At 71.5% G+C, this 53,867-nt stretch carries 47 protein-coding genes, 1 rRNA gene and 1 pseudogene (1 of these 49 cut by a window edge); 32 read left to right on the plus strand and 17 right to left on the minus strand.

Annotated features, from left to right (window positions below; translation table 11 throughout):
- The 6 genes from GPA10_RS25430 to GPA10_RS25450 all read right to left on the minus strand — a co-directional run.
- Positions 1 to 605 carry the 5' portion of a sulfurtransferase gene (locus GPA10_RS25430; RefSeq protein ID WP_058846341.1) on the minus strand. Its footprint begins 241 nt before the window's first position, so only the first 605 of its 846 coding nucleotides appear in the window; its start codon is at positions 603 to 605; its stop codon lies beyond the left edge, outside the window.
- 140 nt (positions 606 to 745) lie between these two features.
- Entirely contained in the window at positions 746 to 826 is an 81-nt protein-coding gene (locus GPA10_RS44090; protein WP_361843195.1) for a putative leader peptide, read from the minus strand.
- Between the two features lie 246 nt (positions 827 to 1,072).
- Complete coding sequence (locus tag GPA10_RS25435; RefSeq protein WP_157167516.1) at positions 1,073 to 1,825, minus strand: LmeA family phospholipid-binding protein; 753 nt, start codon at positions 1,823 to 1,825, stop codon at positions 1,073 to 1,075.
- 138 nt (positions 1,826 to 1,963) lie between these two features.
- Positions 1,964 to 3,220, minus strand: coding sequence for a hypothetical protein (locus GPA10_RS25440; RefSeq protein ID WP_198351698.1), 1,257 nt, complete (start codon positions 3,218 to 3,220; stop codon positions 1,964 to 1,966).
- A gap of 10 nt (positions 3,221 to 3,230) precedes the next feature.
- A complete protein-coding gene (locus tag GPA10_RS25445; RefSeq protein WP_058846344.1) occupies positions 3,231 to 3,485 on the minus strand; it encodes a MoaD/ThiS family protein in 255 nt (84 codons plus the stop codon).
- Between the two features lie 5 nt (positions 3,486 to 3,490).
- Positions 3,491 to 4,402, minus strand: coding sequence for an alpha/beta hydrolase (locus GPA10_RS25450; RefSeq protein ID WP_246259703.1), 912 nt, complete (start codon positions 4,400 to 4,402; stop codon positions 3,491 to 3,493).
- A gap of 216 nt (positions 4,403 to 4,618) precedes the next feature.
- Here GPA10_RS25450 and GPA10_RS25455 point away from each other — a divergent pair, with 216 nt between their 5' ends.
- The 6 genes from GPA10_RS25455 to GPA10_RS25480 all read left to right on the plus strand — a co-directional run bounded on the left by GPA10_RS25455 (position 4,619) and on the right by GPA10_RS25480 (position 12,201).
- A complete protein-coding gene (locus tag GPA10_RS25455) occupies positions 4,619 to 5,413 on the plus strand; it encodes a response regulator transcription factor (RefSeq protein WP_157167518.1) in 795 nt (264 codons plus the stop codon).
- A gap of 23 nt (positions 5,414 to 5,436) precedes the next feature.
- Positions 5,437 to 6,480, plus strand: coding sequence for a LacI family DNA-binding transcriptional regulator (locus GPA10_RS25460; protein WP_058846347.1), 1,044 nt, complete (start codon positions 5,437 to 5,439; stop codon positions 6,478 to 6,480).
- 153 nt (positions 6,481 to 6,633) lie between these two features.
- Positions 6,634 to 7,644 (plus strand): S1C family serine protease, encoded by a 1,011-nt coding sequence (locus GPA10_RS25465; protein ID WP_157167519.1) that lies wholly within the window; start codon positions 6,634 to 6,636, stop codon positions 7,642 to 7,644.
- A gap of 312 nt (positions 7,645 to 7,956) precedes the next feature.
- The gene (locus GPA10_RS25470) at positions 7,957 to 8,715 is read left to right on the plus strand and encodes a response regulator transcription factor (RefSeq protein WP_058846349.1); all 759 of its coding nucleotides are present in this window, start codon (positions 7,957 to 7,959) and stop codon (positions 8,713 to 8,715) included.
- Positions 8,712 to 10,247, plus strand: a complete 1,536-nt coding sequence (locus GPA10_RS25475) for a sensor histidine kinase (RefSeq protein WP_343041306.1) — start codon at positions 8,712 to 8,714, stop codon at positions 10,245 to 10,247. Before GPA10_RS25470 ends, GPA10_RS25475 begins: the two co-directional genes overlap by 4 nt.
- 151 nt (positions 10,248 to 10,398) lie before the next feature.
- A complete protein-coding gene (locus GPA10_RS25480) occupies positions 10,399 to 12,201 on the plus strand; it encodes an ABC-F family ATP-binding cassette domain-containing protein (protein WP_157167520.1) in 1,803 nt (600 codons plus the stop codon).
- Positions 12,202 to 12,237: 36 nt separating this feature from the next.
- Here the strand turns inward: GPA10_RS25480 and GPA10_RS25485 are convergent, their stop codons facing one another.
- A complete protein-coding gene (locus GPA10_RS25485) occupies positions 12,238 to 13,542 on the minus strand; it encodes an LmeA family phospholipid-binding protein (protein WP_157167521.1) in 1,305 nt (434 codons plus the stop codon).
- Positions 13,543 to 13,595: 53 nt separating this feature from the next.
- The gene (locus GPA10_RS25490) at positions 13,596 to 15,431 is read right to left on the minus strand and encodes a bifunctional metallophosphatase/5'-nucleotidase (RefSeq protein WP_343041307.1); all 1,836 of its coding nucleotides are present in this window, start codon (positions 15,429 to 15,431) and stop codon (positions 13,596 to 13,598) included.
- A gap of 520 nt (positions 15,432 to 15,951) precedes the next feature.
- Between GPA10_RS25490 and mshD the strand changes: the two genes are divergently transcribed.
- The 7 genes from mshD (at position 15,952) to GPA10_RS25525 (ending at position 23,486) form a co-directional block, all read left to right on the plus strand.
- Complete coding sequence (gene mshD, locus GPA10_RS25495; protein ID WP_157167522.1) at positions 15,952 to 16,875, plus strand: mycothiol synthase; 924 nt, start codon at positions 15,952 to 15,954, stop codon at positions 16,873 to 16,875.
- A gap of 103 nt (positions 16,876 to 16,978) precedes the next feature.
- Positions 16,979 to 17,467 carry a GntR family transcriptional regulator gene (locus GPA10_RS25500; protein WP_343041308.1) on the plus strand — a complete coding sequence of 163 codons (489 nt, stop codon included), beginning with the start codon at positions 16,979 to 16,981 and terminating at the stop codon, positions 17,465 to 17,467.
- Positions 17,464 to 18,363, plus strand: coding sequence for an ATP-binding cassette domain-containing protein (locus GPA10_RS25505; RefSeq protein WP_157167523.1), 900 nt, complete (start codon positions 17,464 to 17,466; stop codon positions 18,361 to 18,363). Before GPA10_RS25500 ends, GPA10_RS25505 begins: the two co-directional genes overlap by 4 nt.
- On the plus strand, positions 18,360 to 19,298 hold the full coding sequence (locus GPA10_RS25510; RefSeq protein WP_157167524.1) for an ABC transporter permease: 939 nt from the start codon (positions 18,360 to 18,362) through the stop codon (positions 19,296 to 19,298). The genes GPA10_RS25505 and GPA10_RS25510 overlap by 4 nt, the downstream gene beginning before the upstream one ends.
- Before the next feature lie 210 nt (positions 19,299 to 19,508).
- A complete protein-coding gene (locus tag GPA10_RS25515) occupies positions 19,509 to 21,806 on the plus strand; it encodes an RNA degradosome polyphosphate kinase (protein ID WP_079086003.1) in 2,298 nt (765 codons plus the stop codon).
- Positions 21,787 to 23,055, plus strand: coding sequence for a CHAD domain-containing protein (locus tag GPA10_RS25520; protein WP_425505813.1), 1,269 nt, complete (start codon positions 21,787 to 21,789; stop codon positions 23,053 to 23,055). Before GPA10_RS25515 ends, GPA10_RS25520 begins: the two co-directional genes overlap by 20 nt.
- A complete protein-coding gene (locus GPA10_RS25525; protein ID WP_343041309.1) occupies positions 23,052 to 23,486 on the plus strand; it encodes an NUDIX hydrolase in 435 nt (144 codons plus the stop codon). Before GPA10_RS25520 ends, GPA10_RS25525 begins: the two co-directional genes overlap by 4 nt.
- Positions 23,487 to 23,630: 144 nt before the next feature.
- Here the strand turns inward: GPA10_RS25525 and GPA10_RS25530 are convergent, their stop codons facing one another.
- Positions 23,631 to 23,957 (minus strand): serine/threonine protein kinase, encoded by a 327-nt coding sequence (locus GPA10_RS25530; RefSeq protein WP_157167525.1) that lies wholly within the window; start codon positions 23,955 to 23,957, stop codon positions 23,631 to 23,633.
- Between the two features lie 488 nt (positions 23,958 to 24,445).
- On the opposite strand from GPA10_RS25530, the gene pstS reads away from it, so the two are divergent.
- The 5 genes from pstS to GPA10_RS25555 all read left to right on the plus strand — a co-directional run bounded on the left by pstS (position 24,446) and on the right by GPA10_RS25555 (position 30,364).
- Positions 24,446 to 25,567: a phosphate ABC transporter substrate-binding protein PstS gene (gene pstS / locus GPA10_RS25535; RefSeq protein ID WP_079086004.1), complete on the plus strand. Its 1,122-nt coding sequence runs from the start codon at positions 24,446 to 24,448 to the stop codon at positions 25,565 to 25,567.
- Positions 25,568 to 25,668: 101 nt separating this feature from the next.
- Positions 25,669 to 26,694, plus strand: coding sequence for a phosphate ABC transporter permease subunit PstC (gene pstC, locus GPA10_RS25540; protein WP_058846360.1), 1,026 nt, complete (start codon positions 25,669 to 25,671; stop codon positions 26,692 to 26,694).
- Complete coding sequence (pstA, locus tag GPA10_RS25545; RefSeq protein ID WP_058846361.1) at positions 26,691 to 27,779, plus strand: phosphate ABC transporter permease PstA; 1,089 nt, start codon at positions 26,691 to 26,693, stop codon at positions 27,777 to 27,779. The genes pstC and pstA overlap by 4 nt, the downstream gene beginning before the upstream one ends.
- A gap of 79 nt (positions 27,780 to 27,858) precedes the next feature.
- Positions 27,859 to 28,635: a phosphate ABC transporter ATP-binding protein PstB gene (gene pstB, locus GPA10_RS25550; RefSeq protein WP_058846456.1), complete on the plus strand. Its 777-nt coding sequence runs from the start codon at positions 27,859 to 27,861 to the stop codon at positions 28,633 to 28,635.
- 295 nt (positions 28,636 to 28,930) lie between these two features.
- The gene (locus GPA10_RS25555; RefSeq protein ID WP_157167526.1) at positions 28,931 to 30,364 is read left to right on the plus strand and encodes an FG-GAP-like repeat-containing protein; all 1,434 of its coding nucleotides are present in this window, start codon (positions 28,931 to 28,933) and stop codon (positions 30,362 to 30,364) included.
- A 154-nt stretch (positions 30,365 to 30,518) separates the two neighbouring features.
- On the opposite strand, the gene GPA10_RS25560 is transcribed toward GPA10_RS25555, so the two are convergent.
- The gene (locus tag GPA10_RS25560; protein ID WP_058846363.1) at positions 30,519 to 31,517 is read right to left on the minus strand and encodes an inorganic phosphate transporter; all 999 of its coding nucleotides are present in this window, start codon (positions 31,515 to 31,517) and stop codon (positions 30,519 to 30,521) included.
- A 9-nt stretch (positions 31,518 to 31,526) separates the two neighbouring features.
- Positions 31,527 to 32,147: a DUF47 domain-containing protein gene (locus tag GPA10_RS25565; RefSeq protein WP_058846364.1), complete on the minus strand. Its 621-nt coding sequence runs from the start codon at positions 32,145 to 32,147 to the stop codon at positions 31,527 to 31,529.
- A 167-nt stretch (positions 32,148 to 32,314) separates the two neighbouring features.
- On the opposite strand from GPA10_RS25565, the gene GPA10_RS25570 reads away from it, so the two are divergent.
- Positions 32,315 to 32,686, plus strand: a complete 372-nt coding sequence (locus GPA10_RS25570; protein ID WP_058846365.1) for a metal-sensitive transcriptional regulator — start codon at positions 32,315 to 32,317, stop codon at positions 32,684 to 32,686.
- Positions 32,687 to 32,797: 111 nt separating this feature from the next.
- Here the strand turns inward: GPA10_RS25570 and GPA10_RS25575 are convergent, their stop codons facing one another.
- Positions 32,798 to 32,986 (minus strand): hypothetical protein, encoded by a 189-nt coding sequence (locus GPA10_RS25575; protein ID WP_425505814.1) that lies wholly within the window; start codon positions 32,984 to 32,986, stop codon positions 32,798 to 32,800.
- A 190-nt stretch (positions 32,987 to 33,176) separates the two neighbouring features.
- Positions 33,177 to 34,010: an SCO4651 family lipoprotein gene (locus tag GPA10_RS25580; RefSeq protein ID WP_157167527.1), complete on the minus strand. Its 834-nt coding sequence runs from the start codon at positions 34,008 to 34,010 to the stop codon at positions 33,177 to 33,179.
- 242 nt (positions 34,011 to 34,252) lie between these two features.
- Here GPA10_RS25580 and GPA10_RS25585 point away from each other — a divergent pair, with 242 nt between their 5' ends.
- Positions 34,253 to 34,414 (plus strand): hypothetical protein, encoded by a 162-nt coding sequence (locus GPA10_RS25585; RefSeq protein ID WP_157167528.1) that lies wholly within the window; start codon positions 34,253 to 34,255, stop codon positions 34,412 to 34,414.
- A gap of 99 nt (positions 34,415 to 34,513) precedes the next feature.
- Complete coding sequence (locus GPA10_RS25590; protein WP_157167529.1) at positions 34,514 to 36,109, plus strand: FAD-binding oxidoreductase; 1,596 nt, start codon at positions 34,514 to 34,516, stop codon at positions 36,107 to 36,109.
- Positions 36,110 to 36,245: 136 nt separating this feature from the next.
- Here the strand turns inward: GPA10_RS25590 and GPA10_RS25595 are convergent, their stop codons facing one another.
- Both GPA10_RS25595 and GPA10_RS25600 read right to left on the minus strand, forming a co-directional pair.
- Entirely contained in the window at positions 36,246 to 36,950 is a 705-nt protein-coding gene (locus GPA10_RS25595; RefSeq protein WP_157167530.1) for a phosphatase PAP2 family protein, read from the minus strand.
- A gap of 598 nt (positions 36,951 to 37,548) precedes the next feature.
- A pseudogene (locus tag GPA10_RS25600) lies at positions 37,549 to 38,541 on the minus strand (C40 family peptidase); the annotation flags it as partial.
- Positions 38,542 to 40,049: 1,508 nt separating this feature from the next.
- Between GPA10_RS25600 and GPA10_RS25605 the strand changes: the two are divergent.
- From GPA10_RS25605 to GPA10_RS25635, 7 genes are all read left to right on the plus strand, one after another.
- The gene (locus GPA10_RS25605) at positions 40,050 to 41,477 is read left to right on the plus strand and encodes a hypothetical protein (RefSeq protein WP_343041312.1); all 1,428 of its coding nucleotides are present in this window, start codon (positions 40,050 to 40,052) and stop codon (positions 41,475 to 41,477) included.
- A gap of 301 nt (positions 41,478 to 41,778) precedes the next feature.
- Positions 41,779 to 42,087 carry a hypothetical protein gene (locus GPA10_RS25610; protein WP_058846371.1) on the plus strand — a complete coding sequence of 103 codons (309 nt, stop codon included), beginning with the start codon at positions 41,779 to 41,781 and terminating at the stop codon, positions 42,085 to 42,087.
- Between the two features lie 173 nt (positions 42,088 to 42,260).
- Complete coding sequence (locus tag GPA10_RS25615) at positions 42,261 to 43,097, plus strand: hypothetical protein (RefSeq protein WP_157167531.1); 837 nt, start codon at positions 42,261 to 42,263, stop codon at positions 43,095 to 43,097.
- Complete coding sequence (locus GPA10_RS25620) at positions 43,087 to 44,424, plus strand: hypothetical protein (RefSeq protein ID WP_058846373.1); 1,338 nt, start codon at positions 43,087 to 43,089, stop codon at positions 44,422 to 44,424. The genes GPA10_RS25615 and GPA10_RS25620 overlap by 11 nt, the downstream gene beginning before the upstream one ends.
- Positions 44,421 to 45,980 (plus strand): SCO6880 family protein, encoded by a 1,560-nt coding sequence (locus GPA10_RS25625; RefSeq protein WP_157167532.1) that lies wholly within the window; start codon positions 44,421 to 44,423, stop codon positions 45,978 to 45,980. The genes GPA10_RS25620 and GPA10_RS25625 overlap by 4 nt, the downstream gene beginning before the upstream one ends.
- A 58-nt stretch (positions 45,981 to 46,038) precedes the next feature.
- The gene (locus tag GPA10_RS25630; protein WP_058846375.1) at positions 46,039 to 47,460 is read left to right on the plus strand and encodes an ATP-binding protein; all 1,422 of its coding nucleotides are present in this window, start codon (positions 46,039 to 46,041) and stop codon (positions 47,458 to 47,460) included.
- A gap of 1 nt (position 47,461) precedes the next feature.
- Complete coding sequence (locus tag GPA10_RS25635) at positions 47,462 to 49,144, plus strand: type IV secretory system conjugative DNA transfer family protein (protein ID WP_157167533.1); 1,683 nt, start codon at positions 47,462 to 47,464, stop codon at positions 49,142 to 49,144.
- 93 nt (positions 49,145 to 49,237) lie between these two features.
- Here the strand turns inward: GPA10_RS25635 and GPA10_RS25640 are convergent, their stop codons facing one another.
- The gene (locus tag GPA10_RS25640) at positions 49,238 to 49,807 is read right to left on the minus strand and encodes a GNAT family N-acetyltransferase (RefSeq protein ID WP_058846377.1); all 570 of its coding nucleotides are present in this window, start codon (positions 49,805 to 49,807) and stop codon (positions 49,238 to 49,240) included.
- Positions 49,808 to 49,984: 177 nt separating this feature from the next.
- Here GPA10_RS25640 and GPA10_RS25645 point away from each other — a divergent pair, with 177 nt between their 5' ends.
- The 4 genes from GPA10_RS25645 (at position 49,985) to GPA10_RS25660 (ending at position 53,696) form a co-directional block, all read left to right on the plus strand.
- The gene (locus tag GPA10_RS25645; protein ID WP_157167534.1) at positions 49,985 to 50,914 is read left to right on the plus strand and encodes an ATP-binding cassette domain-containing protein; all 930 of its coding nucleotides are present in this window, start codon (positions 49,985 to 49,987) and stop codon (positions 50,912 to 50,914) included.
- Positions 50,911 to 51,681: an ABC transporter permease gene (locus tag GPA10_RS25650; RefSeq protein ID WP_157167535.1), complete on the plus strand. Its 771-nt coding sequence runs from the start codon at positions 50,911 to 50,913 to the stop codon at positions 51,679 to 51,681. The genes GPA10_RS25645 and GPA10_RS25650 overlap by 4 nt, the downstream gene beginning before the upstream one ends.
- Before the next feature lie 84 nt (positions 51,682 to 51,765).
- Positions 51,766 to 53,019 carry a sensor histidine kinase gene (locus tag GPA10_RS25655; RefSeq protein ID WP_157167575.1) on the plus strand — a complete coding sequence of 418 codons (1,254 nt, stop codon included), beginning with the start codon at positions 51,766 to 51,768 and terminating at the stop codon, positions 53,017 to 53,019.
- Entirely contained in the window at positions 53,016 to 53,696 is a 681-nt protein-coding gene (locus GPA10_RS25660) for a response regulator (RefSeq protein ID WP_343041313.1), read from the plus strand. The genes GPA10_RS25655 and GPA10_RS25660 overlap by 4 nt, the downstream gene beginning before the upstream one ends.
- A gap of 95 nt (positions 53,697 to 53,791) precedes the next feature.
- Here GPA10_RS25660 and rrf read toward each other — a convergent pair.
- Positions 53,792 to 53,867 (minus strand): 5S ribosomal RNA (gene rrf, locus GPA10_RS25665); the annotation flags it as partial.

The raw sequence follows: 53,867 nt of genomic DNA on the forward strand, positions 1-53,867 counted from the left end.
TTCGACCACGGGATGTTGCGGGCGCTCGGCACGTGGCCGGGGCGCTGCGACTGCTCCTGCGGGAGGTGGGCCGGGGCGAGCAGCTTGCCGGAGAACTCGTCGGGCGAGCGCACGTCGACCAGGTTCTGCGCGCCGATCGCGGCGACGACGTCGTCGCGGAAGGCACGGATGGAGGTGTCCTGCGGCTTGGCCTTGTAGTCGGTGGCCTCGCGCTGGGGCACCTGCGCGCCGTCGACCAGGTCGCGGGAGTCCAGCTCCCACTTCTTGCGGCCGCCGTCGAGGAGCTTCACGTCCTGGTGGCCGTAGAGCTTGAAGTACCAGAAGGCGTACGAGGCGAACCAGTTGTTGTTGCCGCCGTAGAGGACGACGGTGGAGTCGTTCGCGATGCCCTTGGCGGAGAGGAGCTTCTCGAAGCCCTCCTGGTCGATGAAGTCGCGGCGGACCGGGTCCTGGAGGTCCTTCGTCCAGTCGATGCGGATCGCGTTCTTGATGTGGTTCTTGTCGTACGCCGAGGTGTCCTCGTCCACCTCGACGAGGACGACCTTCGGGTCGTCGATGTGGGCCTCGACCCAGTCGGCGTCTACCAGGACGTCGCTGCGGCTCATGCGTTTCTCCTCCGGAGCAGGTGCGGCGGGGCGGAACGGGGGGTGCGGATACACGGGTGCGGGGAGGCACGGGCGTACAGCACGGGAGGGCCCTGACGGCGGTCAGCGGGCCTGGGGAATACGGGAAAGGGGCATCCCGCTCAGAGAGCGCGACAGAGCATGGCGGCGACGCGGCACAGGTCCACTGCCCGCCGCTTCGTGAGGTCCGCCTGTCGATGCATGCGACCGATCGTAGGGACGCAGGGGCGGCCGTGTCACCGGCGTGTCGAATACTGAGACGTTTTCGTCCAGAATGCGGTCGGCGAGTCGATTCCCGGCCGGTCGCGCGGGTCCGGCGCCCCGTGGACGCGCCGTGGGCGCCCGCCCCCCATCTGAGGAACGGACGCCCACGTCTCGTACTACGGACAACTATTCGTGCTACACGCACCTACCGGATCCCCCGGCACCGCCGCGTGCGCTCAGGACGCTCAGGACATCAGGTCCACGTTCTCGCCCTTCACCGCCACGTCCACGCCGTCCGGCGCCGCCTGCACCGTGTCGAGCTCGATGCCGCCCGGCAGATCGCTGATCTGCTCCTCGAAGTCCGTCACGTCGCGGACCATGCCCTCGGGCAGCGGCAGCGAGACGCCGAGCACTTCGAGCTTGTCGGGGATGGTGTCGGCGTGCACCTTGATGGCGTCGCCCTCGACCCGCAGGCTGCTCAGCACGTGCACGGGCTTGGGGAGCTTGGTGCCGCCCTTGCTCACCTCGACCTCGACCTTGATCTTGCCGTTGCCGCCGTCGGAGAGCCCGACGACCTCACCGGTGGCGCCGAGCGGCAGCTTCACCGGCTCGGACTTGGCGGCCTTCAGGAGCTCGTCGTACGAGATCCGGGCGACGCCCGCGGCCCGGTCGGCGGTGGCGGAGCTGTAGTCGCTGGAGAAGTCGACGCCGTGCATGGTGGCGCTGAGGTCGGCGACGCGGATGGTGTCGCCGCCGGACTTGGCGTCGTAGTCCTTCATGCCGATCTCGACGTCGTCGAGCTTGCCGCCGAGGGCCTGGGTCAGGAACGGGAAGCCCTTGATGGACACGTCCGGGGTGCTGCTGAGCCCCTCCTTCGACTTGATCTTCTCCGCCGCCTCGTTCTCCGCGAAGGACACGGCGAACCGGTCGGCCGCGACGAAGAGACCGCCGAGAACGACCACGACGATCAGGAGTATGCGTATCGCGCGTTTGCTCATGCCTGCTGTTCCCCGTCCCCCGCCTTGGTTGTCCGTACCTGCCGCGAGCCTAAGGGAAGCGTCCCCGGCCTTCGTGCCCGGCCGGGGACTGTAGACCTAATGTGACGTTCGGGCGCCGCCCCGGCGGGCGGCTGACCGTCAGCCGAGTGCGCGCCCCAGCAGGTACACGGCGGGCGCGGCGGCCGCGAGCGGCAGCGCGACCCCGGCCGTGAAGTGCACGAACCGCGAGGGGTAGTCGTACGAGGCGACGCGGTGCCCGATCAGGGCGCACACACCGGCGGCGAGCCCGAGCAGGGCGCCCTTGCTGCCGAAGTCGGTCGCCCCGCCGACCGCGATGCCGGCGCCCGCCGCCGCGAGCAGCGCCACGACCAGCGACGCGGGCGTCGGCAGCGGCAGGGCGCGGGCGATCACGGCCATCGCCACGGCTGCACCGCCGACGGTGGCGGCCTCGTGGGCGGCGGCCAGATGCCCGGCCGCGATGATCGCGAGCGCGCTGGAGGCGACCGTGGCCATCAGCCCGTACATCCGCTCGTCGGCACCGGCGCGGCTGCGCAGCTGGAGGACGAGGACGAGCAGCACCCAGACGCCGAGGGTGCCGAGGATGGCGGCCGGGGCGTCGCCCTCGCCGGTGGCGAGCAGCGCGACGTCGGCGACGACACCGCCGAGGAACGCGAGCGCGATGCCCTGGCGCGCGGGCCACATCCCGTTCAGCCGGAACCATCCGGCGGCGGTCACCGCCTGGAGGGCCACCAGCGGTACGAGCAGCGCGTACTGCCCGACGGCGGCGGCCCCGGCGAGCAGCAGCCCGAGGAGGGCGGTGAGCAGCGCGGGCTGCATCCCCGGCTCTATGACCGGCGACCGCCCTTCGGCCCGTGCCCGCTGGGCGTCGGTGACGCGGGCGTTGCCGGTGACGGTCGGGGGACCGTAGCCGGGCTCCGCCGCCTCCTCGGGGTCCGCCGCGGGCACGGCGCCGCTGCCGGGCTCCTGGTAGTGGGCGCCGGGGTGACCGGCCGCGGCCTGCTGGTACCCGGGCGGGGGCTCGGTATAGGCCTGCGGAGGCAGATACGCCGTCTCGGTCACGTCCACCACGGGCAGCGGCGCCTGCACGGACGTCTCCCAGGTCTGCCCCTCCCACTGCTGGGCGGGCTCCGCCGCGTACTGCTGCTGCGCGTAGGGGTCCTGCTGTCCCCAGGACCCGTCGGCCTGTGGATAACCCTGCGCGGCGTACCCGTCGTAGGACTGCGGGTGCTGCTGCTGGTACTGCTGCGGATCCTGCTGGTATTGCTGCTGGTGGTACTGCTGGTGCTGGTGCTGGTGATATTGCGGCTGCTGCTGGGGCTGCGGCTGCGCGTACTGCTGCTGCTGATAAGGGTCGTACGGTTCGTTGCTGCTCATCGCGTACGGGTCATCCTCCTGCGAACGGCGGGAGCACCTCGACCGTGCCGCCCTCGGCAAGCCGTACCGTCTCATGGGCTCGGGTACCCACGGGGTCGCCGTCGATGAGGAACGAACAGCGCCGCAGCACACGGTCGAGTTCCCCGGGGTGTCGCACCCGGGCCGCGCCGAGGGCCTCGGCCAGCGTGGCTTCGGCGTACGGCTCCTCGGCGACACCCGCGGCGGCCTTGGCCGCGGCCCAGTACCGGATAGTGCCCGTTGCCATTCAGCTCAGCCCTTCCTCTCATCGGCGGCTGCCGACGTCTCATCGGCCGTCGCCGGCGTCTCTCCGGCGGTTGCCGACGTCCATGATGCCGTGAGCCACGCGCCGATCCGCTCCAGGAGGGCGTCGTCCGCGGCGTGCTCCGCGTGGCCCATGCCGGGTTCCAGCCACAGCTCGCCGGATGCGCCCGCCGCGGCGGCCAGCATCCGCGGATGGTCGACCGGAAAGTACGGGTCCCGGTCGCCGTGCACGATCAGGAGCGGCGTCGGGGCGATGAGCGGCACGGCCTCCGTCGGCGACAGGGGCACGGGGTTCCACTCGTGCGGGTGGATCCGGGTGCGCAGACCGAGCCGCCCGACCATCCGCCCCGACCGCCGCGTCACCACCCAGTGCAGCCGCCGCATCGGTGCCGTCCCCCGATAGAACCAGCGGGCCGGTGCGCTCACGGACACGACCGCGTCACTGCGCGCTTCCGTGCGCCCCCCGTGCAGCGGCCCGTGCAGCGCCCCGTGCCGCAGCACCACGGAACCGCCCATCGAGAAGCCGACCGTCGCCACCCGCACATGGCCGAGCGAGCGCGCCCACGCCACCGCGGCGGCGAGGTCGAGCACCTCACGGTCGCCGACCGTTGAGTGCCCGCCGGACCCCCCGTGCCCCCGGAACGAGAAGGTGATCACGGCCGCACGCTGCGCGAACACCGCGGCGGCCCGGCGTACGTGGGGGCGCCCCAGATCTCCTGTGAAGCCGTGCGCGAGCACGACCGCGGGACCCCCGACGGGCCCGGGGCCCGGGTGGTACGCGGCCTCGATCGCCACTCCGTCCGCCGCACACAGCGTCGTACGCAGCGTTACGCTGCGTTGAACGTCAGTGATCGGGCGCACAGAAGATCGCGCCGTTCGACCTGCCGAACCGGAACTCATGTGGGCTATTCTGCTGCGCAGAGGATCCGGGCAGCGAAGCCCCCGGGTCCTTTCGTGCTTTCCGGCGCGAGTTGCATCCCGCAGCATCCGTACGAAGCAGTGCCACATACGTCCTCGTAGGGACCGAGGAGGAACCGACGTAATGGGCGAGCGAAACGTGCACGACAGTCAGAAGGCTCACAAGATCAGGCAGGCACCCCGGGCAGGTGGGCCGCGATGAGTTCTCTGCTGCTCCTCACCAACGCCCTCCAGCCGTCGGCGGAGGTGCTTCCCGCCCTCGGCCTGCTCCTCCACAACGTGCGGGTGGCGCCCGCCGAAGGACCCGCGCTCGTCGACACCCCCGGTGCCGACGTCATCCTGATCGACGGGCGCCGCGACCTGCCCCAGATCCGCAGCCTCTGTCAGCTCCTGCGGTCCACGGGACCCGGGTGTCCGCTGGTGCTCGTGGTCACCGAGGGCGGCCTCGCCGCCGTCACCGCTGACTGGGGCATCGACGACGTCCTCCTGGACACCGCGGGCCCCGCCGAGGTCGAGGCGCGCCTGCGCCTGGCCATGGGCCGCAAGGAGATCACCGCCGACGACTCCCCCATGGAGATCCGCAACGGCGATCTCTCCGTGGACGAGGCGACGTACAGCGCGAAGCTGAAGGGCCGGGTCCTCGACCTGACCTTCAAGGAGTTCGAGCTGATCAAGTACCTCGCACAGCACCCGGGTCGGGTCTTCACGCGCGCCCAGCTCCTCCAGGAGGTCTGGGGCTACGACTACTTCGGCGGTACGCGGACGGTCGACGTGCACGTACGGCGGCTGCGGGCCAAGCTCGGCGTCGAGCACGAGTCGCTGATCGGCACCGTCCGGAACGTGGGTTACCGCTTCGTCGTCCCGGAGAAGGTCGACCGCAGGGCCGACGAGGAGAGCGCCAAGGCGGCGACGCCGCGGCCCGCGGACGAGCGGGCGCCCCGACCGGCCGCGGGACGGACGAAGGAAGCCGTCGCACGCCCTGCTCAGGGGTGACTCCATCCGCGTAGACTGCGCGCGTGGCCAAGGTGACGCGGGACGATGTGGCGCGACTGGCGGGTACTTCGACCGCGGTCGTGAGCTATGTCATCAACAATGGACCCCGGCCGGTCGCCCCGGCCACGCGCGAGCGTGTCCTCGCCGCGATCAAGGAGCTGGGCTACCGCCCGGACCGGGTCGCCCAGGCCATGGCGTCCCGCCGCACGGACCTCATAGGCATGATCGTGCCGGACGCGCGGCAGCCGTTCTTCGCGGAGATGACGCACGCCGTGGAACAGGCGGCGTCCGAGCGCGGAAAGATGGTGCTCGTCGGCAACTCCGACTACGTCGAGGAACGTGAGACGCACTATCTGCGCGCCTTCCTCGGCATGCGGGTCTCCGGCCTGATCCTCGTCAGCCACGGCCTGACCGACCAGGCCGCCGCCGAGATCGACGCCTGGGACGCGCGCGTGGTGCTCCTGCACGAGCGGCCCGAGGCCATCGACGACGTCGCCGTCGTCACCGACGACGTGGGCGGCGCCCAGCTCGCCACCCGGCACCTGCTCGAACACGGCCACGAGTACGTCGCCTGTGTCGGCGGCACCGCCGAGACCCCGACCGTCGGCGACCCCGTCTCCGACCACGTCGAGGGCTGGCGGCGGGCGCTGCGCGAGGCCGGCATCCCGACCGAGGGCCGCCTCTTCGAGGCCCCCTACAACCGCTACGACGCCTACCAGCTCGCCCTGCAGTTCCTGGCCGCCCCCGACCGCCCCACGGCGATCTTCTGCTCCACGGACGACCAGGCCATCGGCGTGCTGCGGGCCGCGCGCGAGTTGCGCATCGACGTGCCCGGGGAGCTGGCCGTGGCCGGTTTCGACGACGTCAAGGAGGCCGGGCTCACCGACCCGCCCCTGACCACCGTCGCCTCCGACCGCTCCGCGATGGCCCGCGCGGCCGTCGACCTCGTCCTCGACGACGGCCTCCGGGTGGCCGGGTCCCGGCGGGAGCGGCTGAAGGTGTTCCCTTCGCGGCTCGTGGTGCGGCAGTCGTGCGGGTGCGGGCCCGCGGCCGCGACTGCTCTCTGAGAGCCCCGGGGCCGGTGGACCCGGTCCCGGCCCCGAACGTCTTTGCCCGGTGGCCCCGCCCCCGAGCGTCTTTATATCGGGCAAACGCGGTTCTGTCGGGGTTCTCAGGGCGTCCTCAGGGGGCTCTCATGTACCGGGCACACGATCGGAGACATGACAGAACCCTTCCGCCAGAGCGATGAGAACCAGCAGCCCGGCTATCCGCCGCGGCCCGCCTTCGACCCCACTCCGGCGGGACCCGCCCCGGCCGGACCCGCCCGCCCCGGACGGCGGCGCGCCCGCGGCCCGGTGGCACTGCTCGCCGCCGTCGCGCTCGCCGCCGCGGCCGTCGGCGGCGGCACCGCGTACGCCGTACAGACGCTGACCGGCGGCCACGACGGCAGCGACGGCGCCAAGAACGTGAACGGGACCAGCGTCTCCACCGGCAGCAAGGGCACCGTCGCCGGTGTGGCCTCCGCGGTCTCCCCGAGCATCGTCGAGATCAAGGCCACCGGCGGCGCGGGGAAGTCCACCGGATCCGGCGTGATCATCACCTCCGACGGTGAGATCGTCACCAACAACCACGTGATCTCGGGCGCCTCCGAGATCACCGTGCAGACCAGCGACGGCAAGACGTACAAGGCCAGGACCGTCGGCACGGACAGCAAGAAGGACCTCGCGCTGATCAAGCTGGAGGGTGCGTCCGGGCTTCGGGCGGCGAGCCTCGGCGACTCCGACGACGTCCGGGTCGGCCAGGAGGTCGTCGCCATCGGCTCCCCCGAAGGCCTCACGGGCACCGTCACCAGCGGCATCATCTCCGCGCTCGACCGGGACGTGACCGTGTCCGCGGATCCCGGGCAGGGGCAGGAGCAGCAGCAACAGCCCGGGGGCGGGTGGCCGTTCGAGTTCGGCGGGGAGCAGTTCAACGGGGACACCGGGTCCTCCAAGACGACGTACAAGGCCCTCCAGACCGACGCCTCGCTCAATCCCGGCAACTCCGGGGGCGCGCTCATCGACATGAACGGGAACATCGTCGGGATCAACTCCGCGATGTACTCGCCGAGTTCCGAGCAGCAGGCCGGGGCCCAGCAGGTCGCCTCCGGGAGCGTGGGGCTCGGCTTCGCCATCCCGGTCAACACGGTCAAGGCGGACCTGGAGGAGCTGCGGGGCGGGGCGACGGGGTGAGCCCGGCTGGGAGCTCCCCGATCCCACCCCTTCCCGAAACCGGGGCTCCGCCCCAGACCCCGTATCGGCGCTCCGCGCCTCGTCCTCAAACGCCGGACGGGCTGAATCTTCGGCGCGCGGGCTGAAACTTCGGCGCGCGGGCTGGAACTCTGCCGCAGCGGCGGGATTCTCAGCCCCTCCGGCGTTCGAGGAGCGGGGTCTGGGGCGGAGCCCCAGGAACGGAGAAGGGGCGGGACTGGGGCGCACCGCGAGGCCCCGCCCCCACCCCCGTGCGACTCTGATAGCCCGCCCGGAAGCCGCAGAAAGAGAACCATGAGCCCCGCCGAAGCCGACCGCGAGTCCCCGAACCAGCCGCAGCGCGTCCTGATCGTGGACGACGAGCCCGCCGTACGCGAGGCCCTGCAGCGCAGCCTCGCCTTCGAGGGCTACGGCACCCAGGTGGCGGTGGACGGCGCCGACGCCCTGGAGAAGGCCGAGTCCTACCGCCCCGACCTGGTCGTACTCGACATCCAGATGCCCCGCATGGACGGCCTGACCGCGGCCAGGAGGCTGCGCGCCACCGGGTCGACCACACCGATCCTGATGCTCACCGCCCGCGACACCGTCGGCGACCGCGTCACCGGCCTGGACGCGGGCGCCGACGACTACCTGGTCAAGCCCTTCGAGCTGGACGAGCTGTTCGCCCGCATCCGCGCCCTGCTGCGCCGCAGCTCCTACGCGGCGGCCGCCGGACAGGCCACCGAGGGCGAGACGCTCGCCTTCGCCGATCTGCACATGGACCTCGCCACCCGCGAGGTGACCCGCGGCACCCGCACGGTCGAGCTGACCCGCACGGAGTTCACGCTCCTGGAGATGTTCCTCGCGCACCCGCGGCAGGTCCTGACCCGGGAGCAGATCCTGAAGTCGGTGTGGGGCTTCGACTTCGAGCCGTCCTCCAACTCGCTGGACGTGTACGTGATGTATCTGCGCCGCAAGACGGAGGCGGGCGGCGAGCCGCGCCTGGTCCACACGGTGCGGGGGGTGGGGTACGTCCTGCGCGCCGACGCCACGGGCTCCGGCGGCGGCGCGTGAAGGGGATCGTCCGCCGCTTCCGCGCGCTGCCCCTGCGTTCCCGGCTCGCGCTCCTGGTGGCGACCGCGGTGGCCGTCGCCGTCGCGGCAGCGGCCGTGGCCTGCTGGTTCGTCGTCCGGAATGTGCTCGTGAGCTCCCTGGACGACGCGCTGAGCGAGGCCAATGTGCCCCTTGAGTTCGTCAACAGCCAGGTCGACAGCAGCGGGCGGTGCCGGCACTCGGTCATCACGGGCAGCGACCGCCCGGACGTGTACAAGCAGACCGTGCAGGTCGTCGACCAGTCCGGCGGCAGCTGCATCATCCTCGGCAAGCAGCGCATCGCGCTCAAGGACTCCGACACGGCCGTGGCGCGGCGCGAGGTGGCGAACTCGTACCACGACGCGACCGCGGCCAACGGCGAGGACTACCGCGTCTACACCTTCCCCCTGCCGAACTCCGACTACGCCGTGTCCGTGGCCCGCCCCCTCAGTGAGCTGCGGGACACCCTCAGCAATCTCGTCCTCGTCCTCTCCGCTGTCGCCGGTGTCGGTGTCCTCGGTGCCGGGGCGGCGGGGCTCTGGGTGGCCCGCGCGGGGCTGCGGCCCGTGGACGAACTCACCGCGGCCGTCGAGCACGTCGCCCGCACCGAGGATCTTGATCTGCGGCTGCCCACCGACGAGGACAGCGACGACGAGATCGACCGGCTCTCGCGGTCCTTCAACGCGATGACCTCCGCGCTCGCCTCGTCCCGCGACCTCCAGCAGCAGCTCATCGCGGACGCGGGGCACGAGCTGCGGACCCCGCTGACCTCGCTGCGGACCAATGTCGAGTTGCTCGCCCGCAGCGAGGAGACCGGCCGGGCGATCCCGCCCGACGACCGCAGGGCGCTGCTCGCCTCCGTCAAGGCGCAGATGACCGAACTCGCGTCCCTCATCGGCGACCTGCAAGAGCTGTCGCGTCCCGACGCGGCGCACGGCGGCGGCAAGGTGCAGGTGGTCGCCCTGCACGACATCGTGGAGGCGGCCCTGGAGCGGGCCAGGCTGCGCGGGCCCGAGCTGACCTTCGAAGCCGGGCTCGAACCGTGGTTCGTACGGGCGGAGCCCCCGGCACTGGAGCGGGCCATCGTCAACGTCCTCGACAACGCGGTGAAGTTCAGCCCGCCGTGCACCACCGTCGAAGTCGGTCTCAAGGGCGGGGAGCTGACGGTGCGGGACCACGGGCCCGGCATCCCCGCGGACGAACTCCCGCACGTCTTCGACCGGTTCTGGCGCTCGCCCACGGCCAGGAGCCTGCCCGGTTCGGGGCTCGGCCTGTCCATCGTGGCGCGGACGGTGCGGCAGGCGGGCGGCGAGGTGACGCTCGCAGCGGCGGACGGTGGGGGCACGGTGGCGACGGTAAGGCTGCCGGGGGCGGGGACGCCGCCGCCGGGTGCGCCGCCGCTCGGTGAGCCGCTGCTGGGTGCACCGCCGGTGGGTGAGCGGCAGCTGCGTGAGCGGCTGCAGAGCGAGTCACCCCTGGGTGAGCCACCGCTGGGTGAGCCACCTCACAGATGAGGCGAGACGCTGCGTCTTGCGAGAGCGGGTGGCGGGGCGTACGCTGGGCGCGTCGACCAGAACGAGACGAGACGTTGCGTCCAGCTAGCTCGCTCCCCGGCCTTGTTTGCCGGTCGGCCTCCGCCCCTGTCGCCCACGAAAGAAGCCCCACTTGTTCCGTGCCCCAGCAGCACCCGCCGCCCCCACCGTCGCCCCGGCCGCTCCCTCTCAGCTCACCCTCACCGACGTCACCAAGCGCTACGCGGACCACACCGTCCTCGACGGGATCCGCCTCACCGTCCGCCCCGGCGAGAAGGCGGGCGTCATCGGTGACAACGGCTCCGGCAAGTCCACCCTGCTGCGGCTCATGGCCGGGCAGGAGCGGCCCGACAACGGCACCGTCACCGTGGTCGCCCCCGGCGGCACCGGCCATCTCGCGCAGACCCTGGACCTGCCGGACACCGCCCGCGTCGGCGACGCCGTCGACCTCGCGCTCGCCGAGCTGCGGTCCCTCGAACGCCGCATCCACACCGCAGGGGCGGCCCTCGACGGCGCGGGTCCGGCCGCGTACGACGCCTACGCAGCCCTCGTCGCGCGGTTCGAGGCCCGCGGCGGCTACGGCGCGGACCGGCGCGTCGACGTCGCCCTGCGCCACCTCGGCGAGCACGCCGGGCTCGACCGCGCGCGGCGGCTCGGCACCCTCTCCGGCGGGCAGCGCTCCCGGCTCGCCCTCGCCGCGACGCTCGCCTCGGCCCCCGAGCTGCTCCTGCTCGACGAGCCCACCAACGACCTGGACGACGACGCCGTGGCCTGGCTGGAGGAGCGGCTGCGCACCCACCGTGGCACCGTCGTCGCCGTCACCCACGACCGGACGTTCCTCGACCGCGTCACCGACACCGTCGTGGAGGTCGACCACGTCACGCGCACCGTGCGCAGGCACGGCGACGGCTACGCGGGCTATCTGACGGCGCGCGCCGCCGAACGCGCCCGCTCGGCTCGGGAGCACGAGGAGTGGCGGGCGGAGGTCGCCCGCCAGTCCGCGCTCGCCGAGTCCGGCGCGGGACGGCTCGACGCGATCCCGCGCAAGATGCCGCGCGGGTTCAGCGGCGCGGGCGCCTTCCGGGCCCGGTCGCGGGCCCACGGCGCGATGTCCCGCATCCGCAACGCCCGCGAGCGGCTGCTGCGCCTGACGGAGAACCCGGCACCCGCGCCACCGGAGCCGCTGCGCTTCACGGCGGACATCAGGACGGCGGAGGGGGCCGGGGAGGGGGCCGCCGCGACCGGTCACGCGGCCACCGGTGGCACCGGTGCCGCCGGTGCTGTCGGTGCCGCCGGTGCTGTCGGTGCCGCCGGTGCCCCCGCGGTCGAGGTCGTCGGGCTGCGTGTTCCCGGGCGGCTCGCGGTGGAGTCCCTGCGTGTCCCGGTCGGCGGGCGGCTGCTCGTCACCGGGCCCAACGGCGCCGGGAAGTCGACGCTGCTGCGGGTGCTCGCGGGCGAGCCGGTGGCGGCGGAGGGCCTGGTGCGGCGCCCCGCACGGGTCGGTGTGCTGCGGCAGACCGTCGCGCCCCCGTCCGGCGCGGAGGCGTCCCGCACCCTGCTCGCCGCCTTCGGGGATGACCGCGCCGACGAGTTGCTCGCGCTCGGCCTGTTCCGGGCGGAGGACCTGCGCCGCCCGGTGGGTGCCCTGTCCACCGGGCAGCGCCGCCGTCTGGAACTGGCCCGCCTGGTGACGCGCCCGTACGATCTGCTGCTGCTCGACGAGCCGACGAACCACCTGTCGCCCGGCCTGGTGGAGGACCTGGAGGCGGCGCTCGCGGGCTATCCGGGGACGCTGATCGTCGTGTCGCACGACCGGCGGCTGCGGGCGGGCTTCCGGGGGCCGGTCCTGGAGCTCACGCCGCGACCGGGCAAGGACCCGCGACCGGGCGTGCAGGAAGGGGCGGGCGCCGGCTCGGGGAGGGCGGGCGCCAGCTAAGGGGAGGACGGGCGCCATCTGAAGGGAGGGCGGGCGTCAGCGGCCGAACGCAAGCCCCGACCCTTCCAGCTCGGCCCTGATCCCGTCCTTCCGCACCTTCACGTCGGCGAGCCGCACCGACCCGTCGCCCGGCAGCTCCGGGAGTTCGAAGGCGAGGGTGAGGCGGTCGGCGAGGACGGGCCGGGTGAGTTCGGACAGGCCCCGCAGCAGGGCGGGGTCGAGGCCGAGCCGCTTCAGGAGCGCGGGGTGGCCCATCGCCACGTCGATCAGGTTGAGGCGCATCACGTCGTCGACGAACTGCGGGGACCCGGTGACGTCGTTGAGCCGGGCGTCGCTGCGCAGCGCTTCCCGTACGGCGTCGTCGGGCACGCCGAGCCGCTTCGCGATCGTGGGTACGGCGAGCAGGGCCTTCGCCTTGGCGGACTCGTCCGCCACCCGGCGGGCGCCCTTGCGGCTGAGGTGCAGGCCCTCGGACGCGCGGGGCCCCGGCCGGTAGGTGGCCATGTCGCCGATGCCCAGGCGCATCCGGTCGATGTCCGTGGCGACGCCGCGGTCGCCGTCGCGCTCGATGCGGGCGTCGGCGCGCACCTTCAGGTCGTGCCCGGCGACGGGCAGGGTGCCGCGGGCGTGGACCTGGTCGCGGCCGTGGCCGGTGAAGGTGACCTGGGAGGCGCCGAGCTCCCGGTTGAGGTCGTCGAAGGAGAGCAGCACCTCGCCGCGCATCCGCCCGATGACGGCGCCGTGCAGGGAGGTGAGCCCGTCGCCCTTCATGGTGACGTCCGTGGCGGTCGCGGAGACCTTGGCGAGCGAGACCCGGTCGGCGGCGACGTCGGGGACGGTCACCTTCACCTCGTCGAGGCGCTGGTCGAGGACCTGGGTGAGGAAGGGGAAGCCTTCGATGTCGACCTCGGGGGCCGCGCTCAGGCCGAGCTGCTCCTTGAGCTTGTCGGCGGCCTCGTGCTCGGCGTAGAGGAGGGCCCAGCGGTCGGCGAGGACGAGGAAGGCGGCGCCGACGGCGAGGGCGACGAGCACCTTCGCGGCCAGCGGGAGCCCGGCGAACCGGTTGCGGCGCCTGCGGCTGCCTCGCCGGTGGTTGGGCGGCTGCCAGGGCGCCTCGGCGTCGGCGCCGTCGGCGGGGTCCTCCTGGAGGAACTCCTCCAGCGGGTGGGGCGCGAGGGCCGCGAGTTCCTCGTACGGATTACGAGGAGACGTGACGTCTGCATGACGAGGAGACGTGACGTCCGCATGACGAGGAGACGTGATGTCTGCGTCGGTTTCGGGCGGATTTTCAGGCTGATTGCCAGGCGGACTTTCGGGGGCTATGCGGTGGGGGGAACGCATCAGGTGATCTCACCATACGTTCACACCCCACCCCAAGCTCGTTCGCCGGAGAGCTACTTCACAACGGTAATGCGGTCCGCCTTGGGCGGCGCGATCGGCTTGGCGGCCGAGGAGTTGGCGGTGAAGTAGTCGTTGAGCGCCTTCAGGTCGTCGGCGCCGACCAGCGGCTTCGTGCCCTTGCCGAGCTCGGCGAAGCCGTCGCCGCCGCCCGCGAGGAAGGAGTTCATCGCGACGCGGTAGGTGGCGTCCGGGTCGAGCGGCTCGCCGTTCAGCCGCACCGAGCCGGCGACCACGCGGTCGGCGCCCGACTTGGTCATGTCCAGCGTGTACGTGAAGCCGTCGGAGACCTGGAGGATCTTCGGGGAGGCCTCGTTCGGGCCGCTGACCTGCTGTCGCAGCCCGGTGAGGAGCTGTGCGCCGGTGAGGTCGACCAGGTTCACGGTGTTGCTGAAGGGCTGCACGGTGAACGCCTCGCCGTACGTCACGACCCCGTCGCCCTCGCTGCCGCTCGCCTTGTGGACGAGGTCGGAGCGGATGCCGCCCGGGTTCATCAGGGCCAGGTCGGCCTCGGGGTCGAGGGACTTGGCGTGCGCGAGCTGGGCGTCGGAGATCAGGTCGCCGAGCGGGGACTCGGGCGTGCCCGCGCCGCGGCCGGGGATGTCGCCGGAGATGTAGCCGACGGGCTTGTTCGCGATGGGCGCGGCCAGCTTGTCCCAGCGGCCGATGAGCCGGGTCATGTCGGCGGCCTTGGGCTGCGTACGGCTGACGACGTGGTTCGCCGACCGCACGCTGGTCCGCACGATGTCCTTGGTGCGGCGGTCGTAGGTGAGGGTGGTGTCCGTGTAGAGCTTGCCGTACGAGGACGCCGAGGTGACCATGCGCGGCTTGCCCGAGGGGTCCGGGATGGTGCACACGTACGCCTGGTGGGTGTGGCCGGTGACGATCGCGTCGACCTCGGGTGTGATGCCCTTGGCGATGGCGGTGATGGGTCCTGAGATGCCGTCGCCCGCGCCCGGGGAGTCGCAGTCGTAGTTGTAGGCCTGGCTCGCCGGGGAGCCGCCCTCGTGGATGAGGGTGACGATGGACTTCACACCCTGCTTGTCGAGGATCTTCGCGTACTTGTTGACGGTCTCGACCTCGTCGTGGAACTTCAGGCCCTTGATGCCGTCGGCGGAGACGATGTCGGGGGTGCCTTCGAGCGTCACGCCGATGAAGCCGACCTTCACGCCCTTGTGCTCCCACACCCAGTAGGGATCGAGGAGGGGCTTGCCGGTCTTCTCGTCGGTGACGTTCGCCGTGAGGTACGGGTAGTCGGCGCCCCGGAACTCCTTGTCCTTGCCGTGCTTGTCCTTCTCGTAGCAGCCGTCCTTGGGGTGACAGCCGCCGTTCTGGATCCGCGCCAGTTCCTTGGCGCCCTCGTCGAACTCGTGGTTGCCGACGCTGGAGACGTCCAGGTCGAGCTTGTTCATCGCCTCGACGGTCGGCTCGTCGTGGAAGAGGCCCGACAGGAGCGGGCTGGCGCCGATCAGGTCGCCGGCCGCGGCGGTCACCGAGTACGGGTGGTGCTTGCGGGCGGTGCGCAGCGAGGTCGCGAGGTACTCGACGCCACCGGCGTCGATCTTCTTCTCGGTCCCGTCGGGCTGCTTCTCGACGACCTGCCCGGAGGAGCCCGCGGGTGTCTGGAGGTTGCCGTGGAAGTCGTTGAAGGACAGCAGCTGCACGTCGACCGTGCGCTTCCCGCCCTTGGCGGCCGTGGCGCCCCCGCCGTCCTGCCCTGCGCTCGCGGGCAGCGCGGCAGCGAGCGCACCGACCGTCGCGATCCCCGCCGCGACGGCGAGCACCCGGGTGGTGCGACGCCTTGGCCTTCGATGCTGCGGTATGCCGGACACGTGATCCCCCGGAGTTGATGTGAGACGACTGGGGCCGTCGGGCAGCCTATGGTCAACGCGCGTAGCGCAACAGAGGCTCGCTGGTTACAGCCTGATTGCCATTGAGCGAGCAGGATCTACGAGGCCCGTCCGTCGCTTGAGGACGAGCGCACAGCGCGATGCCCCACCCACCAACCGGCACACCCACAAGCCCGCCCGGCGCTTGAGGACGAGCGCACAGCGCGATACCCCACCCACCAACCGGCACACCCACAAGCCCGTCCGGCGCTTGAGGACGAGCGCGCAGCGCGATACCCCACTCCACCGGCCGCAAGCCGCAAGCCGCAAGCCGCAACAGAGACAACCGCACACCAAGAGCCCGTCCGGCGCTTGAGGACAAGCGCACAGCGCGATAACCCACCCACCGGCCGCCAGCCGCAACAGAGACAACCGCCCACCACAAGCCCGCCCGGCGCTTGAGGACAAGCGCGCAGCGCGATCTACCCGCACCAGGCGCCCCCGCCAGAACTACCCTCGAGCCATGACTGACGACCGCCCCGCCCCGCCCCGCAAGATCGACCCCGTCGACGACCTCACGGCCGAGCAGGCCACCCGCGTCCTCGAACTGCTCGGCGAAGCCGCCCGTACCGACGGCCAGCAGGCCGTCTCCGAACAGGGGCGGCTGCAACTGCGCGGCGGCCCTCGCGAGGGCGTGCGGCACCTGCTGCTGTCCGTCGACGGCGAACTCGTCGGCTACGCGCAGCTGGAGGACACCGACCCCGTCGAGGCCCCGGCCGCCGAGCTGGTGGTGCACCCCGGCCACCGCGGCCGCGGGCACGGCCGGGCGCTCGGCACCGCGCTGCTCGCCGAGTCGGGGCGGCGGCTGCGCGTATGGGCGCACGGCGGGCACTCCGCGGCACGCCACCTCGCGCAGGTCCTCGGCCTGACCCTGTTCCGCGAACTGCGCCAGATGCGGCGGCCGCTGGCCGGTCTCGAACTGCCGGACCCGGTGCTCCCCGAGGGGGTCCGGGTGCGCGCCTTCGTCCCCGGCGATGACGACGCGGCGTGGCTCGCGGTGAACGCGGAGGCCTTCGCCCACCACCCCGAGCAGGGCTCCCTCACCCAGCGGGACCTCGACGACCGCAAGGCGGAGCCGTGGTTCGACCCGGCGGGCTTCTTCCTCGCCGAGCGCGAGGCCGACGGCGAGATCGTCGGCTTCCACTGGACGAAGACGCACGCGGCGGAGCGCCTCGGCGAGGTGTACGTCCTCGGGGTGCGGCCGGGCGCGCAGGGCGGCGGCCTCGGCAAGGCGCTCACCACGGTCGGCCTGCGGCACCTGGCGGCGTCCGGGCTGCCCACGGCGATGCTGTACGTCGACGCGGACAACAAGGCGGCGGTGAGCGTGTACGAGCGGCTCGGGTTCGTGACGCACGAGACGGACCTGATGTACCGCACGGAGTCGTAGCACGGCGCCTGTAGCGAGCCCGAGGGGGCGGCGTCCCTTGACGCCGTCCCCTCTCTTGCACCACCATTTCACTACTCAATTAGTGAAAGGGTGGTGCAAGGCAGTGGTCGAGTACCGCATCGACCGGCGCAGCGGCGTCGCCACCTACCTCCAGATCGTCCAGCAGACCCGGCAGGCCCTGCGCCTCGGCCTGCTCGAACCGGGCGACAAGCTGCCGACGGCACGCGAGGTCGTCGAGGCCACCGCCGTCAACCCGAACACGGTCCTGAAGGCGTACCGCGAGCTGGAGCGCGAGGGCCTGGTCGAGGCCCGCCGCGGTCTCGGCACCTTCGTGCGCAGGTCCCTCGGCGGCGCCCCGGCCGACACCCCGCTGCACGGCGAGCTCCTGGAGTGGGCCACCCGGGCGCGCGCCGCGGGCCTGGACCGGGAGGACACGGCGGCGCTGTTCGCGGCCGTCCTGGAGGAGAAGTTCCCGCAGCCGCACGCCGCGCCGGAGCAGGCGGTCCCGCAGCCGCAGCCCCCGCCGGAGCGGACGCTCCCGCAGCCCCAGTCCGTACCGCACGGCACAACCACCGAAGGGGACCCCGCATGACCGACACCGCCATCGAGGCGGCCGACCTCACCCTGGCCTACGGCCGCCGGCGCGAGCCCGCCCTGCGCGGCTGCTCGTTCCGCCTCGCCACCGGCCGCGTCTGCGCCCTCGTCGGTCCCAACGGCGCGGGCAAGTCGACGCTGCTCGCGCTGGCCGCGGGCCTGCTACGGCCGACGTCCGGCCGGCTCGCCGTCCTCGGCACCACTCCGGCCGCCGCCCGGCCCAGGGTCGCGTACGTGGCTCAGGACAAGCCTCTCCACCCTGGGCTCAGCGTCGCCGAGACGCTCCGGCTCGGCGCCGAGTTGAACGCGGGGTCGTGGGACGCCGCACTCGCCGCCCAGGTGGCGGCCGACGGCGAGCTCGACCCGGGTGCCCGCGTGCGCTCGCTCTCCGGCGGCCAGCGCACCCGCCTAGCGCTCGCCCTCGCGCTCGGCAAGCGAGCCGAACTCCTGCTCCTGGACGAGCCGATGGCGGATCTCGACCCCCTGGCCCGCAACCGCCTGATGGGCACCCTGATGGCCGAGGCCGCCGAGCACGGCACCACGGTCGTGATGTCGTCCCACATCATCGGTGAACTCGCGGACGCCTGCGACCACTTACTGCTCGTATCAGGCGGCCGGGTGCGGCTCGGTGGCGGCATCGACGACCTGGTGCACGCCCATGCCCTGGTCACCGGCACCGGCCGGGTGGCCGACCTGGCTCGGCACACGGTGGTGGAGTCCCGCGCCACCGGCCGCGGCCTGACCGCCCTCATCCGCACCGACGGCCCGGTGGACCCCGCCTGGGACGTCGAAGAGCCCTCCCTGGAGGAACTGTTGCTCGCTCATCTGCGCGCGCCGGACGCTCCCGCGCTGATCACCCCCGGCACCACCCCGACCCGGGCGGTGGCCGCGTGAGCGCACCTCTGCTGAGCGGGACCCGCTGGGCCGTCCTGCGGCTGCACCGCGGGGCGCTGTGGGGAGCGGCGGCCTTCGCCGCGCTGGCCGTCCTCTGCACGGAAGTGCTCCGCCGCAGCGCGGAACACGCGGGAGCGGGCACCTTCCTCGGCTTCTCCGACCCGGGCACGTTCCTCGGGCAGTACCAGGAGAAGACCACCCTGGCGGTCCTGCTGTTTCCGGCCGTCATCGGCGCCTTCGTCGGCGGCCCGGTCCTCGGCCGCGAACTGGAGTCGGGGATCGACAAGTTCACCCTGACCCAGTCGGTCACGCCGAAGCGCTGGCTGACGGCCCGGCTCAACCTGTGCGCGGCCCTCGCGGTGGGCTCCGCGCTCGCCGCCCTCGTGGTGTTCCGGCTCTCCACCTCGGACACCATAGGCACCATGACCGCGCAGAACTGGATGCTGCGCGGCACCTACGAATCAACCGGCCCGGTCCTGGTCGCGTACTGCCTGTTCGCCGTGGGAACCGGCGCGCTGGCCGGGCTGCTGCTGCGCCGCACCCTGCTCGCCGTCGTCGCCGCGGGCGGTCTCACCGGTGCTCTGATGCTCGCGCTCGGCACCCTCCGCTGGGACCTGTATCCGGTTGCCACGGCCACCGGAGCGGCGACGGACGCTGCGAACGTCAGGATCCCAGGGCTGCCCACCGGGTCGTTCCTCGTGGAGAACGGGGTGCTGAACCCCGCGGGTGAACGCTTCGACGACCTCCACTGCCTCCCCGAGGCGGCACCGGGCACCGACTGCCCGGCGGACACCCGCGTCGCGGGCTGGTACGCCGACTACCACCCCCGCTCCCACTTCTGGTACGTACAGCTCATCGAAACCGGCATCGTCCTCGCCCTCGCGGCAGCGGCGACGTACGGGGCATTCTGGATCCTGCGCCGCCGCACCCCCTGAGAGCCCGGCCCGTGGTCGCCTGGGGGTTCCGATGCGACCCCCCAGGCGTCATGTCGGCGTAACCATTGATTCAGACAGCCTTGCGAAGCTCAGGCAATGCAGCCCCCCACCGAGTCCACGCCGGACGGAGCGCGCCCGAACGGTAAGGCCCGTCCCGCGCCCCAGGGCTCCGGCGCGCCCGGAAGGGGTGCGGCGCGGAAGAATAGGTCCATGAGCGAGCCCACCGCGCAGTCCGAAGCCAAGAACACCGCCGCAGCACACACGGACGACGCCGCCGCGAACGGCGTGCGGCACGCGCAGCCGTCCGTCGGCTCCCTCGCCGCGCACCGGCCGCACACCATCGCGGCCACCGTCTCCGACCTCGACCCGGACATCGACGCCGACCTGGACGCGTACGACGAGGAGGCGCAGGCGGGCTACGGCGGCGCGGAGCTGCCGCAGGGCCGCTTCCTGGACCGGGAGCGCAGCTGGCTCGCCTTCAACGAACGCGTCCTGGAGCTCGCCGAGGACCCGAACACGCCCCTCCTGGAGCGGGCCAACTTCCTCGCCATCTTCGCCTCGAACCTGGACGAGTTCTTCATGGTCCGCGTCGCGGGCCTGAAGCGGCGCATCGCGACCGGCGTCGCCACCCGCTCCGCGTCCGGCCTGCAGCCCCGCGAGGTCCTGGAGCTGATCTGGTCCCGCAGCCGCGAGCTCATGGCCCGGCACGCCGCCTGCTACCAGGAGGAGATCGCCCCGGCCCTGGCCGACGAGGGCATCCACGTGGTGCGCTGGCACGAGCTCACGGACAAGGAGCAGTCCCGGCTCTACACCCTCTTCATGCACCGGATCTTCCCGGTCCTCACTCCGCTGGCCGTCGACCCGGCGCACCCCTTCCCGTACATCTCGGGCCTGTCCCTGAACCTCGCCGTGGTGATCGAGAACCCGGTCACGGGCCACGAGCACTTCGCCCGCGTCAAGGTCCCGCCGCTCCTCTCCCGCTTCCTGGAGGCCTCCCCGCAGCGCTACGTCCCCATCGAGGACGTCATCGCCGCGCCCAAGCACCTCCAGGAACTGTTCCCGGGCATGAACATCAAGCAGCACCACATGTTCCGGCTCACCAGGAACGAGGACCTGGAGGTCGAGGAGGACGACGCCGAGAACCTCCTCAAGGCCCTGGAGAAGGAGCTGATGCGGCGCCGCTTCGGACCGCCGGTGCGCCTGGAGGTCGAGGAGTCCATCGACGAGGAGGTCCTCAACCTGCTGATGCGGGAGCTGAAGATCGGCGAGTCGGAGGTGCACCCGCTGCCGGGCCCCCTCGATCTCACGGGCCTCTTCGCCATCGCGGGCCTCGACCGGCCCGAGCTGAAGTACCCGAAGTTCGTGGCGGGCACCCACCGCGACCTCGCCGAGGTCGAGTCGGCGTCCGCGCCCGACATCTTCGCGGCGCTGCGCGGCGACCACGACGTGCTCCTGCACCACCCCTACGACTCGTTCTCGACGTCCGTGCAGGCCTTCCTGGAGCAGGCGGCCGCCGACCCGGACGTGCTCGCCATCAAGCAGACGCTGTACCGCACCTCGGGCGACTCCCCCATAGTCGACGCCCTCATCGACGCCGCCGAGTCCGGCAAGCAGGTCCTCGTCCTGGTGGAGCTGAAGGCCCGCTTCGACGAGCAGGCCAACATCAAGTGGGCCCGCAAGCTGGAGGAGGCCGGCTGTCACGTCGTGTACGGCCTGGTCGGTCTGAAGACGCACTGCAAGCTGTCGCTCGTGGTCCGCCAGGAGGGCGACAACCTCGTCCGCTACTCGCACGTGGGCACCGGCAACTACCACCCCAAGACCGCCCGTCTGTACGAGGACCTGGGCCTGCTCACCGCCAACCAGGAAGTCGGCGCGGACCTCTCCGACCTCTTCAACCGGCTTTCGGGCTACTCCCGCCGCGAGACCTACCGGCGGCTCCTCGTCGCCCCCAAGTCGCTGCGGGACGGCCTGATCACCCGCATCAACCGGGAGATCCAGCACCATCGCGGCGGCCGTCCCGCCTACGTCCGCATCAAGGTCAACTCGATCGTCGACGAGGCGATCATCGACGCGCTGTACCGCGCCTCGCAGGCCGGGGTGACGGTGGACGTGTGGGTGCGGGGGATCTGCGCGGTGCGGCCGGGCGTCGCGGGCCTGTCGGAGAACATACGCGTGCGGTCGGTGCTCGGCCGCTTCCTGGAGCACTCCCGGCTCTTCGCCTTCGGCAACGGCGGTGAGCCCGAGGTGTGGATCGGCAGCGCCGACATGATGCACCGCAACCTCGACCGCCGGATCGAGGCGCTGGTCAGGGTGGCGTCCCCGGCCCACCGGGCCACCCTGAACCGGCTCCTGGAGACCGGCATGTCGGACACCACGGCCTCGTGGCACCTGGGGGCGGACGGCAACTGGACGCGGCACGCCACGGATCCGGACGGCCAGCCCCTGCGGAACGTACAGGAGATGCTCATAGACGCCCGGAGGCGCCGGCGTGGCACAGCAACACCATGAGATGACGGCGGGCGAGGCCCTGTCGGTCTACCTGCAGGACCAGGCGACCGACTTCCTCCGCTCGCTGCGGCTGCACCGCGAGTCCTCGACCGACGCGCAGGGCGCGGAGGAGTCCCTCGCGGCGGCTCGGGCGCTGCGGCGCGCGTCCCGCCGCGTCGGTGCCACGCTGCACACGTTCCGGCCGCTCCTCGACCCGGAGTGGACGGAGTCCCTGCGGCCCGAACTGGCATGGCTCTCCGGCACCCTGGCCCGCGAACACGCGTACGCCGCCCGCCTGGAACGCCTCCTGACAGCCCTCCACCGCCTCTCGACACCACCTCCGCCGACGCCACCGGAACCGGCGCCGGCACCCGTGGCGGTACCGGTACCACTGCCGACAGTCCCCCACCCGGCCCCGGCGGCGGTCGCCGCCACTACGGCGGTCGGCACTTCTGCCGGGGGCGCTTCGGCCGGGGGCACTTCCGCCAGGGGCGCCGCCGCTGGGGGCAGTTCCGCTGTGGGCAATCGTCCCGCAGGGCGGGACGGGTGGGCACAGCTGACACCGCCGGGTACGCGTGACGTAAGGCCGAGCACAGCCGCCGCGGGCCCAGGGGCCAGGCCAAGCCAGAACTCACCGGCAAAGAAACCTTCCGGCCCCCTCGCAGTAGGCGCAGCCAAAGCGGCCGCCCTCCTGGAACGCCAGCTCACCCTGGCCCGCACGAGGGCCCACTCCGCCGCCCTCCAGGCCTTCGGCTCCTCCCGCTTCCACGCGGTGGCGGACAACGTGGCCGTCCTCGCCAGCGAGGTCCCGCTCCGCGCGGCCCCGGACGCGGACCTCAAACCCCTGGCCGCGGCGGCCGAGTACCACCTGGCGGAGGCGGTGGCCTGGCTCCCCCTGGTCCAGGCGGGCCTCCCGTACAACGCGGAGGCCCTGGTCCACGGCCTGGCCGCGGACACCGCGCCGGACGCCCAGGACGCTCCCTGGCTGAAGGTCCGCTCCCTGCTGCGCCTGCACCGCTACGCGCAGGAGGTCGTCGACGGCGACACGGCGCCGGACACCCGCCTCGTCCTCGCGGGCCAGGCCCTGGACCTGCACCGCGAGGCCGCGGAAGCGGCGGAGGCAGCGGCGTCGGCGGCCCGCACGCCCCGCATCGCACCGGCCACGGCGTACGCACTCGGGGTGCTGCACGCCGACCAGCGGCACGAGGTGGAGGCGGCCCGGTTCGCCTTCCAGCGGGCGTGGCTGCGCGAGTCGGTGACCACGCGGTGACCCGGGCACCGGGGCTGGTCCGGGCGGCGGGCTGCGTGCTGTGGCGCCCGGCCACCGCCGCGGGGCACATCGAGGTGGCCCTGGTCTACCGGCCGAAGTGGAACGACTGGTCCTGGCCCAAGGGCAAGCTCGACCCCGGCGAGACGCCGTCGCAGGCGGCGGTGCGCGAGGTCGAGGAGGAGACGGGTATGACGTGCCGTCTGGGGGCCGCGCTGCCCACGGCCCGCTACACCGACGCGAAGGGCCGCCCCAAGGAGGTCCACTACTGGGCGGCCGAGGCGACCGGGGGCGAGTTCACGCCCAACGACGAAGTGAGCCACCTCATGTGGCTGCCCCCCGCCGCGGCCCACGGACAGCTCACCTACTCCCTGGACAAGGCCCTGGTGGAGCCCTTCCTCACCGCGGTGGGCCGCCGCCGGCAGGCGACGTAGGGCGCGAGCCGCGTCGCTGTTCAGCGGTCCTCAGCACGTCCGGCCGGCCGATCGGCCGAAAGCCTGGTCAGGCGAGAAAGCGGTCCGCCCCGGCATGGCGCGGGCGTCGTGCCGGGGCGGCTCGTTCACCCGTCTACGGGCGGATCAGCAAGGTGTGTCCTTGTAGGAGTACTCGCTGTAGTTCCCGCCCCAGTTCACGCAGCTGGATGTGACCTTGACCGGACCCGCGTACTCGGCGTACCGGCCGGAGTCACCGACCAGGCTGCCGCCCTTCGGGTGAACCCAGGCGCCGATCGAGACGGAATTGCCGACGGAGCCGCCCACCTTGAACGTGACCACGCAAGCCCTGTTGCCGTTGCGGAGCAAATAGACCTTCGCGTTGTTGCCCTCGCCAAGCGGCGAGGAGGCACGCACCGTGTAGCCGTCTCCGCACACACCCGACGGCGTGGCCGCGTTCGCAGGTCCCGCCATGGGCAACGTGGCCACAAACGCCAGGGCCGCGCTTGCCACTCCAGTGGCGACGAGTCTGCTCTTCATCATCTCTCCCACTTTCGTCACAGAGGCTCATTACGTTCCGAATGCAATCTGCAAACGGCCACTGCATCCTCAACGCCATGTGGCGGAATACTGAACGCCTGGGGAACGAGCAGTACGCGCGTGGACACGTTTAGTGATCAACGCAAGGCTGAATACCGACGCCACGGCGGGCGACTTCACCCCTTGCGTCCCCCTCGACGTAATCCGACCGTGACCTAACCACAAAGTCCGCGTAGGTTCACCGCCCGTTCACTTACGGCCATCGGCCGCTTCACCTGTTCTGCCTAATTTCGGCCCTACGTGATGGCGGCGCGATCGTACTGATCACACCGGCAGAACGGGCACGGACCCGGCCACCAAGGCCACTCGAAACACTTCGCACGCCGCCACAGTGAGGCGGCTCCCGGAAGGAACTCCCGAAAGTGAAGCTTCAGCGCATGAACCGGCGGGCCCTCACCCTCGGTGCTCTCGCCGTCTCCGGCGCCCTGGCCCTCACGGCGTGCGGCTCCGACGACACGAGTGACAAGGACGGCGGCAAGAAGACGAACGCCGCCAGCAACATCGACTGCGAAGGCGCCAAGGGCAAGCTCCTCGCGTCGGGCTCGTCCGCGCAGAAGAACGCGATCGACGCCTGGGTCGCGAACTACCGCGCGGCCTGCAAGGAAGTGCAGCTGAACTACAAGCCGGACGGCTCCGGCGCCGGCATCACCGCCTTCCTCCAGGGACAGACCGCCTTCGCGGGCTCCGACTCGGCCCTCAAGCCGAAGGAGATCGAGAAGTCGAAGCAGATCTGCAAGACCAGCCAGGCCATCGACCTGCCGATGGTCGGCGGCCCGATCGCCGTCGGTTACAACGTGCCGGGTGTCGACACCCTCGTCCTGGACGCCAAGACGCTGGCCGAGATCTTCAACAACAAGATCAGCAAGTGGAACGACAAGGCGATCCAGAAGCTGAACCCGGACGCCAAGCTCCCCAGCACCAAGATCCAGGCGTTCCACCGCTCCGACGAGTCCGGCACCACCGACAACTTCACCAAGTACCTCAAGGGCGCCGCCCCCGCCGCCTGGCCGCACGAGCCGGGCAAGAGCTGGGAGGCCGAGGGCGGCCAGTCCGCGCAGGGCTCCTCCGGTGTGGCCCAGCAGGTCAAGCAGGTCGAGGGCGCCATCTCGTACATGGAGCTCTCGTACGCCAAGGAAGGCGTCAAGACCGTCGACCTGAAGACGGGCGCCAAGGAGCCCGTCAAGGCCACCGTCGACAACGCCTCCAAGGCGATCGCCGAGGCCAAGACGGTCGGTGAGGGCAAGGACCTCGCCCTGGAGCTGAACTACAAGCCCACCGCCGAAGGCGCGTACCCGATCACCCTGGTGACGTACGAGATCCTCTGCGAGAAGGGCAACAAGAAGGACACCCTGCCCGCCACCAAGTCCTTCCTGAACTACATCGCCAGCGAGGACGGCCAGGCCGTCCTGAAGGACGAGGGCTACGCCCCCATCCCGGCTGAGATCAACACCAAGGTCCGCGAAACCATCAAGGGCCTGAGCTGACCCAGAGCGCGGCCCGTCTCCCCGACGGGCCGCGCCGTCCGGTGCACCGCCGCCAGGAGCCAGCGCCCCACCGGCCACGGCTCCGCAGACCGGAGAACCCCATGGATATACCTACCGACACGCCACCCAAGCAGTCCCCACCGCAGGACAGCACGCCCTCGACCGCCGAGCAGAAGCGCAACGCCCGCGGCGCCACCCGCCCCGGTGACCGGATCTTCCTCGGCCTCTCCCGCGGCTCCGGCATCGCCCTGCTCGTGATCATGGGCGCCGTCGCCGCCTTCCTCGCCTACCGCGCCTCCGTCGCCCTCGCGGACAACACCGGCAACTTCTTCACCACCTTCGAGTGGGACCCCGCCGGCCTGTCGACGGACGGCAAGCCCTACTTCGGCATCGCCGTCCTGGCCTTCGGCACCATCGTGAGCTCGATCATCGCGCTCGTGATCGCCGTGCCCGTGGCCATCGGCATCGCCCTGTTCATCTCGCACTACGCACCGCGCAAGCTGGCCACCCCGATCTCCTTCGTGATCGACCTGCTCGCCGCCGTGCCCTCGATCGTCTACGGCCTGTGGGGCGCCATCGTGGTCGCTCCCAACCTGACCGGCCTCTACAGCTGGCTCGACGACTACTTCGGCTGGACCGGGATCTTCTCGTACGAGGGCGGCGCCCCGCGCTCCCTGATGACGGTCGGCATCCTGCTCGCGATCATGATCCTGCCGATCATCACCAACGTGAGCCGCGAGGTCTTCCTCCAGGTCCCGAAGATGCACGAGGAGGCCGCGCTCGCCCTCGGCGCCACGCGCTGGGAGGTCATCCGCATGTCGGTGCTCCCCTTCGGCCGCTCCGGCATCATCTCCGCCTCGATGCTGGGCCTCGGCCGCGCGCTCGGCGAGACGATCGCCGTGGCCACCGTGCTCTCCCCGACCTTCCTCATCCAGGCGTCCGTGCTCGACTACGGCGGCGGCACCTTCGCGCAGAACATCGCCAGCAAGTTCGGCGAGGCCGACGAGTACGGCCAGGACGCCCTGATCGCCTCCGGCCTGGTCCTTTTCGTCATCACTCTCCTTGTCAACGGCGCGGCCCGCCTGATCATCGCGCGCCGCAAGGAGTACTCGGGGGCCAACGCATGAGCACCACGACCATCAAGCCCTCCGGCAACCCGGGCGGCCCCGGCGACAGGCCCGCCCGCTCGGAGCTCCAGGGCGCCCGGCTGCCCCGCTGGTCGCCCTACGTCATCGCCGTCGGCTCGCTGGCCGTGGCCTGCGGAATCGGACTCGCCGCCGGCCTCGACTCCCGTATCCAGTGGGGCCTGATCGCGGCCGTCCTCTTCGTCGGCGTCTCCTACGCCCTCGCCGCGACCGTCGAGGGCGCCAGGCAGGCCAAGAACCACCTCGCCACCTCGCTGGTGTGGGTGACGTTCCTGCTGGCCGTGGTGCCGCTCGCCTCCCTCATCTACGAGACGGTCAAGCGCGGCTCCGAGGTCTTCGACGGCTACTTCCTGACGCACTCCATGGGCGTCGTCGCCGACGACGAGCCGGGCGGCGGCGTCTACCACGCCATCATCGGCACCCTGCAGCAGGTCGGCCTCGCCTCCCTGATCGCCGTGCCGATCGGCGTGCTCACCGCGATCTACCTGGTCGAGTACGGCCGGGGCAAGCTCGCCAAGGCCGTCACGTTCTTCGTCGACGTGATGACGGGCATCCCGTCGATCGTCGCCGGTCTGTTCGTCCTCAGCTTCTGGATCCTGATCCTGGGCTTCGACTTCTCCGGCTGGGCCGGCGCCATGGCGCTGTCGATCCTGATGATGCCGGTGGTCGTGCGCTCCACCGAAGAAATGCTGAAGCTCGTACCGAACGAGCTGCGCGAAGCCTCGCTCGCGCTCGGCGTACCGAAGTGGCGCACCATCTTGAAGGTGGTCCTGCCCACCGCGATCGGCGGCATCACGACCGGCGTCATGCTGGCCGTCGCCCGTATCGCCGGCGAGACCGCGCCCGTGCTGCTCCTGGTCTTCACGACCCCCCTGATCAACACGAACCCCTTCGACGGTGCCCAGGGCTCGTTGCCGCTGTACATCTACCAGCAGTACGCGTCGGGCAACCAGGCCGGTTACGACCGCGCCTGGGCAGCGGCACTCGCCCTGATCCTCTTCATCATGATCCTCAACCTCGTGGCCCGCGGCATAGCCCGCTGGAAGGCCCCGAAGACCGGTCGCTGAGGCGACACCCCACGGCTCCGCCCCACCGAGCGGGACCACCCGGCGACCGACAGCAGACTTCCCGAAAGCAGTGATCTCCATGGCCAAGCGAATCGACGTATCCGGCCTCAACGCCTACTACGGTTCCCACAAGGCGATCGAAGACATCTCCATGACCGTGGAGCCGCGCTCCGTGACGGCCTTCATCGGCCCGTCCGGCTGCGGCAAGTCCACGTTCCTGCGCACCCTGAACCGCATGCACGAGGTCACCCCCGGTGGCCGCGTGGACGGCAAGGTCCTCCTCGACGGCGACGACCTGTACGGCTCCGGCGTGGACCCGGTGAACGTGCGCCGCACCATCGGCATGGTCTTCCAGCGCCCGAACCCGTTCCCGACCATGTCGATCTACGACAACGTCGCGGCGGGCCTGAAGCTCAACGGCTCGTACAAGAAGAGCGAACTCAACGACGTCGTCGAGAAGTCCCTCAAGGGCGCCAACCTCTGGAACGAGGTCAAGGACCGCCTGAACAAGCCCGGCTCCGGCCTCTCCGGCGGCCAGCAGCAGCGCCTGTGCATCGCGCGGGCCATCGCCGTGGAGCCGCAGGTGCTCCTGATGGACGAGCCCTGCTCGGCGCTCGACCCGATCTCCACCCTCGCCATCGAGGACCTGATCGGCGAGCTGAAGGAGCGCTTCACGATCGTCATCGTGACGCACAACATGCAGCAGGCGGCCCGTGTCTCGGACCGCACCGCCTTCTTCAACCTCGCGGCGGTCGGCCAGCCCGGCAAGCTCATCGAGATCGACGAGACGGAGCGCATCTTCGCCAACCCGTCGGTGCAGGCGACCGAGGACTACATCTCCGGCCGCTTCGGCTAAATCCCTCCGGCCGGACAGAACTCCCCGCGGTGCTGCATGGCGGTGCCACCGCAGGGACGCAAAAGGGCCCGCCCCCTGGCTCCCGGGGGGCGGGCCCGTCCTTTCCGCCGCGCCACCGCGCCGCCAGCATTGCCGCGCTGCCGCCCACTGCCGCGCCGTCGCAGGCCCCAACGCCCTCACTCCCGTGTTATCTGCGTCACACCAACTATCAGGGTCCTTTATCGGTCAACTTCTACATCAGGACCAGTGCCGACGACACGGCCCCGGCCTGACCGAGACCAGGGGGAACCCTCTCTTGCGCAGCACCACCTACCTCACAGCCGCCGCCTGCGCCGCGGTCCTGCTGGGCGTCACCGCCCCCGCCCAGGCCGCCCCGGCGGCGCCCGAGGCCGCAGCCGGGCCCGCCACCGCCAAGCCCGCCGCCGACTTCAACGGCGACGGCTATCCGGACCTGGCCGTCGGCGCGCCCAACGCCAAGATCGACGGCCTGAAGCGGGCCGGGCTCGTCTCCATCGCCTACGGCTCGGCCACCGGGCTCCAGTACGACAAGCAGCAGCACATCAGCCGTGCCACCCCGGGAGTCCCCGGCGAGCCCGCCGCCAACACCGAGTGGGGCATCCAGGCGAGCCACGGCGACCTCGACGGCGACGGCTACGACGACCTCCTGATCAGCGACAGCCGCAGCATGATCGTGCTGTGGGGCGGCAAGGACGGCCTCTCCGGCGGCAGCGAGGTGCCGAGCGGCGAGGGCACCGAGCAGTCCCCCGCCGTCCGCTCGGCCTGGCACCGGATCGGTGACGTCAACGGCGACGGCAAGGCGGACATCGTCGGCGCGGCCCAGGTCGGCCCCTCGGAAAGCCAGTCCCAGTGGGGCGTCGGCATGCTGTACGGCCCCTTCGACCGCTCCTCCGGCAAGCCGGCCGCCATCGCGTTCCGGGACACCGAGGCCGAGGACGGGGTGGCCGTCAGCAACGCGGAACTGGGCGACATGACCGGCGACGGCATCGACGACGTCGTGGCCATGGGCTCCGGCCCCACCCACGCCTTCGAGGCCCGCGTCCTCAAGGGCACCCGCACCGGCCTCATCCCCGGCGGGACGATCGACTCCCGCCACCGGGGCGGCTTCGGCGACCTCAACGGCGACGGCTACCAGGACTTCGTGGGCACCCCCCAGGGGTACGACCCCAAGTACCACGGCGGCATCACCGTCACGTACGGCGGCCCGGACGGCGTGAGCAAGACCCTGCCCGCCCGCGCCTACGACCAGGACAGCCCCGGTGTCCCCGGTGTCAACGAGAAGGGCGACCGCTGGGGCACCGACATAGCCGTCGCCGACCTGGACAAGGACGGCTACGGCGACATCGTCGTCGGCGCGTCCTGGGAGGGCGCCACCGACCCGGCCACGGCCGTGTCCGGCTCGGTCACCCTGCTGCGCGGCAGCAGGAGCGGTGTCACCACCGAGGGCGCCAAGGTCCTCACCCAGAACTCCAAGGGCGTCCCCAGCACCTCGGAGAAGTCGGACCACTTCGGTGAGGCCGTCACCGTCGTCGACGCCGACAAGAACGGCAAGCCGGAGGTGTACGTGGGCGGCAACGGCGAGGACACCTTCGTCGGCCGCGTCTGGCAGCTCCCGACCGGCGCCGACGGCATCACCGGTACCGGCGCCAAGAGCTTCAACCTGGGCGGCGGCTACGGCTCCGCCCACTTCGGCTCGTACTTCGCCAAGTAGCCCGCATTTCGCTGAGCAGCCCGTACAGCCCGTACAGCCCGAGCAGTCGCAGCAGTCGCAGCAGGCCTCCGGGCGAACGAAGGAGCCCCCGGTGCGGATCAGACGATCCGCACCGGGGGCTCCTTCGTTCGCCCGGAGGTCTGCTGGAGGCCGCCTACAGGAACGCCAAGTTCACGATCCAGAAACTCACGGCTGCCACGATCGCCGCCGCAGGCATAGTGATGAACCACCCCAGGATGATGTTCTTGGCAACACCCCAGCGCACCGCGTTCACCCGCTTGGTCGCACCCACGCCCATGATCGCGGACGTGATGACGTGCGTCGTCGAGATCGGCGCGTGGAACATGAACGCGGTGGTGAACATGATCCCCGCGCCCGTGGTCTCCGCGGCGAAGCCCTGCGGCGGGTCCAGCTCGATGATCTTGCGGCCGAGGGTCCGCATGATGCGCCAGCCGCCCGCGTACGTACCGAGGGACAGCATCACCGCGCAAGCGATCTTGACCCAGACCGGGATCGGGTCGCCGGGGTCCTCGACGTCGGCGATGACCAGGGCCATGACCACGATGCCCATGGTCTTCTGCGCGTCCTGGAGGCCGTGACCGAGGGCCATGCCCGCCGCCGAGACGGTCTGGGCGATCCGGAAGCCGCGCTTGGCCTTGTGCGGGTTGGACTTGCGGAACATCCACATGATCGCGCACATCACCAGATAGCCGATCACCAGACCGACGAGGGGTGACAGGAACATCGGGATGACGATCTTCTCGACGACCCCGGACCAGATCACCCCGATGCCGCCCGCGAGCGCCGCGCCCACCAGACCGCCGAAGAGCGCGTGCGACGAGGAGGAGGGCAGGCCGAAGTACCAGGTGACGAGGTTCCAGACGATCGCGCCGACCAGGCCGGCGAAGAGGATCCACATCCCCTTGGTGCCGTGCGGCGTCTCGATCAGCCCCTCGCTGACCGTCTTGGCGATGCCGCTGCCGAGGAAGGCACCGGCGAGGTTCATGACCGCGGCCATGGCGAGCGCCGCGCGTGGCGTCAGCGCACGCGTGGAGACGGAGGTGGCGATGGCGTTCGCGGAATCGTGAAAGCCATTCGTGTACGTGAAACCGAGCGCGACGCCAATGGTCACGATCAACGCGAAGGTGTCCATGGAGGTGCCTCAGGACTCCTTGACCGCGATGGTCTCCACCGTGTTGGCGACGTGCTCGAACGCGTCGGCCGCCTCTTCCAGCACATCGACGATCTGCTTGAGCTTCAGCACCTCGATGGCGTCGTACTTGCCGTTGAAGAGGTGCGCGAGGAGCTTGCGGTGGATCTGGTCGGCCTGGTTCTCCAGACGGTTGACCTCGATCCAGTACTCGGTGAGGTTGTCCATGGTGCGCAGGTGCGGCATGGCCTCCGCCGTCAGCTCGGCGGCGCGGGCGAGCACCTCGATCTGCTGCTCCACTCCCTTGGGAAGCTCCTCGACCTGGTAGAGGACCACCAGGTCGACGGCCTCCTCCATGAAGTCCATGATGTCGTCGAGCGAGGACGCGAGGGAGTAGATGTCCTCGCGGTCGAACGGCGTGATGAACGAGGAGTTCAACTGGTGGAAGATCGCATGCGTCGCGTCGTCCCCCGCGTGTTCCGCGGCCCGCATACGCTCTGCGATCTCGGCCCGAGCCGAAGAATCGGCCCCGAGCAGTTCCATCAGGAGCTTGGAGCCTGTGACGATGTTGTCCGCGGACGCGGCAAACATGTCGTAGAAGCTCGTCTCCCTGGGGGTCAGACGAAATCGCACGTGGGGTCCTCGGGGTGCTCTGGATGCGGTCAGGCTGATGCTAGGCGCATCATCCGGCCACGGCTAACCGGCCAGACCCCAGTGTCGCCCATCAGGCACAGTGATCAGCACACCACCCGAGGAATCGGCTACCCTATACCCACCAGGGGTATGCACAGGAGGACGCGATGACGACCACCGACGCGGCCGGAGCGGCCACGACCACCGAAGCGCCCTCCGGCCCCGACCAGACGGCAGAGCCGGGTCAGGCCCACAAGACGCACGGGTACCACAAACAGAAGGACGAACACCTCAAGCGCCTGCGCCGCATCGAGGGACAGATCCGTGGCCTGCAGCGCATGGTCGAAGAGGATGTCTACTGCATCGACATACTCACCCAGGTCTCGGCCGGAACGAAGGCCCTCCAGTCCTTCGCCCTCCAGCTCCTGGAGGAGCATCTGCGCCACTGCGTCGCCGACGCGGCGGTCAAGGGCGGCGACGAGATCGACGCGAAGGTGGAGGAGGCGACGAAGGCGATCGCCCGGATGCTCCGTACGTGACCTTCCGGTTTCCGGCGGGCCGCCCCCTGGGGCACATTCAGGGCAAAAAGGGTGGGTGGGTGGGAAATCTCCACCGCGAAGCGGCGGGAAAACGGCCGGTAACCGGCGAACCTACGGCCGGGAATCGTCCCGGCCCACCCCGCCCTCGTACCCGTCGGAGACCTGAAGCACCTCGTCGATCCGGTCGGCACTGAGCCGCTCACCGCACGCGGCCGACGCCGCGATGATCAGTTCGCCGCACAGCTCGATCTCGGCGAGGGCAACGTGGTCCTGAACTGCCGTTCCACCCAGCGGAGCCACGTTCACCACCTCTTCCTGACCACGGTCGTGCCGGTACCGGCTTCCTAGAGTAGGGAGCGCCCTACGCACCGCGCATGGCACGGACGGACCATATTGCACCCCTCATTCCCCCCTCCGCCCCACTGATCCGAGGCCTCCGCCGCGCGCGGTCGTTCGTCTGCCGCACCCGGGTCCTCCCTGGTGCAACGGCTCAGCGCTCGGCAATCTTCCCGGCGAAGATGTCCTTGTCCGCGGGGAGCGTCACCTCGACGCGGGCGCCGAACGCGTACAGCGAAGTCGTCGACGCCACCGCCGCGTTGGCCACCTTGAACTGATGGCGGACCTTGCGCAGCCGCCCCTGTTCGTCGAGGTAGGCGTCGAAGGGGACACGCCCCTTGCTGAACCCTTTCGCCAGTGCTGACCGCAGCGCGGGGCCGTGCGCTTTCGAAGCGGACCGCGCGGCGCGGGCGAGGTCGATGACGCCGCGGTAGTGGACCACGTCGACTCCGGCCACCCGGGCGCGCTCGACGAACGTCGCCTCCCGTGCGCCGCGCAGGAGTTCCGCGGCGACGAGCGGGTCGGTGGCGCCGCCGGTGACGAGGTTGCCGTCGGCGAGCGAGGCCGGCTCGACGCGCACCCACTTGTCGGCGGGCACCCCGGCACCGCGGTTCTTCATGTACAGGTCGCCGCCCGCCATCAACTCCGTGACCGGGGGCCTGCGTTTGCCGCGGGTGCCCGCGGGGTCCTCGGGCAGGACCACGTCGAACCGGCCGACGCGGCGCCGGAAGTCGTACCCGCCGCGCCCGGTGACGGTCACCCGGGTGCCGCCGCTCGCCATCTCCATGGCGGTGCGCGCCCGGGAACTGCCCGCGCGCTCCGGCGACTCGGCGGCCTTGCGCACGGCGCCCACGGGGTCGGCCGCCGCCGGGTCGTCGCTGGCCGCCGCGCCGCCGCCGGAGCAGCCCGTGACGAGGGCCATGAGCCCCGCCGCGGCGGCCGTGGCCGCGCAGGCCGCCCTGCCCGTGTGCCTGTGCTGCTGCCCCATCGCGCCGACGACCCCCATCCCTTCGTTGTCGTTTCGACTAACGACTGGTGAGGGCCACCGTCACGCGACGGCAGGGGACGCCCCCGTAAGGGGGCGCGGGGAACTGCGCGCTCAGCCACGGCAGAGCCGCAGACGCGTCTGCGGAGTAACTGAGCAGACGCGTCCGCGGCATTTCTGTGGCTGAGCACGCAGTTCCCCGCGCCCCTCACGGGGCGTTCACCTACCCGGCGTACCGTGAAGGCGTGGCAGAGCAGCAACCTCCCGAACTGCACCGCACCTCCACCGTCGAGAACGGCCCGTTCTGCGCAGCCCGCTGCACCTGCGGCTGGCGCGGACCCGCCCGCAGAGCCCGCAGCAAGGCCCGCGACGACGCCGCCGGCCATGTCGCGCAGCCGCCGATGTAGGCGGGCGGCCACCGTGACCGCGCCGCCGATGTCGCCGCATCGGGGAACCCGTGCCGCGCCCGCGCCGTCTCGTTGTGCGGGAAGCAACGGGAGGGCCTCATGCAACGACGTACGTTCCTCGGGACGGCGACCGCCGCACTCGCGGCGGCCACCACCACCGCCGCCTGCTCCGGCGCAGGCAAGGACACCGCGAACGGAACCGGCGGCACCGGCGGCAGCGGTTCCGTGGGCAGCAGAGGCGGCACCACCACCCCCATCAAGACCGCGGCCGCCTCCGCACCGGCCAACCTGGCAGCCCTCGCCAGAGACCTCGACGGCACCCTGATACGCCCGAACGAGGCCGCCTGGGCCACCGCGCGCCAGCTCTACAACACCCGCTACGACAACCTGAAGCCCACCGCCGTCGCCTATGTGGCGGGCGTGGACGACATCCGCACCACCCTGGCGTACGCCCGCGCCCACGACACCCCCGTGTCGATCCGCAACGGCGGTCACTCCTACGCCGGTTGGTCGTCGGGCACCGGGCGCCTCGTCATCGACGTGTCGAAACTGAACCGCGTACGCAGCAGCGGCACCACCGCCACCATCGGCGGCGGCGCCAAGCTCATCGACGTCTACCGCTCGCTCGCCGCGAAGGGCGTCACGATCCCCGCGGGCTCCTGCCCGACCGTCGGCATCAGCGGCCTGACCCTCGGCGGCGGCCACGGCGTGGTCTCCCGCGCGTACGGCCTCACCTGCGACAGCCTCACCGGGGCGACGCTCGTCACGGCGGACGGCAGGCAGATCAGGGCCGACAGGAGCGAGAACAAGGAGCTGTTCTGGGCGCTGCGCGGCGCGGGCAACGGCCAGTTCGGCATCGTCACCGAGCTGACGTTCCGCACCCACCCGGCCCCGAGGGCTGTCTCCGCCTATCTGACCTGGCCCTGGTCGAAGGCCGCCGCCGTGCTCAAGGCGTGGCAGGCATGGGGCCCCGCCCAGCCGGACGAGATCTGGTCCTCGCTGCACCTGGCCGCCGTGCCGGGCGGCACGCCCACCGTCTCCGTCGCGGCGTTCTCGCTCGGTACGTACGGCTCCCTGCAGAACGCCGTGGACCGGCTCGCGGACAAGGTGGGCTCCCCGGCGCGCAGCGTGTCCCTGAAGCGGCGCTCGTACGAGCAGGCGATGGAGGTGTACGCGGGCTGCTCGTCGTTCGCCGCGGACGCGCAGTGCCATCTGCCCGGGACGACGCCGGGGCGGACGCCGAGCGGCGCGCTCGGCCGGGAGACGTACGCGGCCCGCTCCGACTTCTTCGACCGCTCGCTCTCCGGCGCCGGGATCCGCGCGCTGCTCGCTCAGATCGAGTCCGTACGGGGCGAGCGCGGCACGGCGGGCAGTATCGCCCTGACCGCGCTCGGCGGCGCCATCAACCGCGTCGACCCGACCGCCACGTCGTTCGTGCACCGGCGTTCACGGATGCTCGCGCAGTACATCGTGTCCTGGCGGGCGGGCACCTCCGGCAGCAGCTCCCAGGCCTGGCTGACGTCGGCTCACGGTGCGATGCGGCGGTACGCGTCCGGGGCCGCGTACCAGAACTACACGGACCCGACGCTCACCGACTGGCGCGAGGCCTACTACGGGGCCGCGGCGCCGCGCCTGAAGAAGGTGAAGAAGCAGTACGACCCGACGCGCTTCTTCTCGTTCCCGCAGGCGCTGTAGCCCGCAGGCGCTGTAGCCCGCAGGCGCTGTAGCCCGCAGGCGCTGTAGCCCGCAGGCACTGTAGGCGGCTCGCCTCCGGGCTCGGCGCCGGAGACGGCGGGGGCCCGGGGACGGGGCGCGGGCCCCCCGGGAGGCGCTATGCCGCCAGGTCCCGCTCACCGACCTCCGGCGCCGGTTCCTGCTCGGTCAGCGTGGTGACGCATTCGACGTCGCCCGGTCCGCGCCACACGAGGCGGGAGGCCCGCGCGGAGCGCCCGACCGCCTTGGTGAGGGGCGTCAGGAGGGCCATGGCGAGCGGCGAGAGGAGCAGCGCGACCGCCGTGCCGAGCGCGAAGCCGCCGACGACGTCCGTGGGGTAGTGCACGCCCATGAAGACGCGGCAGAAGCCTTCGGCCGCGGCGAGCGCGATGCCGGCGATGCCGAACTTGCGGTGGGCGACGAACAGGCCGACGCCGATCGCCATCGCGAGCGTCGCGTGGTCGCTCACGAAGGAGAAGTCGTTCTTGCCGCCGACGAGGACTTCCAGGCCCTGGTGGTCCTTGAAGGGGCGTGGCCGCTCCACGAAGCCCCTTATGGGGATGTTGACGAGGACGGCGACACCCGCGGCGAGCGGTGCCCACACGACGGCGGCCACGGAGGTGGCGGCGTCGTCGACCGCGCCTCTTCTCCGGGCGCCCCACCAGCACCACACGACGAGCAGGACGAGGGCGAGCAGGATGCCGTACTCACCGACGAACGCCACCGTCCTGGCCAGCCAGCCAGGGGCGTCGTCCGCCATGCCGTTGATGTCGTAGAGCAGGCTGACATCGGGGTTCGACCCGGAATCATCGAGTCCAGCCATGGTGCCGCGGCCCCTTGTCCTCTTCACTCATGAGCGCGCGCCGTTGCGCGCCCTTCCATCAACCCCCGTGGTCAGTGCAGTCGTGCCCGCATGCGTGCCGTACCAGTCCCGTACCAGTCAAGGGAACGCCCAGTCCCCCTCACTACGTTCCACTCTCCACCGAATGATCACTCAGACGTTATCGAAGAGAGACTCATCGCCGCAGCTCAGAAGGCTGCTCTGACGGAGGGTTCAAGCCAGATCACACGGCGCACGCGCCGGGCGTGCGCCTCCGTTCAGCGCCTCGCCCGGGGGCGGGCGCGGGCCCGTGGGGCGCGCGTCAGATCGCCGTGCCCCCGTCCGCGCTCCCGTCCGCGGGCCGCCCCGAGGGCCGCCCGGCGGGTCCGCCGGTCGGAGTGCCGGAGGGCTCCTCGACGGGTTCACCGGTCGGCTCCCTGCCGGGATCACTCCCGCCGGCCTCCACGGCCTCGTCGCCCTCGGGGCTCTCGTCCGTCCCGGCGCCCGGTTCCTCGCCCGCGCCCTTCTCCGGCTCCACGGGCTTCTCGCGCCCCTCGGGCTTCTCCTCGGCACGCTCGACGCGCTTCTCCACCGGCTCCTCAGGGATCGCTTTTGCGCCATCTTCGGTGACTCGGGTCGCTCCGAAGTAGTCCGGCGTATCGACCGGGTCGAAACGGATCACCGCGCCCGTCCGCGGGGCGTCGATCATGTAGCCGCCGCCCACGTAGATGCCGACGTGCCGGATGGCGCGCGAGTTGGTGAGGTCGTCCGAGAAGAAGACCAGATCACCCGGGAGCAGCTCCTCGCGCTTGGGGTGCGGCCCGGCGTTCCACTGGTCGTTGGCCACTCGCGGCAGGTCGATCCCGACACTGCGGTACGCGGCGAGCGTCAGCCCCGAGCAGTCGAACCTGCCGTTCTGTTCGGGAGTTCCGTTGCCGCCCCACAGATACTCCGTGCCGAGCTTCTTCTGCGCGTAGTAGATCGCCCCGGCCGCCTGCTGCGAGGGGTTCACCCGGCCGACGGGCCTGGCGAAACTCTTCTCGAGGGTCGTGATGATCTTGACGTAGTTCTGTGTCTCGCTGTACGGGGGCACCCCGCCGTACTTGATCACGGCGTAGGCGCCCGCGTTGTACGCGGCGAGCATGTTCCGCGTGGGGTCGCCCGGGGCGTCCTTCACGTACTTGGCGAGCTGGCAGTCGTACGAGGCCGCCGAGGGGATGGCGTCCTTGGGGTCCCACACGTCGCGGTCCCCGTCCCCGTCCCCGTCGATCCCGTGCGTGGCCCACGTCCCCGGGATGAACTGCGCTATGCCCTGCGCCTTGGCCGGGCTCTTCGCGCGCGGGTTGAACCCGCTCTCCTGATAGAGCTGGGCGGCGAGCAGGGCCGGGTTGATGGCCTTGCACAGATTGCCCCACTTCTGCACCAGGGGCTGGTACGAGGCCGGCACCGCGCCCTTGGCCAGGCCGACGTTCCCGCCGCCCCCGGCCCCGCCGGCCATGCTGCCCGCGACGACGAACGTCCCGATGACGAGCAGCCCGATGAACCCCATGGACCCGCTGAACGCGACAGCAGCGAGCAGCCACGCCTTACGCACCGTCAACCACCCCGACACTCCCTGGAGTCCGCCGGACTCAGTGTAGGGGCGCTGATCTCCGCGCAGGCGCGAAACACCGTCCCCGGAGGGCGGGCTTCTCCGGCCCTCCGAGGGCACCGTCCCCCCTCATCCGTGACGGGAAACAGTCCGTCACTGGCGATTGACGGAGCGCCAACTTTGCCAGAATGTAGGGGCATTGAGCGCGGGGGGCGCGGGCGGAGGGGACTGCCTGCGCCCGGTCTGCCGCGCCCCACGGCCAGGGGGAGCCGAAGATGGAGTCCAGGACGCCTGACGACCGCGGCGGGGAGCCGGTGGACCGGAGCCCCGAGCCCCGGGACCTGCCACCCGGCGAGGCCCAGCCCGGCGGGGCCGAGGTTCGTCCCGGCGGGGCCGAGGCTCAACCCGGCGGGGCCGAGGCGCAACCGGGCGGGGTCGAGGACCGCCCGCGCCACCCGCACGGCGCTGAGGCGCACCCGGGCACGGTCGAGGATCGCCGGCACGAGCCCGGGGACCGCCCGATCGGGGCCGAGGGCCGCCTGCCCGAGCCCGCGGACCGTCCAATTCAGGACGAGGTCGTTCGGGGCGGTTCTGTAGGGGATGAGCCCGTACGGGACGGCTCCGTGCGGGATGCGGCCCTGCGGGACAGCTCTGTACGGGACGAGCCCGTACGGGATGCGGCCCTGCGGGACAGCTCTGTACGGGACGAGGCCGTTCGGGGCGGCTCCGTGCGGGGCGAGCTCGTTCAGGGCGGCTCCGTGCGAGGCGAGCCCGTTCAGGGCGGCTCCGTGCGAGGCGAGCCCGTTCAGGGCGGCTCCGTGCGAGGCGAGCCCGTTCAGGGCGGCTCCGTGCGAGGCGAGCCCGTTCAGGGCGGCTCCGTGCAGGACGAGGCCGTACGGGACGGCTCCGCCCCGGCCGGCCCCCCTCAGGGGCACCCCGCGCCCACCCCCTCCGACCATGGCTCCCCCGCGCAGAGCTACCCAGCAGCGCAGAGCCACCCGGCCCCAGGCCAACCGCTCCCAGGGCACCCGGCCGCAGGGCACCAGGCCCCGGGCCAACCGCCCCAGGGCAGCCCCGGCATCGGTACCTTCGGGCCCCCGCCCGCCCAGTCTCCGGGGCCGCCCCCGGGTACGCCACCGGCACCGTCGTACCCGGCAGCCCCCGCAGCCCCGCCCGCACCACCAGCGCCGCCCACGGCCCCACCCACGGCCCCTCCGACCTCGGCCCCAGCAACACCAGCGAGCCCGGCAAGCCAGGGAAGTCAGAGAAGCCAGGCAAGCCCAACCAGCGCGGCAAGCCCTGCAAACCCCGCGCCCCCGCCCCACCCCGCCTACGGCCCACCTCACCCCTACGCCGTCCCGCCCCAGGCCGCCCCCGGCCCCTACGGCACCCCAGAGATCCTGGAACCCGCCACTCCGCCCAGGGCGCCCGCGCCGGAGCCCGCCCCGCGGGAACCCCTGCGGCCGCTCGCCGCCGCGCTGCTCAACCTCACCGGGCTCGGGCTCGGTTATGTGCTGATCCGGGCGTGGCTGCTCGCCGCGCTGTGCTGGGCGGCCACGGCCGCGCTGCTCGTGGTCGCGCTGCCGGCCGACGTGGACGGCGTACCGGGATGGGCGCTGCTCGGCCATCTCGCCGTGCTCGTGCTCGCCGCCGCCGACGGGGCCCGCAGGGCCAGGCGCGCGCCCATCGGCTGGCGCCTGCGCGCCCCCCTCGCCGCGGTGCTCGGGATCGCCCTGCTCGCCGTACCGGCCTCCGGCGCCCTCGCCTACGCCGCCGCCAAGGACGAGGCCGTCGAGGAGATGCTGCTCGACCGCCTCGACAAGGCCGACCGCATCGTCAAGGAACAGGGCGGCCGCCCGTTCACCGCCACCAAGGCCGACTACCGCACCGCCCTCGGCATCTACCGCGGCCTCCTCGACGACCACGCGGGCTCCCGCGCCGCCGACCGCGTCCCCGGCCGCCTGGACGCGTACTACAGGTCCGTCGCGGCCCCGTACACCGAGAAGAAGTACTGCGAAGCCGTGGAGCCACTGAAATACCTGCGCACCCTGCCCGGCACGGTCGGCAGGGAACGCCTCGGCCGGCTCGCGGCCTGGCCCGACCGGCGCCTCGCCGACTCCCTCTACGCCTGCGGGATGACCTCGCTCGGCACGAGCGACGGCGGCGCCGACCTGCGTGAACTCCTGGACACCTTCCCCGGGTCCGCGGCGGCGGACAAGGTCGTGCCCGGCATCCGCGCCGCGATCGACGACCGCACCTCCGAGCTGACGGGCGCCGACCCCTGCACGGCCACCGGCGAGCTGCGCGCCATCCGGGCCACCGCCGCCTCGCTGCCCGACGGCGCGGGGCAGCCGCTCGGCACGAAGGCGGCCGACGCCGTCGAGTCCGGGACCTACGCCTGCGGCCTCGACGAGTTCGAGGACGGCCGCTACACCGAGGCCGCGAAGACCCTCGACGGCTTCGCGGACACCTACCGGGGCAGCGGCAGGAGCGAGCGCGCCCGGACCGTCGCCATCGCCGCCGAGGTCGCCGCGGCCCGGCCGCAGGCGGGCGGCAAGCTGCCCGCACAGCGCGGACCGGGCTCGGGCCAGGACTTCGTCGTGAAGAACGACGGCCCGAGCCCCGTCGAGATCCTCTTCACCGGCCCCGCGACCGGCAGCGTCAAGCTGGGCGCCTGCGCGGGCTGCGGCACGTACAGCACCCGCACCGAGGGCAAGGCCAAGGCCTGCAAGGTGAGCGGGCGGAGCTATCCGCAGCGGACGCTGCGGCTGCCGCCCGGCGAGTACCACTTCCTCTACAAGCGCGACGCGGGCGCCCTCGGCAGCGGCGGCCTGGTCCGCAACCACAGCGACGGCGCCAAGGTCCAGAGCGGCTACCGCTACACGGACTGCGCATACGTCGTCAGCGGCGGCCTCGGCGACTTCGCCCCTCGCTCCTGAACGGCGGCCCTCCGGGGCCTGCCTGAGTTGACGTCAGCGGCCACGCCGGGCATTCATTGCCCGGCGTCACGCCGCGTGATACACAGAGTGACCATACGTTCCTTCGTATACCGTTCTGCGCTCGCCGTCGACAGGCTACGCAGTCCGCGTACGACGAAACGCACGAAGTCGGCCAACAATTGACGTCAAGGCGGCACGCGCCGGGCCGATTGTCAGCGAGAATGAGCTCCGTCCTCTGCACTGGGTAGGCAGAGGTGGGCAAGAGGTGCCGGAACAACCCACTAGGGGCGGTGAGTTACACATGCTTATGGCAGCCGAGAAGGGCGACATCAACACCATCATCGGTGGGATCGCCCCCGACTGGGGCCCCTTCGGGAGTCTGGGCAACGAGGCGCGCGTGATGATCGAGGTCGTGATGGCGATCGCCATCCTGCTGTGCCTCGGTATCGCGATCTGGGGCGCCGCCAAGCAGCGCATCGGCGCGACGGCGCTGCGGGACACCTTCAGCGCGGAGCAGGGCAAAGGTCTGATCATCGCCGGTCTCACCGGTGTCTTCATCATCGGCTCGCTGGGCACGCTGTTCACCATCGTGTACGGCATGGCGGTCTGATCGGTCCGGTATCCCGTTCCTCCCCCGTCCGTCGTGCCCACCGGCTGAGGTTGCAACTCCCTGATGTCGAGTCACCACACCGCGCCCGCGCGGGAACCAGCACGGCTACCGTCGTGTCTCGTGTACCTGACGGACCGCGCGGTCAAGCAAGAGGTTGAGGGGACGTACGCGGCATGAGCGATGACGATGACCTCTTCGGCGGCACGGGCGAGACGCGGACGCGACTCCCCGACGGCGCGGACGGCTACGGCCCTGCGCGCAGATCCGGCCGTTCCGCGGGACGGTCCCCCTCGCGCAGCGTCGTCACCGTCGTCGGCGTCGTCGTCCTCCTCATCGCGGCGATCGCCTTCGCCAACCGGGGTGGGTCGTCGTCGGACGACGAGGGCGGGGGGCGGAGCGGCGGGAAGGCGCCGGAGGCCGCTTCCACTGCTGCTTCCGGGGCGAAGCCGGTGAGCGGCAGTAACGGAGGGATTCCCTCCGGTTTCCCGAAGAGCCAGCAGGGCGTGGAGAGCGCGACGGCGAACTACGCCGTGGCGCTCGGATCCGCCGAAATGTTCAACACGGATCGGCGCCACGCGATCGTCGACACGGTCTACACCCCGAACGCCGCAGCTCAGCGCAAGCCCGCGCTGGACAAGGTGTACTCGGGCGAGTCGTTCCTGTCCCGGATCGGCCTGCAGAAGGACGGCACTCCCCCGAAGGGCACGACGTTCGTGTCCCGCATCATCCCGGTGGGCACCAAGGTCACGAAGTTCGAGGGCGGGTCGGCGACCGTCGAGATCTGGTACTCGTCGCTCTTCGGCCTCGCGGGCGAGAACACCGAGAACCCGGTGACCGAGAGCTGGTTCACGAACACGTACGACATGCGCTGGACCGGCGGTGACTGGAAGGTCGCCGACTTCAAGCAGAAGGACGGTCCCGTACCGGTTGGACGCGACCAGCGGGCCTCCACTGCCGACGACATGGCGAAGGCCGTGGAGGAGTACGGAGGGTTCACCTATGCCCGGTAGCACCCGACGCCGTGTCCTGTCCCTCGCCGCGGTCGTCACGGCGGTACAGAGCGCCGCCGTCCTGCTCGCCACCCGCGCCCTCGCGGCTCCCGAGCCCGAGGACGATCCCTGCGAACTCATCCGCGGCCCGGCGAAGAAGTACTGCGAGAAGGGCGAGGGCGGTGACAGCGGCGCCCGCAAGGCACCGCCCGGCGGCGACGGCATGGGCGGGCTCGACCCCCTCACCTCCCTGGCCAAAGGCTTCGGTGACGCGGCCTCCTGGATCGTCAACAAGCTCACCGAGTACGTCAACGAAACCGCCGCGGTGGACTTCACCAACGAGAAGTTCCTGCAGCAGTACGCCGTGGTGTTCGCCGCGTCGACCGTGCTGACGCTGATCGTGTGGCTGCTCGCCGTCGCCAAGCGTGCCATCCGTGGCGTGCCCATGCTCACCGCGCTGTCCGAGGCCATCGGGTTCCTCTGGCTGACGGTCCTCGCCTCGGCGTTCACCCCGCTGATCCTGGCCACCGTCGTGTCGGCGACCGACGGCATCTCCGAGGTGCTAGCCAGCTCGGTGGGCGGCGAGACCGACGAGTTCTTCGGCACGTTCTCCCAGGCCCTGGACAAGGGCACCGACATCGGCGGCGGCCCGATCATGCTGATCGTCGTCTCCGCCGTGTCCATCGCGGCCGCAGGCATCCTCTGCCTGGAGCTCGTGATCCGCGCCGCCATGCTGTACGTCGGCGCGCTCCTCGGCACGGTCGTCTACTCCGGCCTCGTGGACAAGAACACCTGGGGCCGCATCCGCCGCTGGGCCGGGCTGATGATCGCGATCATCCTGGTGAAGCCGATCATCGTCATCGTCCTCGGCATCGCGGGCGCGCTCCAGGGCGAGGACGGTCCCGACTCCCTGTCCGCCGTCGTCTCCGGGCTCTCCGTCATCCTGCTCGCGATCTTCGCCAGCGCCTCCATCTACCGCTTCGTCCCCGGCTTCGGCGACGACATCATGGCCACCCGCAACAACCGCCTCATGCGCGGCGCCGAGAACCGCGCCGCCACCGCCCTGAACTCGCCCGCGGCCTGGGTGGCCCAGGGCATCCGCACCCACAGCGCCCGCTCCAACGGCAAGGCGGGCGGCGGCCAGGCAGGCGGCGGCGACACCCCGGCGCAGCCCGCCACGGCCAACGCCGTCGGCAGTGGTGTGTCCACCCACGGCCACCGCTCGGCGCCCCCCTCGGGCGGCGGTGGAACTCCCGCCGCGCCCCCGCCCCGTACCAGCCCGTCGAGCACCCCGCACGCGGGCGACCGCACCGGAAGCACCAACAGTTCTGGAGGTGAAGGGCGTTGACGACCCAGTCCCATGTGTCCCCACCGGTCACGCCCCGCCGCACCTATCTGATCGGCCGCGCCCGGCCGAACGCCATCATCGGCCGCAACCGCGAGACCGGCGAGATCGCCCTGATCATCGGCGGCGCGTTCCTGGGCATGATGTGCGGCATCCTCATCCCCTTCCTCGCGCTGCGCCTCGTCCTGCTCATGGGCTTCCCGCTGCTCGCCATCGCCGCGGTCTACCTGCCCTTCAAGCAGCGCACGTTCTACAAGTGGTTCGAGATCAACCGCAGCTTCAAGCGGTCGCTCAAGCGCGGCACCGCCTACCGCTCCGGCGCCGCCGAGGCGGGCGTGCGCCTGGACGGACGCGAGGTCGAGGTCGGCCCGCCGCCCGGCATCGGCCGCATCAGCTGGCTCGCCGCGCCCTTCGGCCCCGACGAGATCGCCGTGCTCCTGCACGCCGACCGGCGCACCGTCACCGCCGCCATCGAGATCGAGGGCCCCGGCGTCGGCCTGCGCGACAGCGAGGACCAGGAGGCCCTCGTCGACCGCTTCGGCACGCTCCTCAAGCACGTCGCCAACGGCGACGGCTTCGTCACCCGCCTGCAGATGCTGGCCCGCACGCTGCCCGCCGACCCGGACGCGCACGCCAAGGACGTCACCGCCCGCGGCGACGACCGCGCCCTGCCCTGGCTCCAGCACAGCTACGACCAGCTCCAGTCGATGGTGTCCACCAGCAGCGAGCAGCACCGCGCCTACCTCGTCGCCTGCATGCACTACTCCCGCGACCTCGCCGCCGAGGCCCAGGCCATGGCGCGCGCGAGCCGGCCCCAGGGCGGCCGGAAGCTGGACAAGGACGCCGGTCTCGCCGTCGTCATGGCCCGTGAGCTCACCGACATCTGCTCCCGCCTCCAGGAGGCGGACATCCGCGTCCGCCAGCCCCTCGGCCAGGGCCGCCTCGCCTCCCTCGTGCACTCCATGTACGACCCGGACCACCCCATCGACCACATCCAGGCAATGACGAAACGTAATGCCTGGCCCGCCGAGCTCGACGCGATGGAGCCCACCTACCTCCAGGCGAAGACCCGCGAGTCCTCCACCCGCGCCCCCTGGTGCCACGCCACGGCCTGGGTGAAGGAGTGGCCGATGACACCCGTCGGCGTCAACTTCCTCGCCCCGCTGCTCGTCCACACCCCGGACGTGATCAGGACCGTGGCCGTCACGATGGACCTGGAACCCACCGAGGTCGCCATCGAACGGATGCTGACCGAGAAGACCAACGACGAGGCCGAGGCCAGCCGCCAGGCCAAGATGAACCGCACCGTCGACCCCCGCGACATCGCCTCGCACTCCCGCCTCGACCAGCGCGGCGAGGACCTCGCGAGCGGCGCCGCCGGCGTCAACCTGGTCGGCTGGATCACCGTGTCGTCCCGCTCGCCGGAGGCCCTCGCCCGCGACAAGCGGACCATAAGGGCATCGGCCGGAAAGTCGTATCTGAAGCTGGAGTGGTGCGATCGTGAGCACCACCGGGCATTTGTGAACACGCTGCCGTTCGCGACCGGCATCCGGCGATGACGGGCCGGCGACGCGGCACCGCCGACGAACAGGCCAACGGTAGGGGTGTGAAGGTGCGATGCGGGACCCGCTGACCGTCCTCACGGACGCTTTCACGTCCTTCCTGTTCGGGAAGGTCGAGACGACACGCCTGCCGGTGCGCACGTCGACGGGGCAGGCCCAGGCGGTCTACCTGCCGACGGCCGCGCCCGGCCTCGGCGACTCCGGCGTGATCATCGGCCGCGAGGTGTACTCCGGCAAGGGCTACATCTACGACCCGTTCCAGCTGTACGGGCAGCAGCTCCCGGCCCCGCACTGGCTGGTGCTCGGCGAGTCCGGCAACGGCAAGTCGGCCCTGGAGAAGACGTACGTCCTGCGCCAGCTCCGGTTCAAGGACCGCCAGGTCGTCGTCCTCGACGCCCAGGGCGAGGACGGCGTCGGCGAGTGGAACCTCATCGCGCAGGAGCTGGGCATAACGCCCGTCCGGCTCGACCCGACGGCCGCCCTCGACATGGGCATCCGCCTCAACCCCCTGGACCCGGCGATCACCACGACCGGCCAGCTCGCGCTGCTCCGCACCATCATCGAGGTGGCCATGGGCCACGGCCTCGACGAGCGCTCCGGCTTCGCCCTGAAGGTCGCGCACGCCTACGTCAACGAGACCATCGTCGACCGCCAGCCCGTCCTCACCGACATCGTCGAGCAGCTGCGCCACCCCGAACCGGAGTCCGCCGAGGCGATGAACGTCGCCATAGACGACGTCCGGGCCTGGGGCCTGGACGTGGCGCTGGTCCTCGACCGGCTCGTGGACGGCGACCTGCGCGGCATGTTCGACGGCCCCACGACCGTCGGCATCGACCTGGACGCACCCCTGACCGTCTTCGACCTCTCCCACATCGACCGCAACTCCATCGCCATGCCGATCCTCATGGCCATCGTCGGCGTATGGCTGGAGCACACCTGGATCCGCCCCGACCGGAAGAAGCGCATCTTCCTCGTCGAGGAGGCCTGGCACATCATCAACTCGCCTTTCGTGGCGCAGCTGTTCCAGCGGCTCCTGAAGTTCGGCCGCCGCCTCGGCCTGTCCTTCGTCGCGGTCGTCCACCACCTCTCCGACGTCGTCGACGGAGCAGCCGCCAAGGAGGCCGCCGCCATCCTGAAGATGGCGTCGACCCGCACCATCTACGCCCAGAAGGCCGACGAGGCCCGCGCCACCGGCCGGGTGCTCGGCCTGCCGCGCTGGGCCGTCGAGATCATCCCCACCCTGACGCCCGGCATCGCCGTCTGGGACGTCAACGGCAACGTCCAGGTGGTGAAGCACCTGATCACCGAGACGGAGCGCCCCCTGGTCTTCACAGACCGCGCCATGACGGAGTCCGCGAGCGACCTGCTCGCCCACGACGCCCTCGCGGCCGCCGAGCGGGAAGCGGAGGAAAGGGCCGCGTACATGGAGAAGCAGCTGGGCGACGGTCCCGCGGGCTCACGGTCCACGGTGGCGTGACATGAGACCGGACGGTCGATACCGGGAGCGTGGACCCGCGCCGGACGAGGGTGCGCACGGATACGGCGGACGCAGCGGGCCCGACGGCCGCGGCGGTCGCGGCGGGCGCGGCGGCGTGCCGGACGGCCTCCTCGTGGGCGTCCTCGCCTTCCTGCTCGGCATGGTCGTACTGGTCTGGTCCGCGACCGGCATCGCCGGATGGTGGGCGCACGGCGCCTGGCCGGACAACGTGTCGTTCGGCAGGACGCCGCCCGCCGTGCGGCACCTCGTCCAGGAGCCGCACGACGTCGCGGGCGCCTGGCCCGGAACCCCTGGCGCCCAGCTCTCCGGCTACGGCCTCTTCTGGGGCTTCCTCATCGGCCAGGTCATGATCCTCATCGTCCTGACCATCTTCACCCTGGGTACGGTGGCTCGCTATCGGGCGGTCCGAAGGGCCCGCAGAGCGGCTCCTGCGGCGCACGCCGCGCCCGTCGCGCCCGCGGCGGACACGACTCCGACTCCGGCTTCGGCTCCGATTATGGCTCCGACTTCGGCTCCCACTGCGGCTCCGACTTCGGCTCCGGCTGTGGAATCCGCGTCCCCTGTGGGCAGCTCGTCCGCCCAGAGGACGAGTGGGGCATCCCCTGCTCAAGCGGAGCCGAGAGCTTGGGGAGAGGTGGGCGCAGCCCACGACGACGGCGAGCCGCCAGCCACCCCCGCCCCGACGCCCCCGACAGCACCCGACGTAGCCCTGGCCAAAACGCCCACGGTCCCCACCCCCCGCACCCCCCTGGTCCTCGGCACAAGGGAGACCCACCGCCCCCTGGCCGCGGAGGCCATCGCAGCCGCGGAGTCGGCGGCGCTGGTGATCACCTCCGACCCCACCCTCTGGCAGGAGACCAAGGACGCCAGGGCCAAGCTCGGCCCCGTCCTCGTCTACGACCCCTCCCACCTCTGCGACACCCCGGCCCGCCTCCACTGGCCCCCCACCAGGGGCTGCGAGGACGGCGCCACGGCCGCGCACCGCGCCAGGTCCCTGCTCGCCCCGATCAGACCGAGCGCCAAACTGGACACCGCGGTCGCCGACACCGCCGACACCCTGCTGCGCAGCTTCCTGCACGCCGCCGCCGTCGACGGCCGCAACATCAAGCACGTACACCGCTGGGCCCAGGGCACCCAGGTCCAGGACGCTGTCCGCATCCTGCGCACCCACCCCAAGGCCGGCTCGGGCGCGGCGGGCGAGCTGGAGTCGGCCCTCACCGCGCACCCCGAGCGCAGGGACATCGCGCAGGAGCTGACGGCCCGCGCCCTCTCGTCCCTGTTCACGGTGAACGTACGGGAATCGTGCACACCGAACCGAACTGACGCGCTCACCCTGGATTCCTTCATCGATGAAGGGGGCACGCTTTTTGTGGTGGGCGAGGCGATCGAGGACCCCAAGACCAACCCCGGCGCGATGCCGCTCCTCACGGCACTCGCCTCCAGCGTGGTCGAGCACGGCCGGCGCATGGCCGAACGGTCATCCTCCGGTCGGCTCGACCCACCAATCGCCCTCGTCCTGGACGACGTCGCCGCCGTCGCGCCGCTCCCGCAACTGCCGGAGCTGCTTGCCACCGGCGCGGAACGGGGGATGCCGACGCTGGCCCTGCTCCGCTCCCGCGAGCAGGGCCGCGCCCGCTGGCCGCACGACGAGCTGATCGGCTGACCGGCTGACCCCACACCCCTACTGGCAGACCCCTACAGGCAGGCGCCGACAGGCAGACCCCCAGACCCCGACAGGCGGACTCCTCCAGCCCCCTCAGACCACCGACTCCTCAAGCACCATCTCCCGCTCCCGCGCCCCCGGATCCCCGGGCACGGGCACGACCGCCCCGCTCGGCACGAAGCCGAACTTCCGGTAGAACGCCTCCGCGCGCGGATTGTCCTCGTGCACGAACAGCCGCACCCGCTCGACCCCGGCCCCTTCGTCCCCGGACGCCCGCGCCCAGTCGACCGCCGCGGCGAACAGCGCCTCGGTGACGCCCGTACCGCGGTACTCGGGCCGTACGAAGACACCCACGAGGTGCGCCTGCCGTACCGGGGAGCGTTCCGTGCCGAGTGCGCCCTGCGTGCCCGGCTCCTCGATCAGCACGGTCACCGAGCCCGCCCAGTCCCCGTCCTGCCCCTCCGCGACGAACTGCCGTGTGGTGCGCGACGGCACCGCGGCGCCCTCCGTGCGCTCCTGCCAGTAGGCATCGGGCTTGGCGGCGGCGTTCTCGTACGTCTCCAGGAAGGCGACCGGCGCCGCCGGATCCCGCAGGGCGAGCAGCCGCAGCTCACGGACCTTCTGCCAGTCCTCGGCACGCACGGACCGTATGAGGTGTTCCATACACCGATCTTGGGTGGCTGACCGACCGCACGCAACGCGATTCGCCTGCTCCGGCCACTTCCGCACCGTGTCACGACCGGCGTCGTACCCGGCCGTCGTACCCCGGTACTACCCGCCCGCCGACGAGGAGACCCCGGTCCGACGCGCCCGCCCCCGCCCCGCCACGAACATCGAGCCATGATTCGGGCACACGGACTCACCAAGCGCTACGGCGGCAAGCGCCCCAAGACCGCCGTCGACGACCTCACCTTCGAGGTCCGCCCCGGCACCGTCACCGGCTTCCTCGGCCCCAACGGCGCCGGCAAGTCGACGACCATGCGGATGCTCCTCGGCCTTGACGCGCCGACGTCGGGGCGCTGCACGATCGGCGGCCGCGCGTACGACCGGCACAGCGCCCCGCTGACGGAGGTCGGCGCGCTCCTGGAGGCCCGCTCCATCCACCCGGGCCGCTCGGCGTTCCACCATCTCCTCGCCCTCGCCCACACCCACGGCATCCCGCGTACACGCGTCCGGCAGGTCCTGGAGACGACGGGCCTCACCGAGGTCGCGGGCCGCCGCGTGAAGGGCTTCTCCCTCGGCATGGGGCAGCGGCTCGGCATCGCGGCCGCCCTCCTGGGCGACCCCGGCACCCTGATCCTGGACGAGCCGGTGAACGGCCTCGACCCGGAGGGCGTCCTGTGGATCCGCAACCTCCTCAAGGCCCAGGCGGCGGAGGGCCGCACCGTACTCGTCTCCTCGCACCTGATGAGCGAGATGGCCCTGACCGCCGACCACCTCATCATCGTCGGCCGCGGCAGGCTCCTCGCCGACACCACCGTCGAGCGCTTCGTACGGGACTCCGGCACCGGGTCCGTCAAGGTCGTGACCCCGGCGGCGGGGCGGCTCGCCGAGCTGCTCGCCGGACCCGCCGTGACCATCACGAGCGACACCCCGGGCACCCTGGTCGTGCAGGGCACCGACGCCGAGCACATCGGCCGCACCGCCGCCGCGCACGCCATCCCCCTGTTCGAGCTCACCCCGCAGGCCGCGTCTTTGGAGCAGGCCTTCATGGACCTCACCCACGACTCCGTCGAGTACGTCACGCCCCTGGAAGGAGCCGCGGCATGACCGGCACCGGCTACCGCGTCACCCCGGCCCGGGTGCTGCGCTCGGAGTGGCACAAGCTGTGGACGCTGCGCACCACCTGGATCACGCTGCTCACCGCGTGCGTCCTCGTCCTCGCGGTCGGCATCGCCATGGGCACCACGTACGACGGCGACGACTCCGACGTCGACACGGTCGTGTTCGTCCTCTTCGGCACTCAGCTCTCCCAGATCTGCTTCGCCGTCCTCGGCATCCTGGTGACCGCGGGCGAGTACGCGACCGGGATGATCCGCGCGTCCCTGACGGCGGTCCCGCGCCGTCTGCCCGTGCTGTGGGCCAAGGCCGCCGTCTTCACGACCGTCGCCTTCACGCTGTGCCTCGTCACGAACGTCATCACGTTCCTCGTCGCCCAGATCTGGCTCTCCGGCTCCGACAAGGAGCTGACGCTCACCGACGACGGCGTCCTCGGCGCGCTCGCGGGCAGCGCCGCGGGCATTACCCTGATGAGCCTGATCGCCCTGGGTCTGGGGGCGCTGCTGCGCTCGGTCCCCGGCGCCATCGGCGCGTTCGTCGGCTCCATCCTCATCCTGCCGGAGGTCCTGACGACGCTCCCCCTCGACGGCATCGACACCGTCATCCGCCACTTCCCCGCCCAGGCCGCCTCGTCCCTCGGCTCGATCGAGCGCGTCGAGGACACGGTGACCCCGGGGACCGGTCTCCTCGCCCTCGCCCTGTGGGCGGCGGCGGTCCTGGCGGCGGCCGCGCTGCGCCTCCGCCGCCAGGACGTATGACGGCAGGCCGTATGACCGCTGGTGCTTCCGTACGTGTACGAGGATGAGCCCGTGACCCAGGACCCGCACCCCCTGACCCGGCACATGCAGCAGCTCACGGATCGGGCGCGCGCCTTCGACAGGCGCCGTCCGCTCGTGTGGGACGCGCTCCTCACGGGGTTCTTCGTGGTGGCCGCGGGCACCGACTACGCCGGGGGCGGCTGGCGCAACGTCGCCCGGAACACCGATCTGCCCGACTGGCTCATCGTCGTCCTGACTTTCGGTATGTCGCTGCCGCTGCTGTGGCGCAGGCGCAGGCCGGTGACGGTCCTCGCCGTCATCGTGGCGTTCAGCGTGGTCAACAGCGGCTCCGGCGCGCTCCTCCAGATCGCCCTGGTCGAGCTGATCGTCCTGTTCAACATCGCTTTGCGGCTGCCTCTGAGGACTCTGGGGTGGGCGGGGCTGATGATGACGGTACCGCTGGTCGTGGGGACCGCCCGGTATCCGAAGGGGAGTTGGGACCAGCAGATCGTCCCGCAGGTGTGGGCGTACGCCATCGTCGCGCTGCTCGGCATCGCGGTCCGCTCCCGTCAGGACTACACACAGGCCCTGGTGGAGCGTGCCCGTCAGCTGGAGGTCGAGCGTGATCAGCAGGCGCGTCTGGCCGCCGCCGGTGAACGCACCCGCATCGCCCGCGAGATGCACGACATCATCGGCCACAATCTGTCCGTCATCACCGGTCTCGCCGACGGCGGCAAGTACGCCGCCGCCAAGTCCCCGGAGCGGGCCGCGCAGGCCCTCGACGCGATCGGTTCGACGAGCCGTCAGGCCCTCGCGGAGCTGCGCCGCCTCCTCGACGTGCTGCGGGACGAGGCCCCGGAGGCCGCCGAACTGGCGCCGCAGCCCGCCCTCGCGGACCTGGACCGCCTCATCGAGGGGGTGCGTGCGGCGGGTCTGCCCGTACGCAGCACCTTCCACGGGCGCGCCGAATCCCTGCCCCAGGGCCAGGAACTGACGGTGTACCGCGTGGTGCAGGAGGCCCTGACGAACACCATGAAGCACGCGGGGGCGGGCGTGACAGCGGCGGTCGACGTCGACTACGCCGACGACGGGGTGCGGGTCACGGTCACCGACTCGGGGGGCGCTTCACGTGGGGTTTCCTCTGGGGAGTCCTCGGGAGACTCCTCGTCGCCGGGTTCGGGCCGCGGCCTCAAGGGCATGCGGGAGCGAACAGCGTTGTACGAGGGCACACTTGAGGCGGGTCCGACAGGCGGCCCGGCCGCGGGCTGGCGCGTCCATCTGCACTTGCCGCGCCCCGCGGCACCGCACCTGAACCAGACGAAGGAATCCGCTCAGTGACCACCGTCCTCATAGTCGACGACCAGTCCTTGCAGCGTTTCGGTTTCCGTATGCTCCTGGAGAGCCAGGACGACATGACGGTGGTCGGGGAGGGCGGCAGCGGCACGGACGCGGTCCGCATGACCGCCGGTCTGCGTCCGGACGTGGTCCTGATGGACATCCGGATGCCGGACATGGACGGCATCGAGGCGACCCGCCGCATCGTCGCGTCGGGGTCCGGCGCCCGGGTCCTGATCCTCACGACGTTCGACCTCGACGAGTACGCGTACGCGGGTCTGCGGGCCGGCGCGTCGGGGTTCCTCATCAAGGATGCGCTGCCGGAGGAGTTGTTGTCGGGTATCCGGGCGGTGGCCACGGGCGACGCCGTGGTGGCGCCCCGGTTGACCCGCCGTCTCCTGGACGCGTTCGCCGATCAGCTCCCTGCCGGTGCGGATGCCGGGGACACTCCGACCGACCCGGCAAAGCATCCGCTCCTGTCCGCTCTCACGGATCGCGAACGGCAGATCCTGACGGTCATCGGTCAGGGTTGGACGAATACGGAGATCGCGGCCCGGCTGCATCTCGCGGAGTCGACGGTGAAGACGCATGTGGGCCGCATTCTGGCGAAGACGGGTGCGCGGGACCGTGTGCAGGCGGTCATTCTGGCGTACGACACGAAGCTGGTGCGGCCTTCGTAGCATCATGGCCCTGCACGCCTCACAGCCGTGAACGCATAGTCGTGAACGCAGAAAACCCCCGCACCGTGAGGTGCGGGGGTTTTCTCTCAAAATGAGTTCGGCGGCGTCCTACTCTCCCACAGGGTCCCCCCTGCAGTACCATCGGCGCTGTGAGGCTTAGCTTCCGGGTTC

Origin of the sequence: Streptomyces typhae, from assembly GCF_009755605.1 — a bacterium.
Lineage (GTDB): Bacteria > Actinomycetota > Actinomycetes > Streptomycetales > Streptomycetaceae > Streptomyces > Streptomyces typhae.

Excerpts from the sequence above, each read along its gene's own strand:
- pstC (WP_058846360.1), top strand. The coding sequence starts at position 25,669 with ATGGATATACCTACCGACACGCCACCCAAGCAGTCCCCACCGCAGGAC.
- GPA10_RS25630 (WP_058846375.1), top strand. The coding sequence starts at position 46,039 with ATGCGGGACCCGCTGACCGTCCTCACGGACGCTTTCACGTCCTTCCTG.
- GPA10_RS25650 (WP_157167535.1), top strand. The coding sequence starts at position 50,911 with ATGACCGGCACCGGCTACCGCGTCACCCCGGCCCGGGTGCTGCGCTCG.
- GPA10_RS25655 (WP_157167575.1), top strand. The coding sequence starts at position 51,766 with ATGCAGCAGCTCACGGATCGGGCGCGCGCCTTCGACAGGCGCCGTCCG.
- GPA10_RS25620 (WP_058846373.1), top strand. The coding sequence starts at position 43,087 with ATGCCCGGTAGCACCCGACGCCGTGTCCTGTCCCTCGCCGCGGTCGTC.
- GPA10_RS25465 (WP_157167519.1), top strand. The coding sequence starts at position 6,634 with ATGACAGAACCCTTCCGCCAGAGCGATGAGAACCAGCAGCCCGGCTAT.
- GPA10_RS25440 (WP_198351698.1), bottom strand. The coding sequence starts at position 3,220 with ATGAGCAGCAACGAACCGTACGACCCTTATCAGCAGCAGCAGTACGCG.
- GPA10_RS25580 (WP_157167527.1), bottom strand. The coding sequence starts at position 34,010 with ATGGGGCAGCAGCACAGGCACACGGGCAGGGCGGCCTGCGCGGCCACG.
- GPA10_RS25485 (WP_157167521.1), bottom strand. The coding sequence starts at position 13,542 with ATGCGTTCCCCCCACCGCATAGCCCCCGAAAGTCCGCCTGGCAATCAG.
- GPA10_RS25560 (WP_058846363.1), bottom strand. The coding sequence starts at position 31,517 with ATGGACACCTTCGCGTTGATCGTGACCATTGGCGTCGCGCTCGGTTTC.
- GPA10_RS25515 (WP_079086003.1), top strand. The coding sequence starts at position 19,509 with ATGAGCGAGCCCACCGCGCAGTCCGAAGCCAAGAACACCGCCGCAGCA.
- GPA10_RS25570 (WP_058846365.1), top strand. The coding sequence starts at position 32,315 with ATGACGACCACCGACGCGGCCGGAGCGGCCACGACCACCGAAGCGCCC.
- GPA10_RS25645 (WP_157167534.1), top strand. The coding sequence starts at position 49,985 with ATGATTCGGGCACACGGACTCACCAAGCGCTACGGCGGCAAGCGCCCC.
- GPA10_RS25435 (WP_157167516.1), bottom strand. The coding sequence starts at position 1,825 with ATGAGCAAACGCGCGATACGCATACTCCTGATCGTCGTGGTCGTTCTC.
- GPA10_RS25590 (WP_157167529.1), top strand. The coding sequence starts at position 34,514 with ATGCAACGACGTACGTTCCTCGGGACGGCGACCGCCGCACTCGCGGCG.
- GPA10_RS25530 (WP_157167525.1), bottom strand. The coding sequence starts at position 23,957 with ATGGCGGGACCTGCGAACGCGGCCACGCCGTCGGGTGTGTGCGGAGAC.
- GPA10_RS25615 (WP_157167531.1), top strand. The coding sequence starts at position 42,261 with ATGAGCGATGACGATGACCTCTTCGGCGGCACGGGCGAGACGCGGACG.
- GPA10_RS25455 (WP_157167518.1), top strand. The coding sequence starts at position 4,619 with ATGAGTTCTCTGCTGCTCCTCACCAACGCCCTCCAGCCGTCGGCGGAG.
- GPA10_RS25450 (WP_246259703.1), bottom strand. The coding sequence starts at position 4,402 with ATGAGTTCCGGTTCGGCAGGTCGAACGGCGCGATCTTCTGTGCGCCCG.
- GPA10_RS25635 (WP_157167533.1), top strand. The coding sequence starts at position 47,462 with ATGAGACCGGACGGTCGATACCGGGAGCGTGGACCCGCGCCGGACGAG.
- pstA (WP_058846361.1), top strand. The coding sequence starts at position 26,691 with ATGAGCACCACGACCATCAAGCCCTCCGGCAACCCGGGCGGCCCCGGC.
- GPA10_RS25610 (WP_058846371.1), top strand. The coding sequence starts at position 41,779 with ATGCTTATGGCAGCCGAGAAGGGCGACATCAACACCATCATCGGTGGG.
- GPA10_RS25595 (WP_157167530.1), bottom strand. The coding sequence starts at position 36,950 with ATGGCTGGACTCGATGATTCCGGGTCGAACCCCGATGTCAGCCTGCTC.
- GPA10_RS25505 (WP_157167523.1), top strand. The coding sequence starts at position 17,464 with ATGACCGACACCGCCATCGAGGCGGCCGACCTCACCCTGGCCTACGGC.
- mshD (WP_157167522.1), top strand. The coding sequence starts at position 15,952 with ATGACTGACGACCGCCCCGCCCCGCCCCGCAAGATCGACCCCGTCGAC.
- GPA10_RS25640 (WP_058846377.1), bottom strand. The coding sequence starts at position 49,807 with ATGGAACACCTCATACGGTCCGTGCGTGCCGAGGACTGGCAGAAGGTC.
- GPA10_RS25470 (WP_058846349.1), top strand. The coding sequence starts at position 7,957 with ATGAGCCCCGCCGAAGCCGACCGCGAGTCCCCGAACCAGCCGCAGCGC.
- pstB (WP_058846456.1), top strand. The coding sequence starts at position 27,859 with ATGGCCAAGCGAATCGACGTATCCGGCCTCAACGCCTACTACGGTTCC.
- GPA10_RS44090 (WP_361843195.1), bottom strand. The coding sequence starts at position 826 with ATGCATCGACAGGCGGACCTCACGAAGCGGCGGGCAGTGGACCTGTGC.
- GPA10_RS25445 (WP_058846344.1), bottom strand. The coding sequence starts at position 3,485 with ATGGCAACGGGCACTATCCGGTACTGGGCCGCGGCCAAGGCCGCCGCG.